Below are 56,145 nucleotides of genomic sequence, written 5' to 3' on the forward strand. Positions count from 1 at the left end.
CCGGCCGCACATCGCGGCCGGGCACCTCCGGCCCCGTCCAGGGTCCCGCCCTGAGCCTGCGAAGGGTGGGGAGGAGGGGGTCCTCTCTCAGAACGGGTAGGCGGGCAGGTCGCCGCGGAGGGTGACCCACTGCGTCTCGGTGAAGGCCTCGATGTTGGCCTGCGGACCGCCGTGCCGGGAGCCGGTGCCCGACGCCCCGACGCCGCCGAACGGGGCGACCGCCTCGTCGTTCACCGTCTGGTCGTTGATGTGCACCAGGCCCGACGGGATCCGCTCGGCCAGCTGCAGACCGGCGTACACGTCGCGGGTGAGGATGCCCAGCGACAGGCCGTACTCGGTGCCCGCGGCGAGCTCGGCGACCTCGTCCAGCGACGAGAACGCGGTCACCGGGGCGACCGGGCCGAAGATCTCCTCCCGGTAGGCCGCGGCGTCCACCGGGACGTCGCCGAGCACGGTCGGCCGGTAGAACAGCCCCTCGAAGGTGCCGCCGGTGCGGACCGTGGCCCCGCCGTCCACCGACGCGGTGACCAGGCCGTGCACGCGGTCGCGCTGGGTGGCGTCGATCAGCGGGCCCAGCGCCACCTGCTCGCGGAACGGGTCGCCGACCGGCAGCTTCTCGACCTTCTCGGTGAGGACCGCCGTGTACTCCTCGGCGATCGACTCGTGCACCAGGTGCCGGGACGTCGCCATGCAGATCTGCCCGGAGTGGGAGAACGTGCCCCACGCGCCGACGCTCGCCGCCGCCGTGACGTCGACGTCGGGCAGGACGATCAGCGCCGAGTTGCCGCCCAGCTCCAGGTGCGCCCGCTTCAGGTGTTGCCCCGCCAGCGCCCCGACGGCGCGGCCGGCCCTGGTGGACCCGGTGAAGGCGATGACCCGCACCGCGGGCTCGACGACCAGCGCCTCGCCGACGTCGGCACCACCGGGCAGCACCTGGAAGACACCCTCCGGCAGCCCGGCCTCCTCGAAGACCCGCGCGAACACCGCACCGCCGCAGATCGCCGTCCGCGGGTCGGGCTTGAGGACGACCGCGTTGCCCAGCGCCAGCGCCGGCGCGATCGCCCGGATGGCGAGGATGGTGGGCACGTTGAACGGCGCGATCACACCGACCACCCCGGCCGGCACCCGGCGGGCGAAGGACAGCCGCGGGGCGCCGGTGCGCAGCAGCTCGCCGTACGGGTGCGACGGCAGGGCCGCGGCCTCGTAGCACTCGGCGGCGCTGGTGTGCACCTGGAAGTCACCGAAGGGCTGGATGGCGCCGGACTCCCGGGCCAGCCACCCCTTGATCTCCTCGGCGTTGGCCTCGAGGAGCTCGCCGGCGCGGCGCAGCACCCGGGCCCGCTCCTCGAACGGCGCCGCGGCCCACGCCCGCTGGGCCGCCACCGCCCGGACCGCCGCGGTGTGCACGTCCTCCGGGGTGGCCCGGCCCACCGCGCCGATCACGTCCCCGGTCGCCGGCTCCACGGCGTCGTAGGTGCCACCCGAGCCGTCGGTCCAGGACCCGGTCCAGACCTTCCCCTGCCACGCGCCGTCGTCCAGCAGTGCCATGCCGCATCTCCCGTCCCGGCCGCCCTGCGCGGCCCGGCTCCGAGGTTACGCACGGGTAACCGGGCGGCTCCGGGGGCCCTGCGTGGCACTCCGCTGACCGACCGTGCCGGGCGCGCCGTCACTCCCCCAGGGACGGACCCCTCCGTCCCCACGGTTGGGGGCACCGGATCGGGTGAACGCGGAACTAGCTTCGGGCTCCGTCGCGGCCGCCACGGTCGCCCGCCCCGGCCGCCGAGGCCGAGGTCCACCTGAACACCGCCCATCCCCGCGAGCGGAGACCCCCATGCGCAGGACCATCATCGCCGCCGGCTCGTTCGCCCTCCTCCTGGGCAGCGCCACCGCGGCCGCCGCAGCGCCACCGGGCAGCGACCCGGTCGACCACGTGGTGGTCGTCGGCGACCTGGACAACCCCCGCCAGCTCTCCTGGTCGGACCGCACCCTGCTGATCGCGGAGAGCGGTCAGGGCGGGGAGGACTGTGCCCCGACCGCGGCCGAGGCACCGCCCGCCGAGGCGCCGGCCGCCGACACCCCGGCGACCGACCCCACCGCTCCCGACACGACGACCCCCGACACGACGACCCCCGACACGACGACCCCCGACACGACGGCCACCGACGACACCGCGGCGCCCGGCGACGACGGCACGGCCGACCAGGGCTCCGGCGACACCCCGGTCGCTCCGGACACGACGGACGCCACCACGGACGGCACGACCACGCCCGACACCACCGTGACCGTGGACGACACCGTGACCGCCGACGACACCGCCGCGGCCGCCGTCGAGGTCTGCGAGGGCCCGACCGGCGGCATCGCCGGGGTGGAGCGGCCAGGCCGGGTCGAGGAGGGCCAGGCCGAGGCGGTCGTCGAGGGCCTCTACTCGGTGGAGAGCCCCGAGGGGTCGGTCGGTCCGGCCGGCGTGGCCGCGACCGACCGGGACGACGTCCTGCTGATCGCCGAGGGCGAGCTCACCCCCGACGCGCTGGCCGCGGATACCGACGACCCGGCGGCGGCCACGCAGGAGCACCTGCTGGTCAGTTCCGACGGCGAGGTCCGGCCGTGGGTGGACCTGGGCCAGGCCGAGGCCGACCAGGACCCCGACGGCAACGGCATCGCCGACAGCAACCCGAACGCGGTCCTCTTCGTCGACCCCGAGGGCAGCGACGACGACAGCGACAGCGACGACCGCGGCCGCGGCGACGACAGCGACGGGGACGAGTACGCGCTGGTCGCCGACGCGGGCGCCAACGCCGTGTGGAAGGTGACCGCCGACTTCGACGCCCTGCGCGACGACGAGCTGCCCGACTACGAGGTGAGCGTCTTCGCCGCCTTCCCCTCCGAGGAGGGCGAGCCGCAGTTCGTGCCCAGCGCGATCACCCAGGACCCGGACGGCAACGTCTACGTCGGCGGCGTCGGCGGCGGTCTGGCCCCGGGCGGCGCCGAGGTCGTGCGCCTCGACGCCGACGGCGAGGAGACCGGCCGCTGGGGCGGGTTCACCGCCATCAACGGCATCGCCGTCTCCCCCAACGGCGAGCACGTGTTCGTCTCCCAGGTCTTCGGCAGCGAGGGCCCGGCCGGCGGCGGCACCGGATCGGTGGTCCGGTTCGAGACCGAGGACTCCGGCGAGGCGACCTACGTCGAGGCCGACGTCCCGTTCCCGGCCGGCCTGGCACTCGGCGGCAACGGCGCGGTCTACGTCGCGGCCTACAGCCTCTCCCCCGGCGACGCCGACGACCCGGCGACCGAGGACGCCGAGGGCGGCCAGCTGTGGCGGTTCTTCTTCCCCGAGGACGCCGAGGAGCAGCCGCTGCCGGTGGTGGACACCGAGGCCACCGCACCGGCCGACGACGGCACCACCGTCCCCGCGGACGACGCCACCACGGTCCCGGCCGACGACGGCACCGCGCTCCCCGACGACGACGGCACCCTCGACCAGGGCAGCGGCGACGTCCCCGTCACCGTCCCCGACGACACGGTGGCCACCACCGACGACGGGACGCTCGACCAGGGCTCGGGCGACGTCGCACCCTGACGTCGTCCGCCGGACCGGCCGTGCGGTGCCGCGGTGTGCCCCCGCCGCGGCACCGCACGGTCACGTCCCGGGTCGGTCGCCGCGCAGCTCCGCGAGGATCGGCCCGGCGACCTTGAACGCGTGGTTGGCCGCGGGCACGCCGGCGTAGACCGCGGAGTGCTGGATGACCTCGGCGATCTCCTCGTCGGTCAGCCCGTTGTTCTTGGCCGCGCGCACGTGCAGGGCGAACTCGTCCCAGTGCCGCAGGGCGATGGTGATCGACAGGGTCATCAGGCTGCGGTCCCGCCGGGCCAGGCCGGGCCGCTGCCAGATGTCGCCCCAGGCCACGCGGGTGATGAAGTCCTGGAAGTCGGCGGTGAACGGCGTCGTGTTCGCCACCGCGCGGTCGACCCACTCGTCGCCGAGGACCTGCCGGCGGGTCGCCATCCCCGCCTCGCGGCGGCCGTCGTCGGTGCTGGGCAGGTCGCTCATCGGGCGTCTCCGTCGAAGTGGGCGAGCAGCGCGCCGGTGACCTCCAGCGGCGACTCCAGGTTGGCCAGGTGGGCGCCGGGGCGGACCGACACCAGTTCGGCGCCCGCGATCCCGTCCGCGATCGCCTGCTGGTGGTCCGGCGGCAGCGCGGGGTCGTCGGCGCCGGACACCACCAGCGTCGGGGCGGTGATGCGGCCCAGGTCGTCGCGCAGGTCGAGGTGCGCGACGACCTCGGCGCAGGAGGCGTAACCCTCGTCGTCCGCCCCGGCCACCATCGCCTCGAGCCGGGCGACCAGGTCGGGGTTCCGGGCGGCGAACGGCGGCGTCAGCCAGCGGCTGACCACGGCCGACGCCAGCGGGGCGGTGCCGCCGGACCGGGCGGCGGCCGCCCGGTCGAGGAACCCCTGCGGCTCGGTCTTCGCCGAGGTGCACAGCGCGGCGATCCGCCCCACCCGGTCGGGCTCGCGCGCGGCCAGCCGCATCGCGGTCATGCCGCCCAGCGACAGCCCGGCCACGTGCGCCCGCGGCACCCCGAGCCGGTCGAGCAGCGCGACGACGTCGTCCACCAGGTCGTCGAGGGTGTAGGGCCCCTGCGGCGCCGGCGAGCTGCCGTGCCCGCGGGTGTCGTAGGTGACCACGCGGAACCGCTCGGCCAGCGCCGGCACCTGCGGGTCCCACATGGCGCGGGTGGCGCCCAGGGAGTTGGAGAGGACGACGACCGGCGCGTCGCGCGGGCCCTCCTCGGTGTACGAGACCTCGACGGCTGTCACTGTTCCCCTTCGGTCAACGCGATGTCTCCTGCCTGTCCCCCGCAAGCGGGAGGTGCCCCCATCCGCGCCCCGGTCCGCTCCTCGCTCGTTCCTCGCTGCGATGCTCCCGGGGCTGTCGTCAGGAGTGCGTGCTCGGCCAGGGCGGCGTCCACCTGGGCTCCGGCCTCCCCGACGTCCGGCGCCGCGGCGGCCAGGACGGCCTGCGGGTCGACGTCGGTGCGGGCGGCGACCACCTCGGCGAGCGGGCGGCCGGCGTCGCGGGCCTCCCGGACGGCGGCGGCCGCGGCGTCGTGGGCCGGCCCCTTGCCCATGCTGTCGGTCAGGGCCTCGGCGAGCGCCCCGGCCAGCGGCCCCTCGTTGGCCGCGGCGACGGTCGCCGCCATGCGCGCGACGTCGGGACGCAGGCCGCGCAGGCTCTCGGCGAGCCAGGCCGCGGCCGACCCGACCGTGGTGAGCAGCTCGGTCAGCGACGGCCACTCGCTGTGCCATGCGCCGGCGGCCCGCTCGTGCTCCTGCTCCATGGCCGCGAACAGCGTGGCGACCAGGCCCGGCGCGCGGCGGGCGCAGGCCCGCGCGGAGATCGCCGCCACCGGGTTGCGCTTGTGCGGCATGGCCGACGAGCCGCCGCGCCCCTCCCCCACCTCGGCCACCTCGGCGACCTCGGACTGGGCGAGCAGGACGACGTCGACGGCGACCGTGGCCACCGCGCCGGCGGCCGCACCGAGGGCCCCGGCGAGGTCGGCGATCGGCAGCCGCACGGTGTGCCAGGGGACGGCGGTGGTGGCCAGCCCCAGTTCCTCGGCGAGCGCGGCGCGCACCGCCACCCCGGCCCCGTCGCTCGCCGCCAGCGTGCCCACCGCGCCGCCGTACTGCACCGGCAGCGAGGCGACCACCTCGGCCAGCCGCAGCCGGGCACCGTCGAGCCCGGCCAGCCAGCCGGCCGCCTTCAGGCCGAACGTGGTGGGCAGGCCCTGCTGCATGAGGGTGCGGGCCATGACCACGTCGTCCCGGTGCGTGCGCGCCAGCCCCGCGGCGGTCTCCGCGGCCGCCGCCAGGTCGGCGTCGATCGCGGCGATCGCGTCGCGGGCGAGCAGCACCAGGGCGGTGTCGAGCACGTCCTGGCTGGTGCCGCCCACGTGGACGGCGACCGCGTCCCGCTCCCCCACGGCGTCCTGCACCGCCCGCACCAGCGGCGGCACCGGGTTGCCGGCGTCGGCCGCCTTGGCCACGACGGTGGCCAGGTCCAGCCGGGAGGGGTCGGCGCAGGCGGCGGTGACCGCGTCGGCGGCCGTCGTCGGGACCAGGCCGGCGCGGGCCGCGGCGCGGGCCAGAGCCGCCTCGACGTCGAGCATCGCCCGGAACCAGGCGTCGTCGGAGACGGCGGCCGCCGCCGCGCCGCGGGCGAACGTGCCGGCGAACAGAGCTGTCACGGCTGTGTTCATACCGTGCGGCTCCACACCCCGGCCGCTCACACCGCGAAGAAGACCGTCTCCGCGTCGCCCTGCAGGTGCACGTCGAAGGAGTACCCGTCCTCGGTCCGCCGGGCGATCAGGGTCCCCCGCCGGTCCTCGGGCACCGACTTCAGCACGACGTCCTCGGCGTTGGCCTCGGCCTCGTCCTCGAAGTAGATGCGCGTGACCACCCGGTCGAGCAGGCCGCGGGCGAAGACGTTGACGTCGATGTGCGGCGCCTGCAGGCCGCCCTCACCGTCGGGCAGCCGGCCCGGCTTGAGCGTGTGGAGCGCGAACTCGCCGGGCGGGTGGACCGTCTGCACGCGCGCGTAGCCGCGGAAGCCCGGGTAGGACGACGCGCCGCGGGGGTCCTCGGGCGACGGGAGCCCGCCGCGCGGGTCGGCCTGCCAGGTCTCGATCATGGCGTCGGGGACGAGGTCACCGGCGCCGTCGAAGACCCGCCCGCGGATCCAGATCCCGCCCTCGGTGCCCTCGGCGGCAGCCCACGCGCCGTCCGGCCAGGTGAGCCCGATCGCCAGGTAGGGACCGACGGTCGCGCTCGGGGTGGTGCCCAGCCGCAGCGGACCGGTGAGGAAGCCGGTGCCGCGCTGCCCCGAGCGCGGCTGGAACGGCGTCGTCGGGTCCGGCGGGACGTCCAGGGGGTTCACGATCTGGGTCACGCCGCACCTCCTGCGCGATTCCGCGCCTCGATCCGCTCCTCGCTCGTTCCTCGCTGCGATGCTCCCTCGGCTGTCATCACGCGACATCTCCGTCGTCGTCGGTCTCGAACGGGGTCTGCTCCGTGCCGCGCAGCACGATGTTCCACTCGAAGGCCAGCGCCCAGTTGTCCTGTGTCCGCTCGAGGTCGTACCGGCTGATCGCCCGGTGGCGCGCCGCGGCAGGGATGGCGTTGTAGATCGGGTCCTGCTCGAAGAGCGGGTCCCCGGGGAAGTACATCTGGGTGACCAGTCGCTGGGTGAAGGCCCGGCCGAACAGCGAGAAGTGGATGTGCGCCGGACGCCAGGCGTTGTGGTGGTTGCCCCACGGGTAGGCGCCGGGCTTGATCGTCAGGAACTCGTACCGGCCCAGGCTGTCGGTGACCACCCGGCCGAGCCCGTCGAAGTGCGGGTCGAGCGGCGCGGGCCAGTTGTCGACGACGTGCCGGTAACGGCCGGCCGCGTTGGCCTGCCACACCTCGACCAGCGCGTCCGGCACCGGGCGGCCGTCGCTGTCGAGCACCCGCCCGTAGACGAGGATCCGCTGGCCCACCGCCTCGCCGCCGTTGCGGTAGGTCAGGTCGGCGTCCTGCGCCAGGACGCGGTCCTCGCCCAGCACCGGGCCGGTGACCTCGGTCAGCCGGTGCGGCAGGTCGATCGGCGTCCGCAGGGGGGCGCGGAGCGCGGTGCTCCGGTAGTCGGGGAAGCCCACGGGGGTGCGCACCGTGGCGTCCTCGCGCAGGTAGCGCGGCAGGTGCAGCCGGCTCTCGGATGTGGTCCCGGTCATGCAGGGACGGTACGGCCGGCGGGCTAGGCTGCCCAAGCCGGGACTTCCGGCCAGTAGAAAGCAGGGGACGTGGCCGGTGGAGGTTCCAGGCCCGGGCGCTCGGTCACCTCGCGGGCGCTGGCGGTGCTCGACGCGTTCAGCAGCAGCACGCCGCGGCTGTCGCTGTCGGAGATCGCCGAGCGGTCCGGGACGCCGCTGTCGACGGCGCACCGGCTGCTGGGTGAGCTGACCGACTGGGGTGCGCTGGTGCGGCGGGCCGACGGCCGTTACGAGATCGGCCGCAAGCTGTGGGACCTCGGCCTGCTGGCGCCGGTGCAACTGGAGCTGCGGCAGGTGGCCGCCCCCTTCCTCCTCGACGTGCACACCGCCACCCGCGACACCGTCCACCTCGCCGTCCGGGAGGGGCGCAGCGCGCTCTACGTCGAGCGCATCTCCGGCCGGGAGTCGGTGCCGGTGGTCAGCCAGGTCGGCAGCCGGCTGCCGCTGCACGCCACCGGGGTCGGCAAGGTGCTGCTGGCCGCGGCGCCGGACGACGTGGTCGAGGGCGTCCTGCGCTCGCTGAACCGGGAGACCCGGCACACCGTCGTCGACCCCGCCCGCCTGCGCCGCGAGCTCGCCGAGGTCCGCCGCCGCGGGTACTCGCGCACCGCGGAGGAGATGTCGCTGGGCACCCTCTCCGTCGCCGTCCCGGTGCACGCCGAGCGGGCCGGGACGCCGGTGGCCGTGGCCGCGCTCGGCGTCGTGGCACCCAGCCACCGGCGGGACCTCACCCGGCTGGTCCCCGTGCTGGAGGTGGCCGCGCGGGGCATCGGCCGCGAGCTGTCGCGGGCGGCCCACTTCCGCTGAGCGGGAGCGCGCGGTTCCCGGATCGGCGTATCGCCGGTCACACTCGCTGCCGTGCGTACTCAGGTGGGGATCATCGGCGCCGGCCCGGCCGGCCTGCTCCTGTCGCGGCTGCTGCACCTGCAGGGCATCGACTCCGTGGTGCTGGAGAACCGCTCGCGGGAGTACGTGGAGGCCCGCATCCGCGCGGGCATCCTCGAGCAGCACACGGTCGACACGCTGAGCGCGGCCGGGGTCGGCGACCGGCTGCAGCGCGAGGGCCTGGAGCACCGCGGCATCTACCTGCAGTACCCGGGCACCCGGCACAAGCTGGACTTCCCGGAGCTGTGCGGGCGCACGGTGTGGGTGTACGGGCAGACCGAGGTCACCAAGGACCTCATCAAGGCCCAGCTCGACGGCGGCCCGCCGCTGCTGTTCGAGGTCTCCGACGTCCGGCCCGAGGACGTCGACACCGACAGCCCCCGGATCCGGTTCACCGACGCCGACGGCACCGAGCAGGTGCTCGAGTGCGACGTCATCGCCGGCACCGACGGCTTCCACGGCGTCTCCCGCCCGGTCGTGCAGGCCGCCGGCGGGCAGGTGTGGGAGCGCACCTACCCCTACGCGTGGCTGGGCATCCTGGCCGACGCCGCCCCGGCGACCGACGAGCTCATCTACGCCTGGCACCCCGAGGGCTTCGCGCTGTACTCGATGCGCTCGCCGAAGGTGTCGCGGCTGTACCTGCAGGTCGACCCGAGCGAGAAGATCGAGGACTGGTCCGACGACCGGATCTGGGAGAACCTCGCGACCCGGTTCGCGCACGAGGGCTGGGAGATCAACACCGGGACGATCACCGAGAAGTCGGTCCTGCCGATGCGCTCGTTCGTCAGCGCCCCGATGCGCCGCGGCCGGCTGTTCCTCGCCGGCGATGCCGCGCACATCGTGCCGCCGACCGGCGCCAAGGGCCTCAACCTCGCCGTCGCCGACGTGACCCTGCTGGCCTCGGCGCTGGTGCGGCTGCTGCAGGAGAAGCAGAGCGACCTGGTCGACAGCTACTCCGACCGGGCGCTGGCCCGCGTCTGGCGGTGCACGCACTTCTCCTGGTTCATGACCTCGATGCTGCACCGCTCGGGGGACGACTTCGACGCCGAGCTGCAGCTGTCGCAGCTGCGCCGGATCGCCGCGTCCGAGCCCGCCGCCCGCGAGCTCGCGGAGAACTACACCGGCCTGCCGCTCGATCTCTGACCGCCCTGCCCCTCCGCGTCGGTCCCGTGGGGACCGGCGTCAGCGGCCGGCGTCGAGCAGGGTGAGGACGGCGTCCGCGGTGCCCGGCGCGAGCGGCAGGTGCGGCAGGACGGCGGGCAGCTCCTCGGGCTCGAGCCCCTCGGCGACCAGCGCGGCGAGCACCCGGTCGGCCTCCCCCGGCGGCACCGGGCCGGCCAGCCCCGCCTCCGCCAGCGCCGCCCGCGCGAGGAAGACCGCACCCGAGGCGGCCGGGTCCTCCGCGCGCGCCGGTGGCTGGGCCGGCGCGGCCTCCCGGGTCAGCGCCTCGGCGGCGCGGACCAGCGACAGCGGCAGCCCCTCGGCCTCCACCTCCAGCAGCGGGACGTCGGCCAGCGCCGCCAGCACGGCGTGCTCGGCCTCGGTCCGCAGCGGCGCCTCCCAACCCCCGGCGCGGACGACGGCGACCAGGTCGCGGCCGTCCTCGCCGAGGTCGTCGAGCAGCTCGGCCCAGTCCGCCCGGCGGGTGGCCCGCGCCCGCTCGGCGGCCAGCACGCAGGTGGCCAGCACGAACGGCTCGACGACCTCGCTGTCGAAGCGGTCGGCGTAGACCACGCCCTCGGCGTCGACCGCGTTCAGCGCGTCGCGGAAGCTGCCCGGGCGGGCGTCGCCGAGCTCCAGCCGGCCGGCCTCCTCCCCGCTGAGCGCCTGCCCGCGGGCGACCCGGTCGCCGTTGGTGCCGCCGGTCTCGACCAGCCGGCCCCGACGCCGCTCGTGGTGCGGCCGGTCGGAGATCCCGACGCTCCACGCGCAGGTCTCGGCGATCAGCGCGGGCACCCGCTCGCGCAACACCTCCCGGGTCAGCTGGCCCATCCAGTCCACGTCGAACACGCCCCCGAGCGTCCCCCCGCGGGCGCCGCCGTGCACGTGCCGGGCGCACCGGGCAGGGGCGTCAGCCGAACAGGCCGTCCAGGAAGGACTGCTTGCGCTTGGACCCGTGCCCGGACGAGGAGTGCTTCTTCCCCTGCACCTGGTTGAGCACCTCGCCGACGACCGCCCCCAGCCCGCCGGCGCCGGCTCCGTAGCCGCCGGAGCCCGATGGCGTCCCGGTCGGCGCGGCGTGCCCGGCGGTGGGACCGTGCCCGGACGACGCCCGGCCGTGCCAGGCGTTCTCCGCGTCGACGAGCCGCTCGAGCTCACCCCGGTCGAGGAAGATGCCGCGGCAGTCCGAGCACTGGTCGACGTGCACGCCGTTGCGCTCGTAGGTGCGCATCGCGCCGTGGCACTTCGGGCAGGTCAGTTCCATGGCCCGGCAACGGGCGGTGGACCACCCGCGTTCCCCGCCGCGACCCGGGCCGACACGGCGCCGAGCCGGCCGCGCCCCGGGAGCTACCGGCCGGTAGCTCGTGTGGGATGGTCGGGGTCCCAACGTGCGAGACGGCGACGGCGTGAAGGCGGCCGACGTCAGGAGAGAGGCCCGATGCGGTTGCAGCTGTCCCCGGAGCTGGAGGCGTTCCGGGAGGAGATGCGGACGTTCTTCACCACCGAGATCCCCCAGGAGATCCGCGACACCGTCGCCGCCCGCCGGCACCTCGGCAAGGACGACTACGTCCGGACCCAGCGGATCCTCAACAGCGCCGGGCTGGCGGTGCCGCACTGGCCGGTCGAGTGGGGCGGCAAGGACTGGACCCCGCTGCAGCGGCACATCTGGCGCGAGGAGATGCAGCTGGCCTGCGTGCCCGAACCGCTGGCCTTCAACGCGAGCATGATCGGCCCGGTCATCGCCGCCTTCGGCAACCAGGAGCAGAAGGAGCGGTTCCTGCCGGCGACGGCGAACCTCGACATCTGGTGGTGCCAGGGCTTCTCCGAGCCCGACGCCGGCTCCGACCTGGCCAGCCTGCGCACCAGCGCCGTCCGCGACGGCGACGACTGGGTCGTCAACGGCCAGAAGACGTGGACGACGCTGGGCCAGCACGCCGACTGGATCTTCTGCCTGGTCCGCACCGACCCGACCGCCGAGAAGAAGCAGCGCGGCATCTCGATGCTGGTCTTCCCGATGGACTCCCCCGGCGTCACGCTGCGGCCGATCGAGCTGGTCGACGGCAGCTTCGAGGTCAACGAGGTCTTCTTCGAGGACGTCCGCGTCCCGGCGGAGAACCTCATCGGCGAGGAGAACCGCGGCTGGGACTACGCCAAGTTCCTCCTCGGCAACGAGCGCGTGGGCATCGCCCGCGTCGGCGCCACCAAGCGGCTGCTGGCCCAGGCCAAGGAGTACGCGCGGGAGGTGACCGTCGACGGCCGCCGGCTGGCCGAGGACCCGCGGATGGCCGGCCGGATCGCCGAGCTGGAGAACGACCTGCTCGCGCTGGAGCTCACCGCGCTGCGCGTGGTCGCGCACTCCTCCGACGGCCGGCCGCACCCGGCGTCGTCGGTGCTCAAGCTCCGCGGCTCGGAGCTGCAGCAGGCCGCCACCGAGCTGGTCGTCGACATCGCCGGGCCGCTGTCGGTGGCCTCCTTCGCCGACGGCGGCTCCGACGTCCCCGACTGGGCCCGCGTGGCGACCCCGGAGTACCTGAACAACCGCAAGGTCTCCATCTACGGGGGCTCCAACGAGGTGCAGCGCACCATCATCGCCGGCACGATCCTGGGGCTGTGAGGTAACCGTGGACTTCACCTTCGACAGCGAGCAGAACGACCTGCGCGAGGCCGTGCGCGGCCTGCTGGACCGCGCCTACGGCGACAGCGAGGCCCGTCGCGAGGTCGTGGCCGGCGAGCCCGGCTACGACGAGAAGACCTGGTCGCGGATGGCGGAGATGGGCCTGCTCGGGCTGCCCTTCGCCGAGGAGCACGGCGGCATGGGCGCCGGGCCGATCGAGGTGGCGATCGTCGCCGAGGAGATCGGCCGGGTCCTCGCACCGGAGCCGTTCGTCGAGACGGTGGTGCTGGCCGGTGGGCTGGTCGCCGCCGTCGGCACCGACGTGCAGCGCAGCGAGGTGCTCGCCGGCATCGCCGAGGGCACGACCGTGGCCGCCGCGGCCCTGGCCGAGCCGGGCACCCGGTGGAGCCCCCGGGCGGTGGCGGTCACGGCCACCGAGGACGGCGGCGGCTGGCGGCTGACCGGCGTCAAGGAGCCGGTCCCGCACGGCGCGCGGGCCGACGTCCTGGTGGTCAGCGCTCTGCTGACCGGGGACGGGGCCCCCGGCGGCACGGCGCTGTTCCTCGTCCGCGGCGACGCCGAGGGCCTGACCCGCACCGGGTACCGCACCCACGACGGCGGCCGGGCGGCGCACCTGGCGTTCGACGGCACCCCGGCCGAGCTGCTCGGGGAGGGCACCGGCGACCGGACGGCGGACGTGGAGCGGGTGCTCGCGCTGGCCCGGATCGCCTACGCCCACGAGGCGGTCGGCGCGATGGACACCGCCCTGCGGACCACCGCCGAGTACCTCAAGACCCGCAAGCAGTTCGGCGTCACGCTGAACAAGTTCCAGGCGCTCACCTTCCGGGCCGCGGACATGTACGTCTCCCTGGAGCTCGCCCGCAGCACCGCGCTGTGGGCGGCGATGGTGGCCGACGCCGGCGGGGACGTCGTCACCGCCGCCGACCGCGTGCGGCTGCAGACCAGCCGCGCCGGCCGGCACATCGGCAAGGAGGCCGTCCAGCTGCACGGCGGCATCGGCGTGACCGCGGAGTACAAGGTCGGCCACTACACCAGCCGGCTGACCGCGATCGACCACCTGCTCGGCGACGGCGACTGGGCCCTCACCCGGCTCGCCTCCGGCGTCACGGAGTACGAGACGGTCGACCCGCTCGGCGCGCCCTACACCGGCTGAGCAGGGCCGTGCGGCCGGCGTCCCACCCGGGGCGCCGGCCGCCGTCGTCCAGCCCCCTGGGGGCGGACATGGCCATCTCTGCCCCAGAGGGCTCAGCCCAGCATCGCCAGGCGCAGCTCCTCGGCCTCGGCGGCGACCTTGTCGACGACCGCGGGGACGGCGTCCTCCCGCAGCAGGCCGCCGGTGACCTGCTCCACCGGCACCGGCCGGTAGCCCTCGGTGGTCACCCGCGAGGCGATCTCCAGCGCGGCGCGCAGCAGGGCGCCCTCCTCGGCGGCCAGGTCGTCGACGGCGGTGAGCGGGGCGACCATGCTCGGCGGGAAGCCCCACTGGTCCAGCGCCACCGCGGTCAGCCGGAAGGCGTGGATGCCGTACCGGTGCACCTCCGCGGCGCGGCGGCCGGCGGTGGTGGGCTCGGCGGCGAACAGCTCCGCGTAGCCCTCGGGGTCGTTGTGGTGCAGCAGGGCGATCCCCAGCGGCGCGAGCAGGCCCAGGCAGAGGGCGTCCTGCGGCCGCTCGCCGAACCGGGGGGCCAGCGTGGAGGCGGCCAGGGCGACGCTGGTGCTGCGCAGCCAGAAGTCGTCGGGCAGCCGCGACTCGTCGTCGAGGTCGGTCAGGGCGACGGTGGCCATGGTCCGCACGGTCGTGAAGCCGACGACGGTGACGGCGAACTGCAGCGAGGTCACCCGCCCGCGCATCCCGAAGTAGGCGGAGTTGGCCAGCTTCATCACCCGGCCGGCCAGGGCGACGTCGGCGGCGAGGATCTCCGCCAGCGCCTTCGCGCTCGTGTCGTCGGAGTTGGCCACCGAGACGACCTGCGCGGCGACCGGCTTCTGCGCGGCCATGGTGTCGATGCTGCCGAGCACCGCCTCCAGGTCGAAGGTCGGTGCGGCGGCCAGGGTGGCGGGCACGTCGGCTCCCGGGAGGTCGAGGCGGGCGGGGGTCATCGGGCGTGCGCGGCGAACCACGCGGCGGTCCGGTGGCCGGTCATCGGCGCGGCGAGGCTGAAGCCCTGCAGGAAGCCGGCCCCGAGGCGGGCGAGCTCCGCGGCCTGTTCCTCGGTCTCCACGCCCTCGGCGACGGTGGTGAGGTCCAGGTTCTTGGCCAGCGCGATGACCGCCGAGGCGATCTCGGTGTGGCCGTGCGCGAGCTCGGCGACGAACGACCGGTCCACCTTGAGGCAGTCCACCGGCAGGTGCCGGAGGTAGGCCAGCGACGAGTAGCCGGTGCCGAAGTCGTCGATGGCCAGCTGGACGCCGAGGTCGCGCAGCTGGGCGAGCACGTCGCGGGCCGAGGCGGGGTCCTTCATGAGCGCCGACTCGGTGATCTCGACCGACAGCCGGGACGGCGGCAGCCCGTGCCGCTCGAGGGCGGCGACCACGTGGCCGTGCAGGTTGCCGTCCAGCTGCAGCGCCGAGACGTTGACGTTGGCCCGCTGCGGCGCGCAGGCGCCCAGCAGCCGGTCCCAGTCGGCCAGCTGCCGGCAGGTCTCGTCGAGGACCAGCAGGCCCAGCCCGCCGATCAGGCCGCTCTCCTCGGCCAGGGCCACGAACGTCGCCGGGCTGATCGGGCCCCGCGTCGGGTGGTCCCAGCGGGCCAGCGACTCCACCGCGACCGGGGTGCCGTCGACGGCGTCGAAGATCGGCTGGTAGAGCAGGGTGATCTCGCGGCGCTCGATCGCCTCGCGCAGGTCGGCGACCAGCCGCAGCTTGTCGCGGGCCTCGGCGCGGGCCTGCTGGTCCAGCACGGTGATCCGGCCCTTGCCGCCGGCCTTGGCCTGGTACATGGCGATGTCGCAGTCGCGGATCAGCTCCTCCGCGGCGACGTGCTCGGCGGTCTGCACGGTGACGCCCACGCTGGCGTGCGGGCGGACGTCGACCCCGCCCAGCCGCACCGGCTCGGCCAGCACGGCACCGATCCGCTCGGCCAGCGCGACCGCCTCGTCCTCCCCCACGTCCTCGCAGACGACGACGAACTCGTCGCCGCCGAAGCGCGCCACCAGGTCGCCGGGGCGCACCGTCGAGCGCAGCCGGGCGGCGATCTCCACCAGCAGCTCGTCCCCGGCGGCGTGCCCGAGGGAGTCGTTGACCACCTTGAAGTTGTCCAGGTCGAGGAACAGGCACGCCAGCCCGCTGCCGCCGGGGGTGAACCGGGCGGTCACGTGGTCGGCCAGCAGCGTCCGGTTGGGCAGCCCGGTCAGCGGGTCGTGGTTGGCCTGGTGGGCCAGCCGCGCCTCGAAGGCCAGCCGGTCGGTGATGTCCTCGATCGTGCCGACGAATCCCGCGCCCACGCCGGGGGTGAACAGGTGGGCGAAGCGGATGACCGTCGTCCGCTCGGTGCCGTCCTCGCGCACCAGCCGCGCCTGCGCCTCGCCGTCCCCGCCGCCGAGGACGGCGACCACCTGCTCGATCACCGCGTCGAGGTCCTCCGGGTGCACGGTGGCCATCCAGCCGGTGCCCAGGAGCTGCTCGGCCTGCAGCCCGACCAGGCTGCAGAAGGCGTCGTTGACGTGCGCGAGGCGCATGCCCTGCTCCGAGAGCAGGGTCGGGATGGGTGAGCGCTCGGTGAGCGTGGCGAAGCGCTGCTCGTGGGCGTCGGCGGTGGCGCGCAGCGCACGCTCCTGCTCGTTGGACGCCGGCACCAGGCGCAGGGTCCACATCCGGCCGGACGGCGAGGGGGTGCAGACGACGACCGCGTCGACCAGCGCCCCGCTGGCGGTGCGGACCGGCAGGTTCATGCGGGCGGCCCGCTCCCGGCGCAGCAGGAGCTTGATCTCCCCGCCGCGGAGGGTGGGGACCAGCGCGCCGACCGGCAGCGACCGCAGGTCGGCCAGGCCGTAGCCGAGCAGCTGCGTGGCGCCCTCGTTGCACCAGGTCACCCGCGGGGTGCCCCCGACCAGCTCGGCCACGAGCAGGGCGAGGCTGTCGCTCACGGCGGCGCCGTAGAAGATCGACGAGACGATCTCCGGCGACACCACCGGCTCGGCAGGCACGGTCGTCGCTGACACGCTCACCCCTTCGTACCGGCACCGGCCCGGCTGCCGTTCGTCGTGCCGGCGGTCCCGGCTCACCGATGAGTACGGCAGCCCGGGGCCGCGGCTCCAGCCGGCGGCGGAGGGTGCTCACCCTCCCGGGTGGGGTCCGCCGACCGCGGGAGCTCCCCGGGCCGTCCCCGGCTGCGGACCGTCACCGGCCGGCCCCGCGGCGGATCCGCTGCGACCCGGGGGTCCGGGGCGGCATGATCGGCCCGGCTGCACCACGCCGTCCCCGGAGGCCCGCCGACCGCGGCGGCCCGGCCTGACCTCGCACCGGACGCCCCGCCGGGGCCGACCCGCCAGGAGGAGTCGCTCGTGCTGATCGGAGTGCCGAGGGAGAGCCGTCCCGGGGAGACGCGGGTGGCCGCGACGCCGGTGACCGTGCGCCAGCTGACCGGGCTCGGCTACGAGGTCGTGGTGGAGGCCGGCGCCGGGCGCGCGGCGAGCTTCCTCGACGAGGCCTACGTCGAGGCGGGTGCGCGGCTGGTGGGGACGGCGGCCGAGGCGTGGGGCGCCGACGTCGTCCTCCACGTCGCCAAGCCGACGACCGTGGAGCTCGGCCTGCTGCGGGACGGCGCGGTGCTGGTCAGCCAGCTGACCCCCGCGCTCGACCCCGACCTGGTCGCCATGCTCGCCGCCCGGCCGGTCACCGCGCTGGCGGTGGACGCCGTCCCCCGCATCTCCCGCGCCCAGTCGCTGGACGTGCTCAGCTCGATGGCCAACATCGCCGGCTACCGCGCGGTGGTCGAGGCGGCGCACGCGTTCGGCCGGTTCTTCACCGGGCAGGTGACCGCCGCGGGCAAGGTCCCGCCGGCCAAGGTGCTGGTGGCCGGTGCGGGCGTGGCCGGCCTGGCGGCGATCGGCACGGCGAGCAGCCTGGGCGCGATCGTGCGGGCCACCGACGTCCGGCCGGAGGTCGCCGAGCAGATCGCGTCGATGGGCGGCGAGTACGTCGGCGTGCCGGCCGACGAGGAGCAGGGCGGCGGCACCGGGTACGCGGGGGTGACCTCCGCCGACTACGACCGCCGGGCCGCGGCGATGTACGCCGAGCAGGTCAGCGACGTCGACATCGTCATCACCACCGCCCTCATCCCCGGCCGGCCGGCGCCGCGGCTGATCACCGAGGAGATGGTCGCGAGCATGCGGCCGGGCAGCGTGGTCGTGGACATGGCCGCCGCGCAGGGCGGCAACGTCGCGGGCTCGGTGCCCGACGAGGTCGTCGTCACCCCGAACGGGGTCACGATCATCGGCTACACCGACCTGCCCGGCCGGCTGCCCGGGCAGTCCTCCCAGCTGTACGGCACCAACCTGGTCAACCTGGTCAAGCTGCTGACCCCGGGCAAGGACGGGCAGCTGGTCCTCGACCTCGACGACGTCGTCCAGCGGGCGATGACGGTGGTGCGGGACGGCGAGGTGCTCTGGCCGCCCCCGCCGGTGCAGGTGTCGGCGGCACCCCCGCCGGCCCCGGCACCGCCCCCGGCCGCCCCGGCGCCGGTCGAGCGGGGCCGCGCCGCCCGCGTGCGGACGCCGGTGCTGGTCGCCGCGTCGGCGGTGGCGCTCTTCCTCGTCACGGCGTTCTCGCCGAACCAGCTGATCGGCAACCTCACGGTCTTCGCGCTGGCGGTGGTGGTCGGGTTCTACGTCATCGGGAACGTGCACCACGCGCTGCACACGCCGCTGATGAGCGTCACCAACGCCATCTCCGGGATCATCCTGGTCGGCGCCCTGCTGCAGATCGGCCACACGAGCACGCTGGTCGGCGTGCTGGCGTTCGTGGCGGTCCTGGTGGCCAGCATCAACGTCTTCGGCGGCTTCGCGGTGACCCGCCGCATGCTCGGCATGTTCACGCGGGGCCGGGCGTGACCGCGCTGTCGGCCGCTGCCGCGGCCTACATCGTCGCCGGCCTGCTGTTCGTGCTCAGCCTGGCCGGGCTGTCCCGGCACGAGACCGCCCAGCGGGGCAACGCCTACGGCATCGCCGGCATGGCGATCGCCCTGGTCGCCACGATCGGGCTGGCCGCGCGCAGCGTGGGGGCCGCCGCGATCGGTGCGATCGCCGTCGCGATGGTCATCGGCGCGGTCATCGGCCTGTGGCGGGCCCGCCGGGTGGCGATGACCGGCATGCCGGAACTGATCGCGATGCTGCACAGCTTCGTCGGCCTGGCCGCGGTGCTGGTCGGCTGGAACGGCTACCTGTCGGTCGAGCGGGCCGGCGCCGAGCAGACCGAGGTGCCCGCCGACCTGCTCGGCATCCACTCCGCCGAGGTGGTCATCGGCGTCTTCATCGGCGCGGTCACCCTCACCGGCTCGATCGTCGCCTTCCTCAAGCTCTCGGCCCGGATCAAGAGCAACCCGCTCATGCTGCCGGGCCGCAACTGGCTCAACCTCGGCGCGCTGGTCGCCTTCGCCGGGCTGACCGTCGCCTTCGTCGTCGCGCCGAGCCTCGGCGTCCTCGCCGTGGTCACCGTCCTGGCCCTGGCGCTGGGCTGGCACCTGGTCGCCTCCATCGGCGGGGGCGACATGCCGGTCGTCGTCTCGATGCTCAACAGCTACTCGGGCTGGGCGGCCGCGGCGTCGGGCTTCCTGCTCGACAACGACCTGCTGATCATCACCGGCGCCCTCGTCGGCTCGTCGGGCGCCTACCTCTCCTACATCATGTGCCGGGCGATGAACCGGTCGTTCCTGTCGGTCATCGCCGGCGGCTTCGGCAACGAGGGCAGCACCGCCGCCGGCGTCGAGGGTGAGCACACCGAGATCACCGCCGAGGACGCCGCCGAACTGCTGCGCACCGCCGACTCGGTGGTCATCACCCCCGGCTACGGCATGGCGGTCGCGCACGCGCAGGGGCCGGTCGCCGAGCTCACCCGGAAGCTGACCGACAAGGGCGTGCGGGTCCGCTTCGGCATCCACCCGGTCGCCGGCCGGCTGCCCGGCCACATGAACGTGCTGCTGGCCGAGGCCAAGGTGCCGTACGACATCGTCCTGGAGATGGACGAGATCAACGACGACTTCGCCGAGACCTCCGTCGTCCTGGTCATCGGGGCCAACGACACGGTCAACCCGGCCGCGCTGGAGGACCCGGGCAGCCCGATCGCCGGCATGCCGGTCCTGGCCGTCTGGGAGGCCGAGCACGTCGTCGTGTTCAAGCGGTCGATGAACACCGGCTACGCCGGCGTGCAGAACCCGCTGTTCTTCCGGGAGAACACCCGGATGCTGTTCGGGGACGCCCGGGAGCGGGTCGAGGACATCCTCCGCGCACTCTGAACCGGGACTGTCGCCCCGGGCCGGTGACGGCCTAACGTGGCCCCGTGCGCGCCTCAGGACCGATGACCGAGCCGGTCGTCACCGGGCCTGCCGACCACGTCTGCTGGGTCCACGACGACGCCGGCTCCCTGGCCGGGGCCGCCGCGCGGTTCCTGGCCGACGGGCTCGCCCGGGGCGAGCGGCTGCTCTACGTCGGAGAGCACGACGGCATCGCCCTGCTGCGCCACGACCCCGGCCCGCTCGGCCCGCTGGACGACCTCCTGGCCGACGGCCGGCTGACCCTGCTGGCCCTGACCGACGCCTACACCCCCGACGGCGGGTTCGTCCCCGAGCAGCAGCTGGCCTTCTACGAGACGGCCACCCGGCGGGCGGTGGAGGCGGGCTGCTCCGGCCTGCGGGTCGTCGCCGAGCTCACCGCCCTGGCCGCCGACCCCCGGACCCGGGACGAGCTGGCCCGGTGGGAGCACCTGGCCGACGACTTCATGGCCACGGGCGTCGGCATGTCCGCACTGTGCGCCTACCGCCGCGACGCGCTGGACGCCGACGCGCTCGCCGCGGTCGCCACCGTGCACCCGCAGCTGCGCGTCCCGGACGGGGTGCCGCCCGACGACGTCGCGCCCTTCTCCGTCTTCGTCGACGACGGCAGGGTGCTGCTGACCGGCTGCGTGGACGCCTTCGGCGCCGACCGCCTGCGCCGGGTGCTGGCCACCTCCCCCGCCGACGCCGCCGCGTCCGTCACGCTCGACCTCGCCGGGCTGCAGTTCGCCGACGCGGCCGGCTGCCGGGCGATCGCCACGTGGGCCCAGGACCGTCTCCACCGCGGGCGGGGCGTCACGCTGGCCGGCGCCTCGCCGCTGTTCGCCCGGGTGTGGCGGCTGCTCGGGTACGACGCGGTGGTCGCGGTCGTCCCGCAGCGAGGGAGCGCGTGAACGCACCTGCGGGATTCGTGCACGAGACCGTCACCTACACCGGCGACGAGGGTTTCCTCGACGGCGTCCTCGGGTTCGTGCGCGAGGGGCTCGAGCGCGACGAGACCGTCGTGGTCGTCGAGCCGCGCCCCCGGCTGGAGCTGCTGCGCGACGCCCTGGGCTCCGATGCGGCCGCGGTGCAGCTGCTCGACATGACCGAGGTCGGCGCCAACCCGGGCCGGATCATCGGCGTCTGGGCCGGCGCCCTCGACCGCGCGAACCGTGAGGGCCGCGTGCTGCGCGGGGTCGGCGAGCCGGCACACCCGGCCCGCCGGTCCGCCGAGCTCGCCGAGTGCGAGCTGCACGAGGTGCTGCTCGACGAGGCCTTCGGCGCCGGGCCGGCCTGGCGGCTGCTGTGCCCCTACGACGCCGGGGGTCTCCCGCCGGCGGTGTGCGCCCGGGCGCAGAGCACGCACCCGTACCGGTCCGGGCCGGACGGCCCCGAGCCCACCGGCCGCCCCCGGCTCACCGCGGCCGAGCTCATGGCCGCGCCGCTGCCGCCGCCGGCCGACGTCGTGCTGCGCGGCGAGTTCCGGGCGGCGGACCTGCCGGCCGTCCGGCGCACCGTCGCCACGTGGGCCCGCTCCTGCGCGCTGCCCGACGAGCGGGTGGAGGCGCTGGCCCTGGCCGCCTCGGAGCTGGCCACCAACAGCGTCCGGCACGGCGGGGGCAGCGGGACCCTGGCGATGTGGAGCGAGCCCGACGCCGCCCACGTGGAGTTCTCCGACGCCGGCCGGCTGACCGACCCGCTGGTCGGCCGGCGGCTGCCCGACGCCGCGCGGATCGGCGGCCGCGGCGTCTACCTCGTGCACCAGCTCTGCGACCTGGTGCAGGTCCGCAGCACGCCGGGAGGGACGACGGTCCGCGTCACCACCTGGCGCTGACGTTGCGGCGGGCCGCCTCGTCCCCGACCGTTGCGGCGTGGACCCCTTCCGTGGCCTGGGCATGCCCCGCATCCCCGGACTGTCCGAGCTCATCGCCCAGTTGCAGGCCCAGACCGAGGCGCTGGCGCAGCTCCCGCGGACGATGACCGACCTCAACACCGCCGTCCGGGACCTCATCGCGGCGACCGCCGTCGCCACCGAGACGATCTCCTCGGCACAGCGCACCGCCGAGCGGCTGGAGACCCTCGTCGAGGAGCTGGAGGAGCCGGTCCGGTCGCTGCGGCCGGGGCTGGAGCGGGTCGGCAAGGTGCTCGACGACCCGGCCATCGACACCGTCCCCGAGACGCTCCGGCGCATCTCGGAGGACCTGCTGCCGCTGGTGCACACCCTGCGCCAGGCCACCACCCGGCTCGGCACGGTCAGCGGTCTGCTCCGCCGCAGGGGACGCCCCGGAGAGGCCGACGAGGCCCCGCCGCAGCCCTGAGGACTCAGCGTTCGCGTTCCAGGAGGAAGGGGAACGGCTCGGGCAGGCCGCGCAGGTCCATCAACCCCAGCAGCAGGTCGGGGCTGACCTGCCGGAACACGTCGACGATCGGCAGCCGGTCGTAGAGGAGCGCGCCGGTGGCCACGCCGCGGTGGGTGACGACCCGCAGCCGGGCGGCGGGCCGGTCGGTGCGCAGCAGCCGCCGGACGGCGGTGAACCCGGCCCGCGCGGCGCGGCTGCGGGCCAGGCCCGGGCACCGCAGCAGCAGCCCCAGCGGCGCCAGTGCCGGCTCGACCGGCCGCGGGACGCCGTCGGGACCGGCGAACAGCAGCGGGTGGACGGTCTCGGCGTCGATGAACTCCTTGCCGTACCAGCCGTGCGCGGCCAGCAGCCCGTCGAGCCGGGACCCGGTGGGCAGCTCCGCACCCCGCCAGCGGCCGAGCAGGCCATCCGGGTCCACCGGCGGCAGCCGGTCGAAGAAGGCGAGGACGTCGGCCGGCGCCGCCCCGCCGCGGTGGCGGGCCAGCCAGCGGGCGGCGTCCTCGCTCATGCCCAGTGCGCCGGGTGCTCCAGGCCGGCGGGGAGCGTCGTCGCGGCGTCCCCGCGGGCCGCGGCCACCTGCGGGCGGGTGAGGAACAGCGCGCCGGTGAGGTCGGCGCCCCGCAGGTCCGCGCCCCGCAGGTCGGCGCCGAGCAGGTCGGTGTCCCGCAGGTCGGCGCCGCGGAGGTCCGCGCCGATCAGGTAGGCGCCCCGCAGGCTCGCGCCGCGCAGGTCGGCCCTCCGCAGGTCGGCGCCCACGAGGTCGGCGTTGCGGCGGTCCCGCGCCCGGCGGCGGGTGCCCGCCCGCGCCAGCTCGCTGACCGACGTCAGCAGCGCCCCGGCCTCCTGGCGCAGGGCGGCGGGATCGACGGCGGCCAGCTCGTCGGGGTCGCCCGCGGTCAGCCGCTCGGTCCGGTCGCGGGCGGCGGACAGCTCGCGGCGCAGCGGTGCCGCGGCCGCCAGCGCGAGGGCCTCGGTGAGGTACCAGAGCAGCTCGTGCAGCTGGCGCTGCACCCCGAACGCGGCGAACACCTGGGCGGCGAGCTCGGGGTGCCCGCGCCAGTCGCGGCCGCCGAAGGTCACCTGCACGGTCTGCTGGCCGGCTCCGAAGCAGTCGAACACCGTGCACCCGGGGAACCCGCGCTCGCGCAGGTGGGCGTGGATCCCGCAGCGGGAGTCGGCCTGCAGGTTCGGGCACGCCCGGCCGGCGGGCTTGTCGATCGCGAAGTCCGCCGAGGCGGCGAACGCGGGCGCCACGCAGCACAGGCCGGCGCAGCGGGCACAGTCGGCGCGCAGCCGTGCCCGGCTGTCGACGAGGTCGGGCACGGGAGTCCTCCGCGGGGTCAGCCGATGGGGCGCTCCAGGGTGACCAGCACGCCCTCGACACCCCCGGGGCCGACGCGGCCCTTCACCTCGACCGCCGTGACGGCCCGGAGCTGCCAGCCCTCCCGGGCGTGCTCGTTGAGCACCTTCTCCAGCTTGTCACCCGACATCTTGCCGCCGAGGAGCCCCTCCCGGAGCTCGACGACCTTGTACTCGTAGCGCTGGGCCATGGGGTCCTCCTGCTGTCGCCGGGAGCCGTCCGCCCCGATGATGCCGGGGTGGACGTGCTGAGCAGCCGGATCCTGCTGCGGCCGAGCGATCTCGCCCGCTCCCGGGCCTTCTACCGCGACGTCCTCGGGCTCGCGGTGTACCGGGAGTTCGGGCCGCGGGACGACCCTGCCCAGGTGTTCTTCCTCGGCAACGGCCTGCTCGAGGTGTCCGGCCGCGGCGACGGGGCGCCGCGCGGCCTGGCCCTGTGGCTGCAGGTCCGCGACGCCGCCGGCGAGGTCGAGCGGCTGCGCGCGGCCGGCGTCCCGGTGCTGCGCGAGGCGCGGACCGAGCCGTGGGGCCTGGTGGAGGCGGAGGTGGCCGACCCCGACGGCGTCCGGATCGTGCTCGTCGAGGTCCCGCCCGACCACCCGCTGCGTCGCGACCAGCGCTGACCGGCGGTCAGGCCTCCCCGGCCGAGCGGTCCTCGGGCGGCTGGCGGCGCACGAGGTCGGCCACGGACTCCTCGAGCCGGGCCCAGGTGGCGCTCCACTCGACAAGGGGGTCGAGGATCCGCTCGAAGACGGCCAGCTGCTCGTCGAAGGCCTGCAGCTGGGCCGTCATCGCCTGGATCTGCTGGCGCTGACCCCGCACCGCCTTGTCGATCGCCTGCAGCTGGGCCGCCGAGAGGGCGCCCGGCGGGGAGGGCAGCCGTGGCAGCGAGAACGGGACGGCGCCGGCGGCCAGCCCCCGGGCGCGGTCGGTGAACGTGCGCAGCTGGCTGACGAACTCCTCGACCGACCGGCTCACCCGGTTGCCCGAGCCGGCGTCCCGGCTGCCGTCCGGCTGCTCGCTCATGCGGTCCTCCTCGCGACGTCCCGGCACCTCGTCGGCCGGCCGCCCCAGTCTGCCGCCGCGGGCGTGGCTCCCGCGCTCCCACCCGTGCCACGCTGGTGCCGTGGTCGGTGCCACCGCCGTCGCCGTCGTGCACGCGGCCGTCGTCGTCCTGGTGCTGAGCGGCGCGCTGCTCGCCCTCAGGTGGCCGCGGCTGCTGTTCCTGCACGCGCCGGTGGCCGCCGCCGTCGTCGCGGTGTACCTGGCGGGGGCGCCGTGCCCGCTGACCGAGCTGGAGCTGGCGCTGCGGGCGCGGGCCGGGCTGGCGCCCTACACCGGTGGGTTCCTCGGCCAGTACGTCCTCGCCCCCGTCGGCCTGGACGTCGGCAGCCCGGCCGTGCAGGCCGCGCTGCCCCTGGTGGTGCTGCTGCCCAACCTGGTGGGTTACGGGCTGCTGGCCGTCCGGGCGGCGCGCCGCCGGCGGTCCGCCGGGCCGGGCGCGCGACGGGACCGCCCCGGCACGCACCGGATCGAGTCCTCGGCCGGCGGCCGAGGCGCAGCGCCGCCCCCGGCGCGTGCGGGAGGGTGAGGGGCATGAGCGTCGTCAAGGTCAACGCGATCACGGTGCCCGCGGACCGGCGGGCGAGCTTCGAGGAGCGGTTCCGGAACCGGGCGGGCGCCGTCGAGGGGACTCCCGGCTTCGAGCGGTTCGAGCTGCTCCGCCCGCAGGAGGGCGACGACCTGTACCTCGTCTACACCCGCTGGGAGAGCGAGGAGGCCTTCCGGGCGTGGCACGACAGCCAGGACTTCGACCGCGCCCACCACGGCGGCGAGACCCGGGCGCCCGTGGCCAGCCACTCCCAGCTGTGGTCGTTCCAGGTCGTCGAGAGCACGGGACCGCGCTCCGCGTGACCGCCGTCCGGGCGGCCGGGAGGGGCTCGGCGCGGCTTGGGGCCGCCACGCGCACCGGACACTGGCAGCGGGGCCGCCGGAGGGCCACCCTGGAGGGGTAGAGCCCCGCCGACCCCGGGAGTCCACCGCCGCACCGTCAGGAGGCAGCCATGGTCGTGGTCAACGAGAGTCCGCACGAGGCGGTCGTCGTCGACCTCCGCCAGGCCTGCGTCGACCTGGCCGAGGCCCGCGCCGTGGAGCGCAGGACCCCCACCCCGGAGTCGGCGGCCCGCATCGACCGCTGCCGGGCGCGGATCGACGAGCTCCTCGACCTGTGGAACGACGTGGCCCGCGACGGGTGAGCCGCGCGGTCAGCCGCCGACCAGGGCCCGCAGCGTCTCGGCGTTGCGGACGGCGTGGCCGTACCCGTCGTTGTTGAAGTACGCGTAGACGTCCCGGCCGGAGGCGGTCCACTCCCCCACCCGGTCGGCCCACCAGCGCAGGTCGTCGTCGGGATAGGAGCCCGCGTAGAGGTGCGCGGCGTCCGGCCCGTGCATCCGGAGGTACACGAACGGCGCGGTCGCCCGCAGCACGCACGGCAGGCCCGCGCCGCTCATCACGCAGTACGCCGCCCCGTGCCGCTCGAGCAGCGCGAACACGCCCTCGTCGTGCCAGCTGGGGTGGCGGAACTCCACGGCGACCCGCATCCAGTCCGGGAGCAGGGAGAGGAAGAAGTCCAGCCGCCGGTCGTCGCGCTCCTGGGTGGGGGCCAGCTGCACCAGCAGCACCGCGCGCTTGTCGCCGAGCTCGTGCCAGCACTCGGTCATCCGGCCGATCCAGGTCTCCGGCGCGTACAGGCGCTTGGCGTGGGTCAGCCCACGCGGCGCCTTCACCGACAGCTGGAAGCCCGGCGGGAGCCGGCGGCGCCAGCCCGCGAAGGTCGCCGTCCGGGGCCAGCGGTAGAAGCTGGCGTTGAGCTCGACGGTGCCGAAGCGCCGCACGTAGTGCGCCAGCCGGTCGCGCGGCGGGGTGCCCGGCGGGTAGAGGACGCCGTCCCAGTGGTCGTAGCTCCAGCCCGACGTCCCGATGTGCACCGCCACGTGCGCCCCGTACCCGTCAGCGGCGGCGGGCCGTCAGCGCGGTGAGCCCGGCCAGGACCCGGCCGTGGGAACCGGGGGTGAGCCGGGCCAGCAGGTCGGGGACGACGGCGCTCCAGCCGACCAGCTGCCGGGGCCGGCGCCGCTCGACCGCGGTCAGGACGACCTCGGCGGCCTTCGCCGGGTCCATGGTGAGCAGCCGGGCGAACTCCCGCTTGCCCCGCTCCCCCTCCTCGGCCGGCACGCCCGAGCCCAGGCGGGCGTCCTCGGCGATCCGGGTGCGGATGCCGCCGGGGTGCACGCAGGTGACGCCGACGCCGTCCTCGGCCAGCTCCGAGCGCAACGCCTCGGTGAACCCGCGGACGGCGAACTTGCTGGCCGCGTAGGCCGCCTGCCCGGCCGGGGCGATCAGCCCGAAGAGGCTGGACACGTTCACCAGGTGCGAGCCGGGATGGGTCTTCAGCGCCGGCAGCAGAGCGGCGGTCAGCCGGACGACGGCCCGGAAGTTCACCTCCTGCACCCAGTCGAACTCCTCGAGGGTCACCTGGTCGAAGCGCCCGGCGAGGGCCACTCCGGCGTTGTTGACCAGCAGGGTGACCTCCGGGTGCGCCGCGGCGACGGCACCCGCGACGCGGTGGGTGTCCGCGGGGTCGGCGAGGTCGGCGACGTACGTGGTGACGGCGAGTGCGGGGTGGGCCGCCCGGATCCCCGCTGCGACCGCCGCCAGCCGCTCGGCGTCCCGGTCGAGCAGCACCAGGGAGCTGCCCCGTCGCGCCAGCCCCTGCGCGAGGGCCGCGCCGATGCCGCCGGCGGCGCCGGTGACGACCGCCGTCCCGCCGGCGAAACGGTAGGGCGCGAGCCTCACGCGGCGACCTCCTCGGCCGCGCGGGCCGGCCGCCGGGGCGCGAAGCGGACGCCCTCGTCCTCCAGCGGGCCGCGCCGCAGGAGCCACACGTCGCGGACGTAGTTCTGGTGCAGCCGCCACGGCGCCCGGGAGCCCTGCCGGGGCAGGGCGGCGAGGCTGCGCCGGACGTAGCCGGAGTCGAGTCCGATGAACGGCTCGGTGCCGCCGCCGGGCGGCGCGACCGGCGTGCAGGTCGCGTACCCCCTCGCCGCCATGTGCTGCAGCAGCCGGCACACGTAGCGGGCGACGAGGTCGGCCTTCAGCGTCCAGGAGGCGTTGGTGTAGCCGATCGTCATCGACAGGTTCGGGACGCCGGAGATCATCATCCCCTTGTAGGAGACCCGCTCGGAGAGCTCGACCGGCTCGCCGTCGACGGTGAGGGTCATCCCGCCGATGGGCAGCAGGTTCAGCCCGGTGGCCGTGACGACGAGGTCGGCCGGCAGCTCCGCGCCGGACTCCAGGGCGATCCCGGTCTCGGTGAAGCCGGCGATCCGGTCGGTGACGATCGACGCCCGGCCCTCGCGGACGGCCCGGAACAGGTCGCCGTCGGGGACCAGGCACAGCCGCTGGTCCCACGGGTCGTACGGCGGGCCGAAGTGGGTGTCGACGTCGAAGCCCGGTGGCAGCTGCTTGCCGGCCAGCCGCTGGATGAACCGCCGCATGGCGGCCGGCCGCCGGCGGCTGAACTGGTAGGACGCCGTGGAGGTCAGCACGTTCTTCCAGCGGACCACGGGGTAGACGGCGCGGGCCGGGAGCCAGCGGCGCAGCGCGTCGGCGAGCGCGTCGCGGCCGGGCAGGGAGATCACGTAGCTGGGCGTGCGCTGGAGCATGGTCACGTGCGCGGCGGACTCGGCCAGGCTGGGCACCAGGGTGACCGCGGTGGCCCCGCTGCCGACGACGACGACCCGCGTGCCGGCGTACTCGAGGTCCTCGGGCCAGTGCTGCGGGTGCACGATCGGGCCGCGGAACCGCTCCTCGCCGGGGAACCGCGGCCGGTACCCCTCGTCGTAGCGGTAGTAGCCGGAGCAGACCGACAGCCACGAGCAGGTCAGCCGCACCGGCTCCCCGGTGTCGGTGCGCTCGGCGGTGACCGTCCAGCGGGCCTCGTGGGTCGACCACTCGGCGGACACCACCCGGGTGCCGAACCGGATGTGCCGGTCGACCCCGTGCTCGCGGGCGGTCTCCTGGACGTAGGCGCGGATCGACGGGCCGTCGGCGATGGCCCGCGCCGAGGTCCAGGGCTTGAACGAGTAGCCCAGGGTGAACATGTCCGAGTCCGACCGGACGCCGGGGTAGCGGAACAGGTCCCACGTCCCGCCGACGGCCTCCCGCGCCTCGAGGACGGCGTAGCTGCGGTCGGGGCACTCGCGCTGCAGGTGGCACGCGGCGCCGATGCCGGAGAGGCCCGCCCCCACGATCAGGACGTCGACGTGCTCGGCGGCGGTCTCGGCGGTCACGCGGGCGACCCTATCCGCGACGCGGGGTCACGGCAGGCGCCAGACCGTCGTCCGCCGCAGACCGGGGCCCTCCGTCTCGGGGATCTCGTACACCGCCTCGGCGACCAGCCGGTCGTGCGGCAGGTACGGCCGGCCCGGGTCGCCCACGTGGACCTCGACCCCGCGGGCGCGGGCGCGGTCGAGGAAGGGCAGCACCCGCTCGGTCATCTCGCGGTCGTAGCAGACGTCCCCGGCCAGGACGACGTCGATGCCACGGAGGTCACGGCCGAGCACGTCGCCGGTCACGCCGACCCCCGGGACGCCGTTGAGTCCGGCGTTGACGCCGATCGCCGTCCGGCTGAACGGGTCGACGTCGCTGGCCAGCACCGAGCGGGCGCCGGCCAGCCGGGCGGCGATGGCGACCAGCCCGCTGCCCGAACCCAGGTCGAGCACCGCACGCCCGGCCACCACTGCCGGCCGGTCGAGCACGAACCGTGCCAGGGCCTGCCCGCCCGGCCAGGCCGCGGCCCAGAACGGCGGGGCCTCACCGGCGCCGCCGTCGGCCTCCATCGCCTCCCACAGGGCGACCACGTCGTCGGCCACGTGCAGCCGGACCTCCGGGACGCAGGTCGGCCGGCGGACCTGGGTGTGGGCGCGGACGAACCGGGACGGGACGAGTCTCACGCCTGGGAGTCCACCACCCGCGTCGCGTCCGGCGGGCGCGGCTCCCGGCGGGGCAGGTGGTCGCGGCACCACCGCTCGCAGTCGGCCAGCAGGTTGCCGGTCGAGATGGGCCGGTCCCACGCGGCCGGCAGCTCACGAGGCGCCCGCCCGGGTGGCCGGGCGGCGTCCCCGGGCCCGGGAGCCTGCTCGACGGAACGCCGGCCCACGCTGCGTCTCCCTGGTGTCGGCGTCGGTGGACCCACCGACGGTGTCTCGCTCGCGACCGCCCCGTCGCCGACGGGAGCCGGACACCAGGGTGCCCCAGCCCCCGGACGCCGAGAGCCGCACCCCTCCCTGGGAGGCGTGCGGCTCTCGGTGCGCGTCGCGCGGGACGGCGCTGCTGGTGTTGCCCGTCCCGGACCCGGGACGGGGTGCGTGCTCAGTACCAGCCGGTGGACTGCGAGTGCGCCCAGGCGCCGCACGGCGAGCCGTAGCGGCTGTCGATGTAGATCAGGCCGGCGTCGATCTGGCGGTAGCCGTCGGAGGTCTTGGCGATCCCGGTGCCGGCCCAGGTCGAGTCGAGGAACTGCGGGATGCCGTAGGCGGTGCTGGAGGGGTTCTGCGCGTTGGGGTTCCAGCCGCTCTCCTTGCCCCACAGCTTCTCGAGGCAGGAGAACTGGTCGGCGCTGCCGACCTTGCTCATCGCGTAGTCCTTGAACGACCCGCCGCTCGCCGGGGCGGCCGCGGCCCGGGCGGGCGCGGCGGCCCGCGCGGCCTGTTCGGCGGCCTGGCGCTCGGCGGCCTCGCGGGCGGCCTGCTCGGCGGCGGCCTTCTCCGCGGCGGCCTTCTCGGCAGCGGCCTTCTCCGCCGCGGCCTTCTCGGCGGCCTGGCGGTCGAGCTCGGCCTGGTCCGCCGCGGCCTGCGCCTGGGCGGCGCTGGCCTGGGCGGCCTCGCGCTCGCTGCGCGAGGCGGTGAGCTCCTCGAGCGGGGCGAGGTCGTCCGACGTCGCGGCGGCGGAGGAGCCGGTGAGGCCCAGCTGCTCGGCGACGCTCGTGGACGCGCTCACCGTCGCGGCGTCGGCCTCGGCGGCCGGCTGACCGGTGGTCAGCACGCTGACCGCGACGGCACCGGCAGCGGCGGTGGCCAGCAGGATCGCCGGACGGCGGCCCCGGGTGGGCAGCCGCAGCCGGCGGCGGGCGGTGGTCTCGGTGGCGAGCTCGGCGGGGAGCTCAGCGGTGGCGGGCTCGGAAGCGGCGAGCTCCAGGGTGGCGGGCTCGGTGCGGACGGCGTCGGCCGGGCGGAGGTCGTGCGGCGTGCGGCGGGACATCGGGTGTGGTGCTCCGGGGGCGTGAGGGCGCGCGCGGGACCGGTCCTCGTCTCGGCGAGGACAGCCCGGTGCTGTGGTCGGTGTGGGGTGCCGGGCGCGGTCAGCGAGGGACGCGCGGGCGCCGGCGGTCGCGGGCTGGCGGGGTCAGCGGGCCGAGGAGGAAGCGCGAGGGGCGCGCGGCCGGGTGACCCTGCGGGCCGCGAGGGCCCGTGGGTGAGGCAAGCGGGTGCTCTCCGTTCCTTCCGTGGCCGCCTACCGAGTTAGCTGACGGGTTCGGGCGGGAAGGTGCCCTACCTGCCCTCCGAGCGAGGCTCGGCGGGCAGGATTCACCCCAGTACTGCGGTGGGTCCCCGGCTCGCGCCCGCAGCGGTGCGGACACGACTCGGCGGCGTCCAGCCAGGCTCCCGGGATGGGAGGCTCGACCAACCGGACGTCAGCCACCGTAGGGGCCGTTACCGTCCCGTGACAATCCCGGCGGTCACATCCGTTGCGTGAGGTACCTCGCGCGCGGGAGTCGCCCGCAGCGGAATAGCCAGGCCGTGGCACTGTTGCACGCAGCAGTAGTTGCGCTCTCAATCACCTGGAGCACGAGATGCAGTTCGGGATCTTCTCGGTCAGCGACATCACGACCGACCCCACGACCGGGCGCACGCCCACCGAGGGTGAGCGGATCAAGGCGGTCCTCCGGATCGCGCAGAAGGCCGAGGAGGTCGGGCTCGACGTGTTCGCCCTCGGCGAGCACCACAACCCGCCGTTCTTCTCGTCCTCCCCCACCACGACGCTGGCGCACATCGCCGCGCGGACGAGCACCCTGCAGCTGTCGACGGCGACCACGCTGATCACCACCAACGACCCGGTGAAGATCGCCGAGGACTACGCGATGCTGCAGCACCTCGCCGACGGTCGCGTCGACCTGATGATGGGCCGCGGCAACACCGGCCCGGTCTACCCGTGGTTCGGGCAGGACATCCGCAACGGCATCCCGCTGGCGGTGGAGAACTACGCGCTGCTGCGCCGGCTGTGGGACGAGGACGTCGTCGACTGGTCCGGCCAGTTCCGCACCCCGCTGCAGGGCTTCACCTCCACCCCGCGGCCGCTGGACGGCGTCCCGCCGTTCGTCTGGCACGGCTCGATCCGCTCCCCGCAGATCGCCGAGCAGGCCGCCTACTACGGCGACGGCTTCTTCCACAACCACATCTTCTGGCCCAAGGAGCACACCCAGCGGATGGTCGAGTTCTACCGCCGCCGCTTCGAGCACCACGGCCACGGCGCCGCCGACCAGGCGATCGTGGGCCTGGGCGGGCAGGTGTTCATGCGGAAGAACAGCCAGGACGCCGTCAACGAGTTCCGGCCGTACTTCGACAACGCGCCCGTCTACGGCCACGGCCCGTCGCTGGAGGACTTCTCCCGGGAGACGCCGCTGACCGTGGGCAGCCCGCAGCAGGTCATCGAGCGCACCCTCGGCTTCCGTGACTACGTCGGCGACTACCAGCGGCAGCTGTTCCTCGTCGACCACGCCGGCCTGCCGCTGAAGACCGTGCTCGAGCAGCTGGACATCCTCGGCGAGGAGGTCGTGCCGGTGCTCCGCCGCGAGTTCGCCGCGCTCAAGCCGGCGCACGTGCCGGACGCCCCCACGCACGCCTCGCTGGTCGCCGCCCGGGGCGGGCAGGACAGCACCGTGTACGCCGCCGGGGACGACGTCACCGGGCGCACCGCCGAGGAGGTGACCGCCCGGTGACCACCCGCACCCTGGCGGTCGTCAGCGCGGGGCTGTCGACGCCGTCGTCCACCCGGCTGCTGGCCGACCGGCTCACCGCCGCCACCGTCGCCGCCCTGCGCGAGCGGGGCGACGAGGCCACCGTGGAGGTCGTCGAGCTGCGCGAGCACGCCCGCGACCTCGCCGACGCACTGGTCACCGGGTTCGCCAACACCGCGCTGCAGGCGGCGGTCGACACCGTCGTCGGCGCCGACGGGCTCATCGCGGTGACCCCGGTGTTCTCCGCCTCCTACAGCGGCCTGTTCAAGACGTTCTTCGACGTGCTGGACAAGGACGCGCTCACCGGCACGCCGGTGCTGCTCGGCGCCACCGCGGGCACCGCCCGGCACTCGCTGGTGCTCGAGCACGCCATGCGCCCGCTGTTCGCGTACCTGCGCGCCGTCGCCGTCCCCACCGGGGTGTTCGCCGCCTCCGAGGACTGGGCCGGTGCCGGGGGCGTCGACCAGGCGCTGGCCGGCCGGATCGACCGCGCCGCCGGCGAGCTCGCCGACCTGGTCGCCGGTCGGCCGGCGGCCGCTCGACGTCCCGCCGACCCGTTCGACGACGTGCCCTCCTTCGAGGAGCTGCTCCGCGGCGCCTGACAGCGCCCTCCACCGGTCGGACCCCCTCCGCAGCAGCGGAGGGGGCCCGACGCGGTTGTCGCGGTCAGGTGGACGGGCCGCCCGTCCGCCCGGAGGGGCCCGGCGTCGGGGTGCCGACGCCGCCGCGCTCGGTGGAGTGCCGCGCCACCGGCACGCCCTCGGGCGCCTCGGGGGCGCCCTGCGGGATCGGTGCCGACGGCGGGACGGCCGGCTCCGGGCGCCCGCGCAGCCGCGGGTACGGCAGCACGAGGCTCAGTGCCAGGACGATGGCGAGGATGACCGCCCACACGCCGCTGTACTGCGCCCAGGAGCCGGTCAGGATCAGGAACGCCGGGAGCGCCGTGGTCAGCGTGCCGGCGACGATGGCGACCGCCCCGGTGTACCGGGTGAACTCCTCCCGCTTGAGCCCCAGGACGAGGAAGAACAGCGCCCACAGCACGGCCCAGTAGAGCCAGATGACGCCGAACCCGGGGTCCCGCGGCACGAAGTAGAAGAAGTTCAGGCCCGCGTACACCACCGCGCACACGGCCACGAACGCCGAGAACCAGCCCAGCCCCGTGCCGTCGAGGTTCCCCAGCAGGTTGATCCCGACGTAGAGGTAGGTGAACCCGAACAGGTAGATGCCCCCGGCGGACAGGATCGCGGTGAGGTCCCCGCCCGAGGTGAGGATCAGGTACGTGGGGGTGAACACCTGCAGCGCCCCCACGAACAGGTTCAGCGGCGCTGCCGCGCGCGGGTCCACCCTCCCCAGCAGCATCAGGCCGTTGACGATCAGGACGGCTCCGACGTACAGCAGTCCGACAGCTCCCATGTGCACTCATCTCCTCGGGTCCCGCAACGGTGCGGATGTCCCCCGTGACGGATGCCGGCGACGCGGCGCGCCGCCGGCGAGCGGCCGGAGCGGCCACTGTTCGCGGCAGTCAGGAGAGCGGGCGCGCGGGCGTCAGGCGCCGGCGCGCCCCGGGACGGCGACCGGTGCCAGGGTCGCCTGCGTCGGGTGCAGGCGCGGAGTCATCGTCGACCTCCCGCGGATCGGGGCGCCGGGTCCCGCCGGACGCCGGTCGCATCGATGGCCGGACAACGATCGCGCCGGTCACCGGCCGCGTCAACGGGGCTCGCGCTCACCCCGCCCGGCGGCGTCCGGGCCGCCCTCGTCGGGTTCGGCGAGCGCCTCGTCGAGGAGCGCGGCGAGCCCGTCGATCGAGCGGTGCGGTCCGGTGCGCCGGACGACGATCGGGTCGGGCACGCCGTCCTCGTCGTCGTCCCTGCCCTCGGTGTCCATGCCCTCGGTGCCCATACCCTCGGTGCCCATCGCCTCGGTGAGCCGGTGCGCCGCCCGCAGTGCCGCCTTGCCGAAGCGGTCGGCCGCCTCGTGCCGCTCGATCGGCGGTGGGTCGTCGGTCACGGCCGCCCTCTCCCGTCACGGTGGGTGATGCCCGCCCCGGGTTCGGGAACGGCACGCGGGGGTATACCCGCGCGGGGCCTTCGAACAGCCGGTGGCCGCGGACTGGCAAGAACAGGAGTGATCCGTGGAGCACCGGGTCGAGGTCGTCTGGACGTGCTCGCCCTGCGAGGTGGGCGGCCAGGACGTGCAGGAGGGCGGCGATGCCGACCCGACCTGCTGGAACTGCGGTGGGCCGGTCGTCGTGACCGCCCGGCCCACCATCCGGCTCCTCCGGGGGCCGATCCCCGAACCGGACGCCGCCTGAGCACGGCGCCCGGCCCGGGTCACGGTCACCCGGCGCGGGCCGGTGGCCGTCCCGCGGTCACGACGTCACGGCGCACTGCCCCCGGTCGGCACGGACCGGCCCGGACGCCGACGGCTTGACGTCGAAGTCGAAGATCGCCGTCGGCAGGTAGAGCGAGCAGCAGGCGTTCGGGATGTCGACGATGCCGCTGACCCGGCCCTCGATCGGCGCCGAACCCAGCAGCAGGTAGGCCTGCTCTCCGGAGTAGCCGAACTTCTCCAGGTACCGGACGGCGTTGAGGCACGCCCGCTTGTAGGCCAGCGTCGCGTCCAGGTACTTGTTCGTGTTGCTCTCGTGGTCGACCGAGATCCCGATGAACGTCAGGAACTCCGAGTAGCGCGGCTCGACGTTGCCGGGCATGAACACCGGGTTGGTGGTCACGCCGTAGGTCTCCATACCGCCCTTGATCAGGTCGATGTGGAAGTCGATGAACCCGCCCATCTCGATGGCGCCGCAGAAGGTGATCTCGCCGTCGCCCTGGCTGAAGTGCAGGTCGCCGCCGGAGAGCTTCGCGTCCTTGACGTGCACCGGGTAGAAGACCCGTGAGCCGCGGGAGAAGTTCTTGATGTCGTGGTTGCCGCCGTTCTCGCGGGCCGGCACGGTGCGCGCGCCGTCCCGGGCGATCCCGTCGAGGGCACTGCCGGTGGCCTGGCCACCGAGGGTGTTCTGCTCCAGCGGCGGCAGTGCCAGTGGCGGCGTCCGGTCGGGGTCGGTCGCGATCAGCGCCCGCTCCCGCTCGTTCCACCGGGCCAGCAGCTCGGCCGACGGTGCGGTGCCGAACAGCCCGGGGTGGGTCAGGCCGGTGTAGCGGACGCCCGGTATGTGCCGGGAGGTCGCCACCTGGCCCTGGAAGTCCCAGATCGCCTTGTAGGCGTCCGGGAAGTAGTCGGTCAGGAAGCCACCGCCGTTGACCTTGGCGAAGATGCCGGTGTAGCCCCAGCCCTGGCCGGGGGCGTCGCCGAACTCCTGCGGCGCCTGTACCGGGCCGAGGTCGAGGATGTCGACGACGAGCAGGTCACCGGGCTCGGCGCCCTCGACGCCGATCGGGCCGCTGAGCATGTGGGCGTGGGTCAGGTCGACGTCGCGGACGTCGTTGGCCGAGTCGTTGTTGCCGATCTGGCCGTCGGTCCACTCCCGGCACTCGACCCGGATGCTCTGCCCGGGTCGCACCATCGTGGCGACGGGCACGTCCGGGTGCCACCGGTTGTGGCCGGGTACCGCCTGGTCCCGCATGGACTTGGCCTGGTCGACGGTGAAGACGACGTCTGGCATGTCCCCCACTCTCCGATCTGCGTTGACGGGAGGAGCAAGCCCGCGGGTGCGGGCCGTCGATGGCGGCTCCGGCCGGGAGCCGGCGGGTGGGCGGCGCCCGGGGCCCCGGGTCGCCGACCGGTGCTCAGGGGCGGGGCAGCGCGCTCCACCGGGGGTCGTGCGGGGCGGGACGGCGCGCCGCGGGCGGCACCGCCGTCGTCACGGCGGGCTCGTCGCGGCTGGTCTCCTCGCGCAGCCGCGCGGCGGCCACGGGGGCGGGGGTGCGGGCCAGCAGGGGCGCGGTGTAGACCCGTCGCCCGTCCGCCCCGCACGCGGGGCACCGGCTCGTGCTCTCCGCCGTGCCGATGGGACGCCGGACCTCCCAGGGGCCGCAGGCGGTGCAGCGGTAGAGGTAACCCGCCATCGAGGTCCTCCGGGGGAGTCGGGACCGCTCAGGTTCGGGCGAAGCTAGTGGTCAGGGGATCGCCGTGGCAGGACACCGGGCCCCTCCGAGCGGCCGTATCGGTCCCCCTCGCGCGTCGCTACGGGCGGCCCACCGGAGGTGACCCGGGGTGCGGAGGCTCAGCCGCCCGCCGGTTGACGGTCACCCGCGACGGCGTCCGCGGACTCCGGGGCCGAGCCACCCTGCGGCGCGCTGCCGGTCATCAGCCGCACGACCTCGGCCTGGTCGGCCTCGGACGGCAGGCCCCAGTGCGGCTGGTAGCCGTAGACCTCCCCCAGCGGCGTGGAGCTGGTCCGCCCGTCGAGGATCTCCACCGCGTCGACGGGGATCAGCCCCGGGTGCTCGACGCCGCAGGCCTCGGCCACCTTGAACAGGTCGCGCCGCAGCGTCTCGACGTAGTTGGCCGCCCGGACCGACTTCAGCGACGGGTCCAGCCCGTGGGACAGCCACGGGTCCTGCGTCGCCACCCCGGTCGGGCAGGTGTCGGTGTGGCACTTCTGGGCCTGGATGCAGCCGATCGCCAGCATCGCCTCGCGGCCCACGTTCACCATGTCGCACCCCAGGGCGAACGCCACGATCGCGTTGTCGGGCAGGCCGAGCTTGCCGGCGCCGATGAAGGTGACCTGCTCCTGCAGCCCGCGGCGGGCGAAGGTCGCGTACACCCGGGCGAAGCCGAGCTGGAAGGGCAGCGACACCGAGTCGGTGAAGATCAGCGGAGCCGCGCCGGTGCCGCCCTCGCCGCCGTCGACGGTCACGAAGTCCACCCCGCGGCCGGTGCGCTCCATGAGGTCGGTGAGCTCGTCCCAGAAGGTCATGTCGCCGACGGCCGACTTGATGCCCACCGGCAGGCCGGTCTCGGCAGCGAGGAGCTCCACCCAGTCGAGCAGGCTGTCGGTGTCGGAGAACTCCGCGTGCCGGGACGGGCTCACGCAGTCCACCCCCTCGGGCACGCCCCGCGCGGCGGCGATCTCGGCGGAGACCTTCGCGCCGGGGAGCACTCCGCCCAGGCCCGGCTTGGCGCCCTGGCTGAGCTTGATCTCCAGCGCCCGCACCGGGGCGCCGGCGACGAGGTCCTTGAGCCGGGCGAGGTCGAACCGGCCCTGCTGGTCCCGGCAGCCGAAGTAGGCGGTGCCGATCTGGAACACCAGCTCCCCGCCGTGCCGGTGGTGCACCGAGATGCCGCCCTCGCCGGTGTTCTGCAGGCAGCCGGCCAGCGCCGCACCGCGGTTGAGCGCCTCGACGGCCGGGCCGGAGAGGGACCCGAAGCTCATCGCCGAGATGTTCACGACCGACGCCGGCCGGAACGCCCCCGCCCGGCCGCGGGGCCCACCGAGCACCTTCGCCGACGGGACGTGCACGTCGTGCGCCGACGTGGGGTGCGACGGCGGGACGGCGCGGCCGAACGTCCGGTGGTTGATGACCGGGTAGCCCGCGGTGTACTCGAGGTCGTTGTCGGTGCCGAAGCCGAAGTAGTTGTTCTCCTTCTTCGCCGAGGCGTACACCCACCGCCGCTGGTCGCGGGTGAAGGGCCGCTCCTCGTTATTGCCGGCCACCAGGTACTGGCGCAGCTCGGGACCGATCGCCTCGAGCAGGTACCGGGCGTGCCCGATCACGGGGAAGTTGCGCAACAGGGTGTGCTCGCGCTGGAGCAGGTCGCGGGCGGCGACCGCCGCCAGCGCGGACAGACCGGTGACGGCGGCACGCGACGCGCGCTTCATGTGCTCACCCTGGCACGGGCGGGCCGATCACGCCGGTTCGACGGCCGCCGCGACCTCGCGGTCAGAAGAAGAGGCTGAGCACCAGCGCGAAGACGAAGCCGATCGTGCCCAGCAGCGTCTCCATCACCGTCCAGGTCTTCAGCGTCGTCTTCTCGTCCATCTGGAAGAAGCGGCTGACCAGCCAGAAGCCGGAGTCGTTGACGTGCGAGAGCACGGTCGCACCCCCGGCGATGGCGATGACGATGAGCGCGAGGTCGACCGAGGACAGCCCGTCGGTCGCCTCGACGACCGGCGCCATCAGCCCGGCCGCCGTGGTGAGCGCGACCGTCGCCGAGCCCTGGGCCACGCGCAGCAGCACGGAGATGACGAACGCGGCCACGATGACCGGCAGCCCGATGTCGCCGAGGACGTCGGCCAGCGCCTCACCGATGCCGCTGGCCCGCAGCACGCCGCCGAACATGCCCCCCGCGCCGGTGATGAGGATGATCGCGCAGACGGGGCCGAGGGCGCTGTTGACGATGGACTCCACCTGGGCGCCGCTCTCCCCACGCCGCACGCCGAGCACGACGATCGCGACGAGCACCGTGATGAGCAGCGCCACCGGCGTGGCCCCGAGCAGCTGACCGGCCCGGACGACGAACGACCCCTCGTCCAGCGCGCCCGCGGTGGCCAGCGTGGTCAGTCCGGTGTTCAGGAAGATCAGCACGAGCGGCAGGAGCAGGATGCCGACCACCGTGCCGAAGCGGGGCGGCGCGGGACGGGTCGCGGTCTCGGTGCGCCGTCCACCGGCCGGCTCGGCGACGGCCGGCGAGGTGCCCTCGACCGACGGGTCGGGCTGGTCGTCCAGCGGCTTCTCGTCCGCCAGGATGTTCGGCACCGCGACGTCGTACCGGCGGCCGGCCCACAGCCCGAACAGGTACGCGCCGAGGTACCAGGTGGGCAGCCCGACGAGCAGGCCGAACACGAGCACCAGGCCGATGTCGGCGCCGATCAGCTCGGCCGCCGCCACCGGCCCGGGGTGCGGGGGCACGAAGGCGTGCATGACGGCGAACGCGCCGGCGACCGGCAGGCCGTAGGTGAGCAGCGAGCCACCCAGCCGGCGGGCCACGGTGAAGACGATCGGCAGGAACACCACCAGGCCGGCGTCGAAGAAGATGGGGAAGCCGAACAGCAGTGCGGCGACGCCCAGCGCCAACGGCGCACGCTGCTCGCCGAACCGGCGGATGAGGCTGTCGGCGAGCACCTGCGCCCCGCCGCTGTGCTCCAGCAGCCGGCCGAGCATCGCGCCGAGGCCGACGAGCAGCGCCACGCTGGCCAGCGTCGTGCCGAAGCCCGTCGTCAGCGTGGAGACGACGTCCTCGAGCGGGATCCGGGTGGCCAGCGCGGTCAGCAGGCTCACGAGGACCAGTGCGAGGAACGCGTGCAGCTTCAGCTTCATGATCAGGAACAGCAGGACGGCGACCGCGGCCGCGGCGATCGCGAGCAGCGAGCCGGCGCCCAGCGCCGGTTCGACCTCGGGCACGGTTCCTCCAGTGGTCAGTCGGGGCCGTCGTCCACCGCGTCGAGGGTGGTGAGGACGTCGGTGAGCGCCTGGGTGGAGCGGTCGACGAGCGGCCGCAGCCGGCGGTAGACGGCGACCGCGTCCGGGTCGGGCTCGACCGGGTCGTTCACGGCGACCAGCCCGGTGGCGGCGTCGAGGTCGGGCAGCGCGCCGAGCGCGTGCAGGCCGAGCAGGCAGGCCCCCAGACCGGTGCCCTCCGGTGAGTCGGCGACCCGCACCGGCAGGTCCAGCGCGGCGGCGAGGGTGCGGACCCACAGCGAGGAGGCGACCGCACCCCCGGTGGCCCGCACCTCGCGCACCGGCAGGTCGGTGGCGGCGAAGGCGTCGCGGACCAGCGCCAGTTGCTGGCAGACCCCCTCGACCGCGGCCCGCACCAGGTGCGGACGGCGGTGCTCGCGGCGCAGCCCGATGTACGCCCCGCGCAGCCCCGAGCGCCACCAGGGGGCCCGCTCGCCGAGCAGGTAGGGCAGGCACAGCAGGCCGGCGCTGCCGGGCGGTACCTGCTCGGCCTCGGCCAGCAGGCGGGCGTCGAGGTCGTCGGCGTCCTCCCCGTGGAGCTCCGGCGCCGGTCCGGGCGGCGAGGCGGGCGGCCCCGCGGCCAGCGCCTGGGCAGCCCAGCGGACCGCCGAGCCGCCGTTGTTCACCGCTCCCCCGACCACCCACTGGTCGTCGGTGAGCGCGTAGCAGAACAGCCGGCGGCCGGGGTCCACCGTGGGCGCCGGGACGACGACCCGCATCGCGCCGCTGGTGCCCAGGGAGACCGCGGCCACCTCCGGCCGGACCGCGCCGATGCCCAGGTTGGCCAGCACGCCGTCGGCGGCGCCGACCACCACCGGCAGCCCCTCGGGCAGCCCGGTCGCCCCGGCCGCGTCGGCGCGCAGGCCGGTCAGCACCGCCGTCGTGGGGAGGACCTCGCCGAGCTGGTCGGGCCGCACCCCCGCGATGGCCAGCGCCTCGTCGTCCCACCGGCTGCCGCGGAGGTCGTAGAGCCCGGTCGCCGACGCGCACGACCGGTCGACCACCTGCCGCCCGCCGACGAGCGCGGCGACGACGAGCTCCTTGACCCCGCCCCAGCGCGGCGTCCCGCTCACCAGGTCCGGGTCCTGCGCGCGCTCCCAGGACAGCTTCACCAGCGGGGACATCGCGTGCACGGGGGTACCGGTGCGGGCGTGCAGGTCCGCCGCCCGCCCATCGGCGACCAGCGCGGCGGCCCACTCGGCTGCGCGGCCGTCGGCCCACGTGATCACCGGGCCCAGCGGCCGACCGTCGTCGTCCATCGGCACCAGGCCGTGCATGGCGGCGCTCAGGCTGATGCCGACGACCCGGTCGCCGCGGTCCCGGGCGCAGCCGGCCACCGCGGCCAGCGCCTCCACCGCGGCGGCCTGCAGCCGGCCGGCGTCGAGCTCGGCCCGGCCGGGAGCGGGGACCAGCAGCGGGTAGCCGGCGCTGGCGACGTCGCGCACCCGCCCGTCGGCGCCGGCGGTGACCGCCTTCGTCGCCGTCGTCCCGGAGTCGAGACCGACGACGACGTCCACGACACCGGATGGTGCACGGGTCGGCGACCGGGCGCCATCGCAGGCTCAGGAGGCGAGCTGCTCCTCGGCGGGCTCGTCCCGCAACGGGGGTCGCGCCTCGGGCACACCCGGCTCCGAGTGCGCGCCCCGCTCCTCGGGCCCGCCGTCCTCCGCCGAGTGCGCGCCGTGCTCCGCCTGACCGGGCTGCTCGTCGCGCCCGGCCTGCTCCTCCGCGGCCAGTGCGCCCGTCAGCGTCCCGAGCGCGTCGGCGACCTGGCCGCACAGCCGGCGCAGGGCGGTCCGCGCCTCGTCGCGCCGCCGCGCCAGGTCGTCGACCCGGGCCTGGGCCGCGTCGACGCGGGCCGTGCAGGTCCGGCTGAGCTCGGCCAGCGTCTGCTCCACCTCCGTGGAGAGCCGTGCCGCGGTCTCGGTCGCCTCACGGGCGCGCTTCGCCGCCGCCTCGTCGGCGAGCCGCGTGCGCTCGACGGCGGCCTCGGCCAGCAGCCGCTCGGCCGTCACCCTGGCCTGCCGCAGCTCCTCCGCCGCCTGCTCGCGGGCCTCCCGCCGGGTGGCCGCCGCCTCCTCCGCGGCCCGCTGCCGCTCCCCGGCCGCGTCGGCCGCCGCCTCCTCCCGCATCCGGACCGCCTCGGCGCCGGCCAGCTCCCACTCCGCGGCGGCGTCCTCGCGGACCGCCTGTGCCTCCTCCTGGATCCGGCCGGACTCGGCCACCGCCTCGTCCTTGACCTGGTGCGCCCGCCGCAGCAGGACGTCGGCCTCGCTGCGCGCCTGGGCGCGGATCCGGTCGCCCTCCATCTGCCCGGCCTCGGTCAGCTGGGCCGCCTCGTCCGCGGCCAGGCGGAGGATCTCGCCGACGCGCTCGGAGGTTCGGACCATCTCCCGGCCCTCGGGCGAGCAGGCCAGCAGGCGCCGGGAGAGCTCCAGCTCCGCCGAGCACGCCCCGTACCGGGTGAGCAGGTCCTCGTTCTCCCGGCGGGCGGCCAGCAGCTCGGACTCTGCCCAGGAGACGTAGTTGTCCACCTGCAGCCGGTCGTAGCCGCGCAGCGCCGTCCGGAAGAGGGGGCGGGGACCGAGGAGGGACTCGAGGTCACCGGCGAGGTTGGGCCGCCGGGACGACCCGCCGGAGGGGACGGGTTCCGGCTGCCGGGCGCCGTCGCCGACCTCGGCCGCACCGTGTCGGAACATGCGGGCTCCCCTCTCCCCCGACCCAGGACCACGCCCCCGCCTCGACCGACCCGACGCCGGGACGGCGCGATCGACTGCTCGGGGCTCCGCACAGTGCCAGAACGCGGCGTTCCGTCAGGGCGGCACGGGCGTCCCGGCACGCCGGTCGGGATGACACCGGCGTAGTCCCGTCCACGAGTACCGGAACCGCTACGGCCGGTGAGGTCGGGTCAGCGGTAGGCGGAGCCCCCGCGCAGCCGCGCGCCGACGGCGACCCGCAGCGGCGCCAGCACCACGCCGTCGCGCGCCAGCCGCTGCCGGATCTGCCGCCGGTGGCGCAGCACACCGACGAACCCGATGGCCCAGAACACGTACTGGACGGAGAAGGCCGCCCGGAAGGCGTCGAGGGAGTAGGCGGTGGAGCCTCCCGGCGTGAGCAGGTCGAGCACCGCGCCCACGGCCAGGATGGTCAGCAGCGACGCCAGGAAGCCGCCGACGTTCACCACCCCGCTCGCGCTGCCCTGTCGCTCGGCGGGGTTCCAGGTGCGGGCGAAGTCGAAGCCGATCATCGAACCGGGGCCGTTGGTGCCCAGGACGACGACCAGCAGCACCAGCAACGGCAGCGGAGCGCGGCCCGGCCACAGCAGCACGACGGTCCAGGTGGCCGCGGTGAGCACGAGGATCGTGAAGACCAGCGTCGAGCGGCGCAACGGCCAGCGGCCGCACAGCCGGCCCAGCAGCGGGCCGACCAGGATCCCGACGACGACCAGCAGCGTCAGCAGCCCCGCCGCCGTCTCCGGGCTGCGGCCCTCGGCGACGACGAGGAAGGGGTAGCCCCACAGCAGGGCGAAGACGGTGCCGGAGAACTGGGTGACCAGGTGGGTGTAGAGGCCGATCCGGGTGCCCGGCTCCCGCCAGGTGAGCGCCAGGCTGCGGCGGACCTCCTCCAGCCCGGACGGCGGGCTGAGCACGGTGCCGGGCGGGGCGTCCCGCAGCGCGACGACGACGAGGACGGCGACGAGGACCCCGACGGCCCCGGCGCCGAGGAACGTGGCCTCCCACGACGTCGAGTGCAGCAGGGCGACCAGCGGGTAGGCGGCGACGATCTGCCCGAACTGGCCGAGCATGCCGGTGAGCTGGGTGATCAGCGGCACCGTCGGGCCGGGGAACCAGAAGCCGATCACCCGCAGCACGCTGACGAAGGTCATCGCGTCGCCGGCGCCGACCAGGACCCGCGCGGCGACGGCGGTCGGCACGTCCCCGGCCAGGGCCAGCAGCGCCTGGCCGGCGGCCATGGTGAGCGCCCCGGCCAGGATCAGTCTGCGGGAGCCGAACCGGTCCAGGGCCACCCCGACCGGCACCTGCATGCCGGCGTAGACGACGAGCTGCAGGACCAGGAACAGCGAGATCGCCGAGGCCCCGGCCGAGAAGCGCTCCTGCGCCTCCACCCCGGCGACCCCCAGCGAGGCGCGGTGGAAGACGGCGACCGCGTACGCGGCGAGCGCCACCAGCCACACGGTGTAGGCACGGGCCGTCGGTCGGGCAGCGGTCGGCGTCGTCACCCCATGGACGACGTCCTCCCCCGCCGGGTGCTTCCCCCCGGGGGCGTGAGATCCCTCACCGCCGGTCCCCGCCGCGCCTCCGCCGTCCGCCGCGGGCACGGCCGCACCCCCCCTGCACCGGCCCGTCCGGGCGCCTCGTCCGACCGGGTGAGCGTGATCAACTCCTCGCCGATCCAGGACTAACCGTGCACGTCGGCGGGCAGGAGCAGCTCAGCCGCCGGGTCCGACCCCGGCCGCAACTGCCCACGCGACGAGAGGAGTGCCCTCGAATGGCGTCCGTCATCCACTACGAGATCGCGACCGAGGCCGAGAAGTACGCCGACTTCCGCCGGGTCCTGTGGACCGGCAAGAACACCCAGCTGGTGATCATGACCATCCCGCCGGGCGGCGAGATCGGCGAGGAGGTGCACGAGGACATCGACCAGATCCTCACCTTCGTCAGCGGCACCGGCGAGGCGCGGATCGCGGGCAGCAAGAAGAAGGTCACCCAGGGCGACCTGGTGGTGGTGCCGGCCGGCACGAAGCACAACTTCGTCAACACCGGGCCCAACCCGCTGGTCCTCTACACGGTGTACGGCCCGCCGGAGCACGCCGACGGCGCGGTGCACAAGACCAAGGAGGAGGCCGACGCCGCCGAGGAGGCGGGCAAGGACGAGCCGCCGACCGAGTGAGCCCCGGGCCCGGTGTGCGGGAGCGCGTCCGGCGCTCCCGCACACCGGTCAGCCCCGCGCGGTGCTGCGGTGCGACCGCGCGGCAGGCGGCCGCGGCGCGAGCGCCGGGGAGGGCGCGACCTGCGCGGGCATCAGGGTGGTGCCGCCGTCGCCCGCCGCGCGGTGCTGCACGCGCGCCGGCTGCTCCGGCTGGATGCGGGTCAGGATGAACAGGCAGAAGGCGATGACGGTCAGCAGTCCGCCGACGACGAGGTAGTCCAGCACGCGGTCCAGTCTCCCGGCGTGACCGTTTCGTGACACTGCGAGAAGCCTCACCCCGGGGGTGCCGCGTGTCGCTCCCCGGGCAGGCGGACCCCCGGCGTGTAGAGCGCGGTGCGCGGGCTGGCCCCGTCCCCGCCGCGGCAGCAGACTCGACAGGCGCGCACCGCGCCCGACCGTCGCCGACCCAGGAGGGGTCATGCCGTCGCCCACCTACTCCCCCGCGAACCCCGAGAGCGTCTTCACCTACGGCGCCCCGCAACTGAAGTTCGGCCCCGGCGCCTCCGACGAGATCGGCTACGACCTGAGCCTCACCGGCGCCAAGCGGGTCCTCGTCGTGACCGACCCCGGGGTCGCGGCGACCGGACACCCCCAGCGGGTCGCCGACCAGATGGCGCAGTTCGGCATCGAGGCGCAGGTCTTCGACGGCGCGCACGTCGAGCCCACCGACGAGAGCCTCGAGCACGCCGTCGGCTGGGCGCGCGACCACGGCCCCTGGGACGCCATCGTCGCCGTCGGCGGCGGGACGAGCATCGACACGGCCAAGGCGATCAACCTGCTCACCACCAACCCCGGTGAGCTCATGGACTACGTGAACAAGCCGGTCGGTGAGGGCCGCGCGCCGGTCAACCCGCTCAACCCGCTGGTCGCCGTCCCGACGACCACCGGCACCGGCGCGGAGAGCACGACGATCTGCGTGCTCGACGTCCTGGCCCTGAAGGTGAAGACCGGGATCAGCCACGCCCGGCTGCGGCCCACCATGGCCGTGGTCGACCCCGCGCTGACCCGCACGCAGCCGGCCGGGGTCACCGCCGCCGCCGGCATGGACATCCTGTGCCACGCGCTGGAGAGCTACACCGCGCGGCCCTACACGACCTTCGAGCACAAGCGCCCGGAGGAGCGGGTGCCCTACAACGGAGCCAACCCGATCGCCGACATGTGGTCGGAGAAGGCGCTCAGCCTGCTCGCCGAGTCGTTCCGCGCGGCGGTGCGCAACGGGGAGGACACCGAGGCCCGCGGGCAGATGGCGATGGCGGCCACCTTCGCGGGGCTGGGGTTCGGCAACGCCGGCGTGCACATCCCGCACGCCAACGCCTACCCGATCGCCGGGCGGGTGAAGGACTTCCACCCCAAGGACTACCCGGCCGACGAGCCGATGATCCCGCACGGCATGTCGGTCGCGCTGACCGCGCCGGAGGCCTTCCGGTTCACCTTCGACGCCGACCCCGACCGGCACCTGCGGGCCGCCCGCCTGCTCGACCCGCGCGCCGAGCAGACCGACGACCCCGCCGAGTTCCTGCCGACCGTGCTGACGGCGCTGATGCGCGACATCGACATCCCCGGCGGCATCGGCGCCGTCGGCTACGACGAGAGCGACGTCCCCGACCTGGTCCAGGGCACGATGAAGCAGCAGCGACTGCTGGCCACCGCGCCCAAGGAGGTCACCGAGGACGACGTCGCCGGTATCTTCCGCCGCTCGATGACCCTCTGGTGACCGGCGGGTCGTAGGACGCCCGTCCAGGTGCGGCGCCGCCGTCCGGGGTGGTCTGCTCCCTCGGGTGCGGACGACGGAGCGCGGGTGGGCGGCGGTGGCGGACGGCACCCCGTCCGGCCCGCGCCTGCTGCTCGGCGTCGCCCCGCTGACGCCGGCCGGCGGCGTCGACACCCTGCTGACCGCCTTCGGCCTGCTCGCCGGGGACCGGCCGGACCTGGTCCTCGAGGTGGTCGGCGGCGGCCCGCTCGGCCGGGACCTGCGCTGCGGCGCCGACCACCTCGGCCTGGACGGGAGGGTGCGCTTCTGCGGCGCCCTCCCCCGCGCCGCGGTGCGGGCGGCGGTGGGCCGCAACGAGGTGCTCGTCCTCCCCCACCGCCGCCACGACGACCGGGAGCACCTGGTGCCCGGCCTCCTCGACGCGTTCGCGGCCGGCCGCCCGGTGGTGGCCACCCGACCGGTCGCCGACCCGCTCCTCGTGCGGCACGGCGAGACCGGTCTGGTCGTGCCACCCGGCGACGCGCCCGCGCTCGCGTCGGCGGTGGCCGACCTCCTCGACCACCCCGACCGGGCCGGCGCGCTGGCGGCGGCCGGGGAGTCCGCCGCCGGCGTACTCCCCGCCGAGGGGCCACCCTCCCCGCTGCAGCGCCTGTGGCGGCGGGTCACTGGATGAGGTCGTACGACTCCCGTCCCCTTGCGCACTCGACGTCCCCGATGGCACAACTCCCCGGCAGGGCAGCGCCGGAGGGTCCGGAGGCCGCGCAGCAGTGCGCGACGCACGCGGGGGGTGGGCCATGGCCACGCGCCAGTCGACGAGCCCCGTGCCGCCGCCCCGGACGGCGCCCGACACCGGCCGCGCCCGCGACTGGGTCGCCCTGGTCGACCACACCGAGGCCGGGCGCCGCCCGCAGGTCGCCTCCGTCGGCCGCGTCGTCGCCCGCTTCCTCGCTGCCAACGTCGCGGCCATCCTGCTGCTGCTCGCGCTCGGCGTGTGGGCCAGCGCCCGGGCCGCCGAGCACGAGGCGCTCGCCGACGCCCGCCGCATGACCGACCTGCTGGCCGAGGTCCTCGTCCAGCCCACCCTCGACGAGCCCCTGCTCGCCGGGGAGCCGGCCGCGATCACCGTGTTCGACGACCGCATGCGCGACCGCCTGCCGGGGGTCGGCATCATCCGGATCAAGATCTGGACCGGCGACGGGCGGATCGTCTACTCCGACGAGCCCCTGCTGATCGGCCGCTCGTTCCCGCTCGGCGACGACGACCGGGCGGCCCTGCGCGACGGCGTCACGCGGGCCGAGGTCAGCGACCTGAGCCAGCCGGAGAACCGGTTCGAGGAGGCCGACAGCGGCCGCCTGCTCGAGGTCTACCGGCAGATCACCGGCCCCGGCGGGCAGCGGCTGCTGCTGGAGACCTACTCCGACTACAGCCAGGCCACCGCCCGGCAGCAGGAGATCTGGTGGGAGTTCGCCCCCATCTCCGCGGCCGCGCTGCTGGCCATGGTCGCCGTGCAGCTCCCCCTGGCCCGCCGGATGGTCACCCAGCTGCGCGCCACCCAGCAGGAGCGCGAGCTGCTGCAGGCGCGGGCGCTGGACGCCTCCGGCGAGGAGCGCCGCCGGATCGCCGGCAGCCTGCACGACGGCCTGGTGCAGGACGTCTCCGCGGCGGCGCTGCTGGTCGCCCGCGCCGCCGACGACCTGGGGCGGACCTCGTGCACCGCGCCGTCCCACGACGTCGCCGACCGGCTCGGGCAGGCCGCCGGGGCGCTGCGGGACTCCGTGGCGTCCCTGCGGTCGCTGCTGGTCGAGATCTACCCACCGAACCTCGAGCAGGCGGGGTTGCCGGCGGCCCTGGTCGACTGCGCGGACCGGCTGCGCCCCCGCGGCATCGCCGTGCGGCTGTCCCTCCCGGACGGGCTCTGCCCGCCGCCGGACGTGGCCGCGCTGGTCCTGCGCACCGTCCAGGAGGCGCTGCGCAACGTGGTGAAGCACTCGGGCGCCCGCCGGGTCGACGTCACCGTCTCGCAGCTCCCGGCGGCCCTCGTCCTGGAGATCTCCGACGACGGCGTCGGGTTCGACGTCGGCCCGGCGCTGGACCGGCAGGACGGCGGGCACCTGGGGCTGCGCCTGCTCGCCGACCGGGCCGCCGCCGAGGGCGCGACCCTGTCCCTGCGCGCTGCACCCGGCGCCGGGACCAGTCTCCGGCTGGAGGTGCCCCGGCGGTGATCGACGTCCTGGTGGTGGACGACCACGCACTCATGCGCTCGGGGCTGGCCGGCCTCATCGCCGGCGCCGACGACATGCGGGTCGTCGGTACGGCCGCCGACGGGGCCGAGGCGGTGGCCGCGGTCGCCCTCCTGTCCCCCGACGTCGTCCTCATGGACCTGTCCATGCCGGTCATGGACGGCGTGACCGCGACCCGCCGCATCCTGGCGGACCACCCCGAGGTGGAGGTGCTGGTGCTCACCTCCTTCTCCGACCAGCAGCGGGTGGTGGAGGCGCTGGACGCCGGCGCCGGCGGCTACGTGCTCAAGGACACCGAGCCGGCCGACCTGCTGGCCGCGATCCGCTCGACCGCCCGGGGCCACTCGCCGCTGGACCCGCGGGTGGCCCGGACCCTGCTGCACGCCCGGCGCCGGCCGGCCGGGGTCGCCGAGCTGACCGAGCGGGAGCAGGAGGTGCTCGCGCTCGTCGGCCGGGGGCTGGCCAACAAGCAGATCGCCCGCGCCCTGGGCATCCGCGAGGGCACCGTGAAGGCGCACCTGACCAGCGTGTTCCAGCGCATCGGGGTCCGGGACCGGACGTCGGCGGCGCTGTGGGCGCGCACCCACCTGCCCGAGGTCCCGCCCGGCCTCGCGGAGTGACCCCCCTCGCCGCGGCCCCGCCCTCGGGCCGAGACTGGGCGGCGTGACCCGGACAGCCACTCCCCCTGACGCCGACCTCCTCCCCGCGCTGCGCCGGGCCGGGATCGGCGACGTCGACGACTCCGGGCTCGCGCGGGCGCTCTACTCCTCCGACGGCTCGCTGTACCGGGTGCTGCCGCGGGCGGTGGTGCGGCCCCGCCACCCCGACGAGATCGAGGCCACCCTCGCCGTCTGCCGGGAGCTGGGCGTCCCGCTGACCGCCCGCGGTGCGGGCACCTCCATCGCCGGCAACGCGGTCGGCCCCGGCGTCGTCGTCGACACCAGCCGCCACCTCGCCCGGGTGCGGGCGATCGACGCCGAGGCGCGGACGGCGACGGTCGACCCCGGCGTGGTCCAGGCGGCGCTGCAGGCCGCGGCCCGGCCGCACGGGCTGCGCTTCGGGCCCGACCCGAGCACGCACAACCGCTGCACGATCGGCGGGATGATCGGCAACAACGCCTGCGGCTCCCGCGCCCTGGGCTACGGCCGGACGTCGGACAACGTCGTCGGCCTCGACGTCGTCACCGGCGCCGGCGAGCGGCTGCGGCTGGGCCGCGACGGCGCCCCGGACGGCGGGGTGGTCGGGGAGCTGCGGCGGCTGGTCGAGGACAACCTGGCGCCGATCCGCACCGAGCTGGGCCGCTTCGGCCGCCAGGTGTCGGGCTACTCGCTGGAGCACCTGCTGCCCGAGCGCGGCTTCGACGTCGCCCGGGCACTGGTCGGCAGCGAGGGCACGCTGGGCCTGGTGCTCGGCGCGACCGTGCGGCTGGTGGCCGACGCCCCGTACCGCGGCCTCGTCGTGCTCGGCTACCCGTCGATGGCCGACGCCGCCGACGCCACCCCGCCGCTGCTGCGGCACGAGCCGACCGCCTGCGAGGGCCTCGACCAGCGGATCGTCCAGCGGCTGCGGGACGTGCCCGCCGCGGTCGTGCCGGAGCTGCCGCGCGGCGACGGCTGGCTGATCGTCGAGCTGACCGGCGACTCGGTGGCCGAGATCGAGGCCAAGGCCAAGGGCGTGCTCGCCGACGCCGGTGCGCTGGACTCGCTGGTGGTCACCGACCCCGCCGAGGCCGCCGCCATCTGGCGCATCCGCGAGGACGGCGCGGGCCTGGCCGCCCGCACCTCCGACGGCCGGCCCGCGCACGCCGGCTGGGAGGACGCGGCGGTGCCGGTCGAGCAGCTCGGCGCCTACCTGCGCGGGTTCGAGGCGCTGCTGCGCGAGCACGGGCTGCAGGGCGTCCCCTACGGCCACTTCGGCGACGGCTGCGTGCACGTCCGGATCGACTTCCCGCTCGGGCGCGGTGAGGACCGCGGCCGCAGCGCCTACCGCGCCTTCGTGCAGGACGCCGCGGCGCTCGTGGCCCGGTTCGGCGGGTCGGTCTCCGGCGAGCACGGGGACGGCCGGGCCCGCAGCGAGCTGCTGGCGACCATGTACTCCCCCGAGGTCCTCGGCCTCTTCCAGCGGGTCAAGGGCCTGTTCGACCCGGCCGACGTGCTCAACCCCGGCGTCCTGGTGCGGCCGGCGCGGGTGGACGACGACATCCGGGTGGCCGCCGCGCCGCGCCGGACCGAGCGCCTGGCGCTGGCCTACCGGCACGACGGCGGGGACTTCTCCGCCGCCGTCCACCGCTGCACCGGCGTGGGCAAGTGCCGGGCCGACCTGCAGGCCACCGGCGGGGTGATGTGCCCGTCGTGGCCGGCCACCCGCGAGGAGAAGGACACCACCCGCGGCCGGGCCCGCGTGCTGCAGGAGATGCTCGCCCCCGGCGGCCCGGTGCGCGACTGGCGCTCCCCCGAGGTGCACGCCGCGCTGGACCTGTGCCTGTCCTGCAAGGGCTGCTCGCGGGACTGCCCGACCGGGGTGGACATGGCCTCGTACAAGGCCGAGGTGCTGCACCAGAGCTACCGCCGGCGGCTGCGGCCGCGGTCGCACTACGCGCTCGGCCGGCTGCCACGCTGGGCCGACCTGGCCGCACGGGCGCCGCGGGTGGTCAACGCGGTGATGACCTCCCGGGTCGGCGGCCGGCTGGCGAAGTGGGGCGCCGGGGTCGACCAGCGGCGCAGCCTCCCCGCCTTCGCGACCCGCACCTTCCGGGCCGGCTGGGCGGCCCGGCCGGCGTCCGCGGACGGACCGCCGGTCGCGCTGTGGGTCGACTCGTTCACCGACCACTTCGCCCCCGAGGTCGCCGAGGCCACCGCCGCGGTGCTGGAGGCCGCCGGCTACCGGGTGCAGGTGCCACCCGCCGAGACCTGCTGCGGGCTGACCTGGATCACCACCGGTCAGCTCGACGCCGCCCGCCGCACCCTGGGCCGCACCGTCGAGCTGCTGCGCCCCCTGGTCGACGCCGGGGTGCCGGTGGTGGGCGTCGAGCCCTCCTGCACCGCCGTCCTGCGCGGGGAGGCGCTGGAGCTGGTGGGCGGGCCGGCCGCGGAGGCGGTCGCGGCGGGCACCCGCACGCTGGCCGAGCTGCTGCGGGAGACGCCGGGCTGGACGCCGCCGTCCCTGGCCGGGGTCGAGGTCGTCGCCCAGCCGCACTGCCACCACCACGCCGTGCTGGGGTGGGCGACCGACGAGCGGCTGCTGCGCGACGCCGGCGCCACCGTGCACCGGGTGGGCGGCTGCTGCGGGCTGGCCGGCAACTGGGGCGTCGAGCGGGGTCACCACGACGTGTCGGTCGCGATCGCCGAGCACCAGCTGCTGCCCGCCGTCCGGGCGGCGGGGCCGGACGCCGTCGTGCTGGCCGACGGGTTCTCCTGCCGCACCCAGCTCGACCAGCTCGCCGGCCGGCGCGCGCTGCACCTCGCCGAGCTGCTGGCCGCCCGGCTCCCCTCCGCCGCCCGCTGAGCGGCGCGGCGCTCTGCCACGATGCGGCGGTGGAGCTCGAGGAGACCCTGCTGCCCGGCGTGGGCGTCCGCTACGAGATGCGCACGCGGGCCGGCCAGGTGCTGGCCATCGTCGTCCAGCGGGAGGGAGGCGCCGAGGCCGCGGTCTACGACCCGCGCGACCCGGACCGGGCGCTGGGCGTGGTCCGGCTCGACCCCGAGGAGGTCGACGCCGTGGCGGAGGTGCTCGGCGCGCCGCGGCTGACCCAGCGGTTCGCCGACCTGTCCCGCGAGGTGCCCGGCCTGGAGTCCGGCCGGTTCACCGTCTCGGCGCACTCCCGGTTCGCCGGCCGGCCGCTGGGCGACACCCGGGCGCGCACGCTGACCGGCTGCTCGATCGTGGCGCTCGTGCGCGACACCGACGTCGTCCCCTCGCCCGGCCCGGCCGACCTGCTGCACGCGGGCGACGTGCTGGTCGCGATCGGGTCGGAGCAGGGGCTGGAGCAGCTCGAGCGACGCCTGAACGAGCACCCGTAGGCGCGGCCCGGTGGAGCACGTCACCGCCCTCCTGCCCGAGCTCGGCCTGCTGTTCCTCGGCCTGTCGGTGCTCGGCCTCCTCGCGCGCCGGGTGGGCCTGTCCCCCGTCCCGTTCGTGCTGGTGGCCGCGCTGGCCCTCGGGGAGGGCGGCGTCGTCCCGCTGGCCACGTCCCAGCCGTTCCTCGAGGCCGCGGCCGAGATCGGTGTGGTCCTGCTGCTGCTCGCGCTGGGCCTGGAGTTCTCCGCCGAGGAGCTGTTCGTCTCGCTGCGCCACCACGGCCCCTCGGGCCTGGCCGACCTGCTGCTCAACGCCCCGCCGGGGTTCGTCGCCGGGCTGCTGCTCGGCCTGCCGTGGGAGGGTGCGCTGGCGCTGGCGGGGATCACCTGGATCTCCTCCTCGGGCATCGTCGCCCGGCTGCTGGGCGACCTGGGACGCCTGGCCAACCGGGAGACGCCGGCGGTGCTGTCGGTGCTGGTGCTCGAGGACCTCGCGATGGCGCTGTTCCTCCCGCTGCTGGTGGTCGCCCTGGCCGGCGGCGGGCCGGCCTCGGCGGCCGCGGGCGTCGCGCTCGCGGTGGGCGCGGTGGTGCTCGTGCTGCTCGCCGCCCAGCGGCACGGGCCCCGGCTGGTCCGGCTGATGGCCTCCCCCGACGACGAGCAGGTGATGCTGCGCCTGGTCGGGCTGACCCTGCTGGTGGCCGGGCTGACGCAGGCGCTCGGGGCCTCGGCGGCGGTCGGGGCCTTCCTCGTCGGCCTGGCGCTGCCCGCGTCGTTCGCCGACCGGGCGCGCGCCGTGCTGGGCCCGCTGCGCGACCTGTTCGCCGCCACGTTCTTCGTCGCCTTCGGCCTGGCGACCGACCCGGCCCTGGTGCTGCCGGTGCTGCCCGCGGTGCTGCTGCTCGCGCTGGTCACCACCGCCACCAAGGTGGGCACCGGGTGGTTCGCCGCCCGCCGGGACGGCGTCGGCGTGCCGGGGCGGCTGCGCGCGGGGACCGCGCTGGTGGCCCGCGGCGAATTCTCGATCGTCATCGCCGGCCTGGCGGTGACCGCGGGCGTCGGCGAGCTCGGCCCGCTGGCGACCGGCTACGTGCTCGTCCTCGCGGTCACCGGGCCGGTGCTGACCCGGTTCGCCGACCGGCCCGCGCTGCGCGCCCCGCTGCGCCGCTGATCACCGCGGGGGGCGCCGCAGCAACTCCACCACGGGCGCGGTGGACCCCGGCAGCAGCCGGGCGGCCGGCACCGGCGTCCGGACCTCCAGGTGCACGTCCTCGCCGATGCGGTAGGGCTGGGCCGAGACGACCGAACCCAGCGTGCGCCGCAGCCGCGACACCTCGGCGCGCACGGTGACGGTGCGGGCGGGGTCGCCGAACAGGTCGGCGGCGAGGTCGGCGGCCGACCGGCCGGCGCGGTGCTCGGCGAGGGCCAGCAGGATCTCCGCGTGCCGCAGGCTCAGCGGCGCCGACCAGGTCCCGCTCGCGCCGGTGACCCGCACCTCCGGGCGCGGCCCGGCGAGATCGAGGACGACGCCGGCCGGTCGGGCGTCGTCGGCCCCGCCGGCCGGCCGCAGCAGCCAGCCCCCGGGCAGCGGCTCGGCGGTGCACCGGCCCAGCACCGGCAGCTCGAGGGGCCCGGCCTGCAGGCCGTCGGGCAGCGCGACCCGGTCGGGGGCGGCCAGGCCGGACGCGGCCGCGGTGCACCCGTCGGGTCCGACCACCAGGGCGGGGCCGGCGAGCCGGGCCAGCAGCGGGGCGGCCAGGGCGCGCAGCCGCTCCACCTGCCGGGCGTGCGCGGCGGACAGCTCGAGTTCGGCCAGCCGGGCGACCGCGTCGACCAGCGCGATCGTGCTCGGGTGCACCGTCGACGCCGGGCCGGAGAGGTCGACCGCCCCCAGCAGGCGGCCGGTGACCGGGGCGTGCAGCGGCGCGGCGGCGCAGGTCCAGGGCTGGTGCCCCTCCGCGTAGTGCTCACCGGCGTGCACCTGCAGCGGAACGCCGACCACCAGGCTGGTGCCGATCGCGTTGGTGCCCACGGTGTCCTCGTCCCAGGCCGAGCCCTCGACGAAGCCCAGCCGGTCGGCCCGGCGGCGCACCTGCGGCCCCCCCTCGCGCCACAGCACCCGCGACTCGGCGTCGACCACGACGAGCACCTGGCCGGCGTCGCGCGCCACCGGCAGCAGCCGCTCGCGCAGCAGCGGCAGGAGGGGCGCCAGCCCGCTCTCGGCGCGCCGGCGCTCCAGCTCCGCGCCGTCCAGCGGCGGGACGTCGGGCGCCTCTGAGGGGTCCAGGCCCGTGCACCGCACCCGCCGCCAGGAGGCCCCGATGACCGGGCGGGGCGCGGCCGGGGGTGTGCCGCCGCCCAGCGCCGCGGCGCGGACGCGCTCGAGCAGGCGGGTGTGGGCCCGCGGGTCGGCGCCGGGCGGGAGGGCGCTCTGGACGGCGAAGGACATCGGCAGCTCCTCTGGCTGTGACCTGCGCCACGACCATAGGCGGTGCAACCCCCTGCAACGCTCCCCTCCACCGCTCGACCGGGAGTGTGCTGGGCGCCACACCGTCCCCCGCGACGACGCAGGAGGCCCTCCCCCGTGACGCAGACGATCCGACGACCCGGGACCACCGGATCCCCCGCCGAGCGCGCCGACGCCTGGTTCGCCGCGTTCGGCGACGCCCTCGCCGCGCGCGACGTCGACCGCGCCGCCGAGCTGTTCGCCACCACGAGCTTCTGGCGCGACCTGGTGTCCTTCACCTGGAACATCACCACGGTCGAGGGGCGCGAGGGCGTCCGCGACCTGCTCACCGAGACCCTCGACCGCACCGACCCGCGGTCGTTCACCGTCGAGGAGCCCCCCGACGAGGCCGACGGCGTGGTCACCGCCTGGTTCACCTTCGAGACCGCGGTCGGCCGGGGACGCGGGCTGGTCCGGCTGGTCGACGAGGACGGGACGACGAAGGCGTGGACCTTCCTCACCACCGTGTACGAGCTGAAGGGCCACGAGGAGCCGCGCGGTCCGCGGCGGCCGATGGGCGCCGAGCACGGCGTCAACAAGCAGCGGCTGACCTGGCTGGAGCGGCGGGAGAGGGAGCGGGCCGAGCTGGGCACCTCCGTCCAGCCC

At 75.6% G+C, this 56,145-nt stretch carries 57 protein-coding genes and 1 riboswitch (1 of these 58 only partly in view); of the genes, 26 read left to right on the top strand and 31 right to left on the bottom strand.

The features are described from left to right. Positions 1-87: 87 nt before the first annotated feature. Positions 88-1,548 (bottom strand): benzaldehyde dehydrogenase, encoded by a 1,461-nt coding sequence (locus ACI789_RS20865; RefSeq protein ID WP_457011316.1) that lies wholly within the window; start codon positions 1,546-1,548, stop codon positions 88-90. 283 nt (positions 1,549-1,831) lie between these two features. On the opposite strand from ACI789_RS20865, the gene ACI789_RS20870 reads away from it, so the two are divergent. Continuing rightward, complete coding sequence (locus tag ACI789_RS20870) at positions 1,832-3,577, top strand: ScyD/ScyE family protein (protein WP_457011317.1); 1,746 nt, start codon at positions 1,832-1,834, stop codon at positions 3,575-3,577. A 60-nt stretch (positions 3,578-3,637) separates the two neighbouring features. Here the strand turns inward: ACI789_RS20870 and pcaC are convergent, their stop codons facing one another. From pcaC to pcaH, 5 genes are all read right to left on the bottom strand, one after another. Next, positions 3,638-4,048 (bottom strand): 4-carboxymuconolactone decarboxylase, encoded by a 411-nt coding sequence (pcaC, locus tag ACI789_RS20875; protein WP_457011318.1) that lies wholly within the window; start codon positions 4,046-4,048, stop codon positions 3,638-3,640. Further along, positions 4,045-4,818 carry a 3-oxoadipate enol-lactonase gene (pcaD, locus tag ACI789_RS20880; protein ID WP_457011319.1) on the bottom strand — a complete coding sequence of 258 codons (774 nt, stop codon included), beginning with the start codon at positions 4,816-4,818 and terminating at the stop codon, positions 4,045-4,047. Before pcaD ends, pcaC begins: the two co-directional genes overlap by 4 nt. Continuing rightward, positions 4,815-6,248, bottom strand: a complete 1,434-nt coding sequence (gene pcaB / locus ACI789_RS20885; protein WP_457011320.1) for a 3-carboxy-cis,cis-muconate cycloisomerase — start codon at positions 6,246-6,248, stop codon at positions 4,815-4,817. The genes pcaD and pcaB overlap by 4 nt, the downstream gene beginning before the upstream one ends. 38 nt (positions 6,249-6,286) lie before the next feature. Continuing rightward, positions 6,287-6,949 carry a protocatechuate 3,4-dioxygenase subunit alpha gene (gene pcaG, locus ACI789_RS20890; protein ID WP_457011321.1) on the bottom strand — a complete coding sequence of 221 codons (663 nt, stop codon included), beginning with the start codon at positions 6,947-6,949 and terminating at the stop codon, positions 6,287-6,289. A gap of 76 nt (positions 6,950-7,025) precedes the next feature. Continuing rightward, on the bottom strand, positions 7,026-7,772 hold the full coding sequence (gene pcaH, locus ACI789_RS20895) for a protocatechuate 3,4-dioxygenase subunit beta (RefSeq protein ID WP_457011323.1): 747 nt from the start codon (positions 7,770-7,772) through the stop codon (positions 7,026-7,028). Positions 7,773-7,841: 69 nt separating this feature from the next. On the opposite strand from pcaH, the gene ACI789_RS20900 reads away from it, so the two are divergent. Next, complete coding sequence (locus ACI789_RS20900; protein WP_457011324.1) at positions 7,842-8,618, top strand: IclR family transcriptional regulator; 777 nt, start codon at positions 7,842-7,844, stop codon at positions 8,616-8,618. A gap of 51 nt (positions 8,619-8,669) precedes the next feature. After that, positions 8,670-9,839 carry a 4-hydroxybenzoate 3-monooxygenase gene (locus ACI789_RS20905; RefSeq protein ID WP_457011326.1) on the top strand — a complete coding sequence of 390 codons (1,170 nt, stop codon included), beginning with the start codon at positions 8,670-8,672 and terminating at the stop codon, positions 9,837-9,839. A gap of 39 nt (positions 9,840-9,878) precedes the next feature. Here the strand turns inward: ACI789_RS20905 and ACI789_RS20910 are convergent, their stop codons facing one another. Together ACI789_RS20910 and ACI789_RS20915 are read right to left on the bottom strand one after the other, a co-directional pair. Further along, the gene (locus ACI789_RS20910; RefSeq protein WP_457011327.1) at positions 9,879-10,706 is read right to left on the bottom strand and encodes a hypothetical protein; all 828 of its coding nucleotides are present in this window, start codon (positions 10,704-10,706) and stop codon (positions 9,879-9,881) included. 61 nt (positions 10,707-10,767) lie between these two features. After that, a complete protein-coding gene (locus ACI789_RS20915) occupies positions 10,768-11,121 on the bottom strand; it encodes a TFIIB-type zinc ribbon-containing protein (RefSeq protein WP_457011328.1) in 354 nt (117 codons plus the stop codon). A 174-nt stretch (positions 11,122-11,295) separates the two neighbouring features. Here ACI789_RS20915 and ACI789_RS20920 point away from each other — a divergent pair, with 174 nt between their 5' ends. Next, a complete protein-coding gene (locus ACI789_RS20920; protein ID WP_457011329.1) occupies positions 11,296-12,471 on the top strand; it encodes an acyl-CoA dehydrogenase family protein in 1,176 nt (391 codons plus the stop codon). A 7-nt stretch (positions 12,472-12,478) separates the two neighbouring features. After that, positions 12,479-13,645, top strand: a complete 1,167-nt coding sequence (locus ACI789_RS20925; protein WP_457011330.1) for an acyl-CoA dehydrogenase family protein — start codon at positions 12,479-12,481, stop codon at positions 13,643-13,645. Positions 13,646-13,737: 92 nt separating this feature from the next. Here ACI789_RS20925 and ACI789_RS20930 read toward each other — a convergent pair whose 3' ends face one another. Then, positions 13,738-14,556: an HDOD domain-containing protein gene (locus tag ACI789_RS20930; RefSeq protein ID WP_457011331.1), complete on the bottom strand. Its 819-nt coding sequence runs from the start codon at positions 14,554-14,556 to the stop codon at positions 13,738-13,740. A gap of 32 nt (positions 14,557-14,588) precedes the next feature. After that, on the bottom strand, positions 14,589-16,652 hold the full coding sequence (locus tag ACI789_RS20935) for a putative bifunctional diguanylate cyclase/phosphodiesterase (protein WP_456917420.1): 2,064 nt from the start codon (positions 16,650-16,652) through the stop codon (positions 14,589-14,591). 342 nt (positions 16,653-16,994) lie between these two features. Between ACI789_RS20935 and ACI789_RS20940 the strand changes: the two genes are divergently transcribed. From ACI789_RS20940 to ACI789_RS20960, 5 genes are read left to right on the top strand one after another with little or no spacing between them, the layout of a single operon-like run. Next, positions 16,995-18,542 carry a Re/Si-specific NAD(P)(+) transhydrogenase subunit alpha gene (locus tag ACI789_RS20940; RefSeq protein ID WP_457011332.1) on the top strand — a complete coding sequence of 516 codons (1,548 nt, stop codon included), beginning with the start codon at positions 16,995-16,997 and terminating at the stop codon, positions 18,540-18,542. Continuing rightward, the gene (pntB, locus tag ACI789_RS20945) at positions 18,539-19,942 is read left to right on the top strand and encodes a Re/Si-specific NAD(P)(+) transhydrogenase subunit beta (RefSeq protein ID WP_457011333.1); all 1,404 of its coding nucleotides are present in this window, start codon (positions 18,539-18,541) and stop codon (positions 19,940-19,942) included. Before ACI789_RS20940 ends, pntB begins: the two co-directional genes overlap by 4 nt. Positions 19,943-19,986: 44 nt before the next feature. Next, positions 19,987-20,871 (top strand): MEDS domain-containing protein, encoded by an 885-nt coding sequence (locus tag ACI789_RS20950; protein ID WP_457011334.1) that lies wholly within the window; start codon positions 19,987-19,989, stop codon positions 20,869-20,871. Next, positions 20,868-21,794, top strand: a complete 927-nt coding sequence (locus ACI789_RS20955; protein WP_457011336.1) for an anti-sigma factor RsbA family regulatory protein — start codon at positions 20,868-20,870, stop codon at positions 21,792-21,794. Before ACI789_RS20950 ends, ACI789_RS20955 begins: the two co-directional genes overlap by 4 nt. Positions 21,795-21,831: 37 nt before the next feature. After that, positions 21,832-22,278, top strand: coding sequence for a hypothetical protein (locus ACI789_RS20960; RefSeq protein WP_456917415.1), 447 nt, complete (start codon positions 21,832-21,834; stop codon positions 22,276-22,278). 4 nt (positions 22,279-22,282) lie between these two features. Here ACI789_RS20960 and ACI789_RS20965 read toward each other — a convergent pair whose 3' ends face one another. From ACI789_RS20965 to ACI789_RS20975, 3 genes are read right to left on the bottom strand one after another with little or no spacing between them, the layout of a single operon-like run. Then, a complete protein-coding gene (locus ACI789_RS20965) occupies positions 22,283-22,828 on the bottom strand; it encodes a GXWXG domain-containing protein (protein ID WP_457011337.1) in 546 nt (181 codons plus the stop codon). Continuing rightward, on the bottom strand, positions 22,825-23,643 hold the full coding sequence (locus ACI789_RS20970) for a pentapeptide repeat-containing protein (RefSeq protein ID WP_457011338.1): 819 nt from the start codon (positions 23,641-23,643) through the stop codon (positions 22,825-22,827). The genes ACI789_RS20965 and ACI789_RS20970 overlap by 4 nt, the downstream gene beginning before the upstream one ends. Before the next feature lie 17 nt (positions 23,644-23,660). Continuing rightward, the gene (locus tag ACI789_RS20975; RefSeq protein WP_456917412.1) at positions 23,661-23,870 is read right to left on the bottom strand and encodes a DUF4177 domain-containing protein; all 210 of its coding nucleotides are present in this window, start codon (positions 23,868-23,870) and stop codon (positions 23,661-23,663) included. Positions 23,871-23,918: 48 nt separating this feature from the next. Between ACI789_RS20975 and ACI789_RS20980 the strand changes: the two genes are divergently transcribed. Then, on the top strand, positions 23,919-24,302 hold the full coding sequence (locus ACI789_RS20980; protein ID WP_456917411.1) for a VOC family protein: 384 nt from the start codon (positions 23,919-23,921) through the stop codon (positions 24,300-24,302). A gap of 7 nt (positions 24,303-24,309) precedes the next feature. On the opposite strand, the gene ACI789_RS20985 is transcribed toward ACI789_RS20980, so the two are convergent. Further along, positions 24,310-24,705: a hypothetical protein gene (locus ACI789_RS20985; protein ID WP_457011339.1), complete on the bottom strand. Its 396-nt coding sequence runs from the start codon at positions 24,703-24,705 to the stop codon at positions 24,310-24,312. 100 nt (positions 24,706-24,805) lie between these two features. On the opposite strand from ACI789_RS20985, the gene ACI789_RS20990 reads away from it, so the two are divergent. From ACI789_RS20990 to ACI789_RS21000, 3 genes are all read left to right on the top strand, one after another. Further along, a complete protein-coding gene (locus ACI789_RS20990; protein ID WP_457011340.1) occupies positions 24,806-25,270 on the top strand; it encodes a DUF2784 domain-containing protein in 465 nt (154 codons plus the stop codon). 5 nt (positions 25,271-25,275) lie between these two features. After that, complete coding sequence (locus ACI789_RS20995; RefSeq protein ID WP_457011342.1) at positions 25,276-25,593, top strand: antibiotic biosynthesis monooxygenase family protein; 318 nt, start codon at positions 25,276-25,278, stop codon at positions 25,591-25,593. A gap of 149 nt (positions 25,594-25,742) precedes the next feature. After that, on the top strand, positions 25,743-25,934 hold the full coding sequence (locus ACI789_RS21000) for a hypothetical protein (protein ID WP_456917407.1): 192 nt from the start codon (positions 25,743-25,745) through the stop codon (positions 25,932-25,934). Between the two features lie 9 nt (positions 25,935-25,943). On the opposite strand, the gene ACI789_RS21005 is transcribed toward ACI789_RS21000, so the two are convergent. From ACI789_RS21005 to ACI789_RS21030, 6 genes are all read right to left on the bottom strand, one after another. After that, positions 25,944-26,672, bottom strand: coding sequence for a DUF72 domain-containing protein (locus ACI789_RS21005; RefSeq protein ID WP_457011343.1), 729 nt, complete (start codon positions 26,670-26,672; stop codon positions 25,944-25,946). Between the two features lie 16 nt (positions 26,673-26,688). After that, on the bottom strand, positions 26,689-27,534 hold the full coding sequence (locus ACI789_RS21010; RefSeq protein ID WP_457011344.1) for an SDR family NAD(P)-dependent oxidoreductase: 846 nt from the start codon (positions 27,532-27,534) through the stop codon (positions 26,689-26,691). Then, on the bottom strand, positions 27,531-29,030 hold the full coding sequence (locus ACI789_RS21015; RefSeq protein WP_457011346.1) for a flavin-containing monooxygenase: 1,500 nt from the start codon (positions 29,028-29,030) through the stop codon (positions 27,531-27,533). The genes ACI789_RS21010 and ACI789_RS21015 overlap by 4 nt, the downstream gene beginning before the upstream one ends. 27 nt (positions 29,031-29,057) lie before the next feature. After that, positions 29,058-29,693 (bottom strand): class I SAM-dependent methyltransferase, encoded by a 636-nt coding sequence (locus tag ACI789_RS21020; RefSeq protein ID WP_457011348.1) that lies wholly within the window; start codon positions 29,691-29,693, stop codon positions 29,058-29,060. Next, positions 29,690-29,899 carry a hypothetical protein gene (locus ACI789_RS21025; protein WP_457011349.1) on the bottom strand — a complete coding sequence of 70 codons (210 nt, stop codon included), beginning with the start codon at positions 29,897-29,899 and terminating at the stop codon, positions 29,690-29,692. The genes ACI789_RS21020 and ACI789_RS21025 overlap by 4 nt, the downstream gene beginning before the upstream one ends. A 212-nt stretch (positions 29,900-30,111) precedes the next feature. Then, positions 30,112-30,999 carry an aggregation-promoting factor C-terminal-like domain-containing protein gene (locus ACI789_RS21030; protein WP_457011351.1) on the bottom strand — a complete coding sequence of 296 codons (888 nt, stop codon included), beginning with the start codon at positions 30,997-30,999 and terminating at the stop codon, positions 30,112-30,114. Between the two features lie 234 nt (positions 31,000-31,233). After that, positions 31,234-31,397: riboswitch (cyclic di-AMP (ydaO/yuaA leader) on the bottom strand. A gap of 194 nt (positions 31,398-31,591) precedes the next feature. Here ACI789_RS21030 and ACI789_RS21035 point away from each other — a divergent pair. Both ACI789_RS21035 and ACI789_RS21040 read left to right on the top strand, forming a co-directional pair. Continuing rightward, positions 31,592-32,737 carry an LLM class flavin-dependent oxidoreductase gene (locus ACI789_RS21035; RefSeq protein ID WP_457011353.1) on the top strand — a complete coding sequence of 382 codons (1,146 nt, stop codon included), beginning with the start codon at positions 31,592-31,594 and terminating at the stop codon, positions 32,735-32,737. Next, positions 32,734-33,357: an FMN reductase gene (locus ACI789_RS21040; protein ID WP_457011354.1), complete on the top strand. Its 624-nt coding sequence runs from the start codon at positions 32,734-32,736 to the stop codon at positions 33,355-33,357. Before ACI789_RS21035 ends, ACI789_RS21040 begins: the two co-directional genes overlap by 4 nt. 64 nt (positions 33,358-33,421) lie before the next feature. On the opposite strand, the gene ACI789_RS21045 is transcribed toward ACI789_RS21040, so the two are convergent. Beyond that, a complete protein-coding gene (locus tag ACI789_RS21045; protein WP_457011355.1) occupies positions 33,422-34,168 on the bottom strand; it encodes an AmiS/UreI family transporter in 747 nt (248 codons plus the stop codon). A gap of 294 nt (positions 34,169-34,462) precedes the next feature. Continuing rightward, positions 34,463-34,762 carry a hypothetical protein gene (locus ACI789_RS21050; protein ID WP_457011356.1) on the bottom strand — a complete coding sequence of 100 codons (300 nt, stop codon included), beginning with the start codon at positions 34,760-34,762 and terminating at the stop codon, positions 34,463-34,465. A gap of 124 nt (positions 34,763-34,886) precedes the next feature. On the opposite strand from ACI789_RS21050, the gene ACI789_RS21055 reads away from it, so the two are divergent. Next, a complete protein-coding gene (locus ACI789_RS21055) occupies positions 34,887-35,066 on the top strand; it encodes a hypothetical protein (protein WP_457011357.1) in 180 nt (59 codons plus the stop codon). A 57-nt stretch (positions 35,067-35,123) separates the two neighbouring features. On the opposite strand, the gene fmdA is transcribed toward ACI789_RS21055, so the two are convergent. From fmdA to ACI789_RS21090, 7 genes are all read right to left on the bottom strand, one after another. Then, positions 35,124-36,377: a formamidase gene (gene fmdA, locus ACI789_RS21060; RefSeq protein ID WP_456917392.1), complete on the bottom strand. Its 1,254-nt coding sequence runs from the start codon at positions 36,375-36,377 to the stop codon at positions 35,124-35,126. 124 nt (positions 36,378-36,501) lie between these two features. Next, on the bottom strand, positions 36,502-36,780 hold the full coding sequence (locus tag ACI789_RS21065; protein ID WP_457011358.1) for an FmdB family zinc ribbon protein: 279 nt from the start codon (positions 36,778-36,780) through the stop codon (positions 36,502-36,504). A gap of 158 nt (positions 36,781-36,938) precedes the next feature. After that, a complete protein-coding gene (locus ACI789_RS21070) occupies positions 36,939-38,537 on the bottom strand; it encodes an FMN-binding glutamate synthase family protein (protein ID WP_457011360.1) in 1,599 nt (532 codons plus the stop codon). Between the two features lie 61 nt (positions 38,538-38,598). Next, positions 38,599-40,059 carry a GntP family permease gene (locus ACI789_RS21075; protein WP_457011362.1) on the bottom strand — a complete coding sequence of 487 codons (1,461 nt, stop codon included), beginning with the start codon at positions 40,057-40,059 and terminating at the stop codon, positions 38,599-38,601. A 14-nt stretch (positions 40,060-40,073) separates the two neighbouring features. Further along, on the bottom strand, positions 40,074-41,633 hold the full coding sequence (locus ACI789_RS21080; protein WP_457011364.1) for a gluconokinase: 1,560 nt from the start codon (positions 41,631-41,633) through the stop codon (positions 40,074-40,076). Positions 41,634-41,678: 45 nt separating this feature from the next. Beyond that, positions 41,679-42,815 (bottom strand): hypothetical protein, encoded by a 1,137-nt coding sequence (locus tag ACI789_RS21085; RefSeq protein WP_457011365.1) that lies wholly within the window; start codon positions 42,813-42,815, stop codon positions 41,679-41,681. 209 nt (positions 42,816-43,024) lie between these two features. Then, entirely contained in the window at positions 43,025-44,302 is a 1,278-nt protein-coding gene (locus ACI789_RS21090) for an MFS transporter (protein WP_457011366.1), read from the bottom strand. Between the two features lie 323 nt (positions 44,303-44,625). Between ACI789_RS21090 and ACI789_RS21095 the strand changes: the two genes are divergently transcribed. After that, positions 44,626-45,027 (top strand): cupin domain-containing protein, encoded by a 402-nt coding sequence (locus ACI789_RS21095; protein WP_457011367.1) that lies wholly within the window; start codon positions 44,626-44,628, stop codon positions 45,025-45,027. A 48-nt stretch (positions 45,028-45,075) separates the two neighbouring features. Here the strand turns inward: ACI789_RS21095 and ACI789_RS21100 are convergent, their stop codons facing one another. Continuing rightward, positions 45,076-45,291 (bottom strand): hypothetical protein, encoded by a 216-nt coding sequence (locus ACI789_RS21100; RefSeq protein WP_457011369.1) that lies wholly within the window; start codon positions 45,289-45,291, stop codon positions 45,076-45,078. Positions 45,292-45,484: 193 nt separating this feature from the next. On the opposite strand from ACI789_RS21100, the gene ACI789_RS21105 reads away from it, so the two are divergent. The 7 genes from ACI789_RS21105 to ACI789_RS21135 all read left to right on the top strand — a co-directional run bounded on the left by ACI789_RS21105 (position 45,485) and on the right by ACI789_RS21135 (position 54,204). After that, positions 45,485-46,780 carry a hydroxyacid-oxoacid transhydrogenase gene (locus ACI789_RS21105; RefSeq protein WP_457011370.1) on the top strand — a complete coding sequence of 432 codons (1,296 nt, stop codon included), beginning with the start codon at positions 45,485-45,487 and terminating at the stop codon, positions 46,778-46,780. A gap of 64 nt (positions 46,781-46,844) precedes the next feature. Further along, positions 46,845-47,450 (top strand): glycosyltransferase, encoded by a 606-nt coding sequence (locus ACI789_RS21110; protein WP_457011371.1) that lies wholly within the window; start codon positions 46,845-46,847, stop codon positions 47,448-47,450. Between the two features lie 121 nt (positions 47,451-47,571). Then, the gene (locus ACI789_RS21115; protein WP_457011372.1) at positions 47,572-48,999 is read left to right on the top strand and encodes a sensor histidine kinase; all 1,428 of its coding nucleotides are present in this window, start codon (positions 47,572-47,574) and stop codon (positions 48,997-48,999) included. After that, positions 48,996-49,637, top strand: a complete 642-nt coding sequence (locus ACI789_RS21120) for a response regulator (RefSeq protein ID WP_457011373.1) — start codon at positions 48,996-48,998, stop codon at positions 49,635-49,637. Before ACI789_RS21115 ends, ACI789_RS21120 begins: the two co-directional genes overlap by 4 nt. 43 nt (positions 49,638-49,680) lie before the next feature. Further along, positions 49,681-52,521 carry an FAD-binding and (Fe-S)-binding domain-containing protein gene (locus ACI789_RS21125; RefSeq protein ID WP_457011375.1) on the top strand — a complete coding sequence of 947 codons (2,841 nt, stop codon included), beginning with the start codon at positions 49,681-49,683 and terminating at the stop codon, positions 52,519-52,521. A 29-nt stretch (positions 52,522-52,550) separates the two neighbouring features. Next, entirely contained in the window at positions 52,551-53,036 is a 486-nt protein-coding gene (locus ACI789_RS21130; RefSeq protein WP_456917370.1) for a cation:proton antiporter regulatory subunit, read from the top strand. 10 nt (positions 53,037-53,046) lie between these two features. Beyond that, entirely contained in the window at positions 53,047-54,204 is a 1,158-nt protein-coding gene (locus ACI789_RS21135) for a cation:proton antiporter (protein WP_457011377.1), read from the top strand. Here ACI789_RS21135 and ACI789_RS21140 read toward each other — a convergent pair whose 3' ends face one another. Beyond that, entirely contained in the window at positions 54,205-55,482 is a 1,278-nt protein-coding gene (locus ACI789_RS21140; RefSeq protein ID WP_457011378.1) for a GAF domain-containing protein, read from the bottom strand. A gap of 135 nt (positions 55,483-55,617) precedes the next feature. Between ACI789_RS21140 and ACI789_RS21145 the strand changes: the two genes are divergently transcribed. Beyond that, positions 55,618-56,145, top strand: the beginning of a protein-coding gene (locus ACI789_RS21145) for an NAD(P)-binding domain-containing protein (protein WP_457011380.1). The gene runs 1,302 nt beyond the window's last position; 528 of the gene's 1,830 nt are visible here — the first part of the coding sequence; its start codon is at positions 55,618-55,620; its stop codon lies off the right edge, out of view.

It is taken from the genome of Geodermatophilus sp. SYSU D00965 (assembly GCF_054050075.1).

Coding starts and splice junctions, on each gene's coding strand:
- ACI789_RS20995 (WP_457011342.1), top strand. CDS start 25,276: ATGAGCGTCGTCAAGGTCAACGCGATCACGGTGCCCGCGGACCGGCGG.
- ACI789_RS20920 (WP_457011329.1), top strand. CDS start 11,296: ATGCGGTTGCAGCTGTCCCCGGAGCTGGAGGCGTTCCGGGAGGAGATG.
- ACI789_RS21070 (WP_457011360.1), bottom strand. CDS start 38,537: ATGAAGCGCGCGTCGCGTGCCGCCGTCACCGGTCTGTCCGCGCTGGCG.
- ACI789_RS21035 (WP_457011353.1), top strand. CDS start 31,592: ATGCAGTTCGGGATCTTCTCGGTCAGCGACATCACGACCGACCCCACG.
- pcaH (WP_457011323.1), bottom strand. CDS start 7,772: ATGACCGGGACCACATCCGAGAGCCGGCTGCACCTGCCGCGCTACCTG.
- fmdA (WP_456917392.1), bottom strand. CDS start 36,377: ATGCCAGACGTCGTCTTCACCGTCGACCAGGCCAAGTCCATGCGGGAC.
- ACI789_RS21095 (WP_457011367.1), top strand. CDS start 44,626: ATGGCGTCCGTCATCCACTACGAGATCGCGACCGAGGCCGAGAAGTAC.
- ACI789_RS20865 (WP_457011316.1), bottom strand. CDS start 1,548: ATGGCACTGCTGGACGACGGCGCGTGGCAGGGGAAGGTCTGGACCGGG.
- ACI789_RS21045 (WP_457011355.1), bottom strand. CDS start 34,168: ATGGGAGCTGTCGGACTGCTGTACGTCGGAGCCGTCCTGATCGTCAAC.
- ACI789_RS20965 (WP_457011337.1), bottom strand. CDS start 22,828: ATGAGCGAGGACGCCGCCCGCTGGCTGGCCCGCCACCGCGGCGGGGCG.
- ACI789_RS21140 (WP_457011378.1), bottom strand. CDS start 55,482: ATGTCCTTCGCCGTCCAGAGCGCCCTCCCGCCCGGCGCCGACCCGCGG.
- ACI789_RS21115 (WP_457011372.1), top strand. CDS start 47,572: ATGGCCACGCGCCAGTCGACGAGCCCCGTGCCGCCGCCCCGGACGGCG.
- ACI789_RS21105 (WP_457011370.1), top strand. CDS start 45,485: ATGCCGTCGCCCACCTACTCCCCCGCGAACCCCGAGAGCGTCTTCACC.
- ACI789_RS21000 (WP_456917407.1), top strand. CDS start 25,743: ATGGTCGTGGTCAACGAGAGTCCGCACGAGGCGGTCGTCGTCGACCTC.
- ACI789_RS21065 (WP_457011358.1), bottom strand. CDS start 36,780: ATGGCGGGTTACCTCTACCGCTGCACCGCCTGCGGCCCCTGGGAGGTC.
- ACI789_RS21030 (WP_457011351.1), bottom strand. CDS start 30,999: ATGTCCCGCCGCACGCCGCACGACCTCCGCCCGGCCGACGCCGTCCGC.
- pcaC (WP_457011318.1), bottom strand. CDS start 4,048: ATGAGCGACCTGCCCAGCACCGACGACGGCCGCCGCGAGGCGGGGATG.
- ACI789_RS21085 (WP_457011365.1), bottom strand. CDS start 42,815: ATGTTCCGACACGGTGCGGCCGAGGTCGGCGACGGCGCCCGGCAGCCG.
- ACI789_RS20870 (WP_457011317.1), top strand. CDS start 1,832: ATGCGCAGGACCATCATCGCCGCCGGCTCGTTCGCCCTCCTCCTGGGC.
- ACI789_RS20915 (WP_457011328.1), bottom strand. CDS start 11,121: ATGGAACTGACCTGCCCGAAGTGCCACGGCGCGATGCGCACCTACGAG.
- ACI789_RS20985 (WP_457011339.1), bottom strand. CDS start 24,705: ATGAGCGAGCAGCCGGACGGCAGCCGGGACGCCGGCTCGGGCAACCGG.
- ACI789_RS20975 (WP_456917412.1), bottom strand. CDS start 23,870: ATGGCCCAGCGCTACGAGTACAAGGTCGTCGAGCTCCGGGAGGGGCTC.